Below are 57,671 nucleotides of genomic sequence, written 5' to 3' on the forward strand. Positions count from 1 at the left end.
TACAGCCAGGCCAAACTGAGTGCCGTTGCCCGGCAACTCAACGAACGACCCAGGAAAACGCTCGAGTACCAAACGCCTGCAGAGCGCTTCCAAGCTTGTGTTGCCACCACCCGTTGAACCCACCACCCTTTTTCGTCATTCCCGCGAAGGCGGGAACCCATCTCCTGATCTTGCGTCAAGTACAACGCTAAGGAGATGGATCCCCGCCTTCGCGGGGATGACGGTGGGGAACTGGCACGGCCGCCATCCACCCAAAACAGTCATTGGCCAAGCAGGCCCTTTCCCCCAAATTACCCCGCATCCCCGATCCAGAACAGCGCTTCGACCGGCTTGCCGATCACCTGCGCAATCCTGATCGCCAGCAGGGCGGACGGCGAAAAGACCAGATTTTCGATCGTGTTGATGGTCTTGCGCGACACACCCACGCGCTGCGCCAGTTCCGCCTGCGTCAGGCCAAGCCGGTCGCGCTCTTCCCGCAGTCCGTTCAGCAGCCGCTCGGTCATGAATGGATGGACACCCGTTCCGACACGCCAAAGCTGATCAGTGCGGAGCTGATGCCGACCGTCATGATGATCTGGATCGCGTCGCGCGGGCCATAATCCTTCAGGAAAGACAGCGCATAGCAGACCATCGCCGTCGCCAGCATGTTCCAGAATCCGATCATCAACGATCGCCGCCGGTTCACGTCGCTGCCTTCGTCATTCAGCATGCCGCGCAGGCGCGGATCGCGGAACAAGCCGCTGGCCCACAACAGGAACAGCGCCATCACAAGGCCTGTGATGCCCCAACTGACCGGCCCCGCCCCGCCATCGTCCATCCTTTGCGACTGGGTCACGATCAATATCGTCCCCATCATGATGGCCGCGGTCGATCTTCGCCGGACCAGACGTTCCGCCCGATCCGCAACCATAGTCGTCATTTTCACCTCCACGTAACCCATAGGTTACATGTAACTTCAAGGTTACACGACGTCAACACCGGTGCGCCTGTCCTACTTCCCGCTGTCCCGCTATGATCCCTGCGACGCTTTCCAGGCACCCTACGCCCGGCGCGGCGTCGCTCGCAACAATATGTCCAACATAGGACATTCTATGTCTTGATCGGCGGGAATTGTGCGAAGTTAAGGCAGGCAAATCCTATTTTGGCGCGTCACCCCGGTCGCCCTTGACCCCGCCCGCGCGACCGGCAAAAGCGGCGGCCAGACACGCCCAAACCAGATCAAAGGATCGCCCATATCATGTCCGTCGCCTATCTGAACGGTGCCTTCTTGGCCCTCGAAGATGTCCGCATCTCCCCCCTCGATCGCGGCTTCCTGTTCGCCGACGGCATTTATGAAGTCGCCGCCGTGATCGACGGCGGGCTGGTCGACAGCGCCAGCCATCTGGCCCGGCTGGAACGCTCGACCGCCGCCATCGGCATCCCCCTGCCCTTGTCGCTCGATGCGATCGAAGCCGCGCAGAAGGAACTGGTCGTCCGCAGTGGCCTGACCGAGGGCCTCGTCTATCTTCAGATCACGCGCGGCGTGGACGCCAGCCGCGACTTCATCGCAGCGCCGGGCCTGCAACCGACCCTGTTCATGTTCATGCAGGACAAGGTCGTGGTCGATCTGCCCGGCGTGAAGACCGGCATATCCGCGGCGACCATGCCCGACCTGCGCTGGGCACGGCGCGACATCAAGAGCGTCGGCCTGCTCGCCCAGGCCATGGCCAAGCAGACGGCCAAGGATGCCGGCGCACAGGAAGCCTGGATGATCGAGGATGGCTTCGTCACCGAAGGCGCTTCCTCCACCGCCTTCATCGTCACGGATGAGGGGATCGTCACCCGCCCCTACAGCCAGACGGTGCTGGCGGGTTGTACCGGCGCGGCGCTGACCGCGCTGGCGGAAGAAAGCGGCCTGGCCGTCATTCGCCGCCCCTTCACGCTCGAAGAGGCCCTGGCTGCGAAGGAGGCCTTCATCACCAGCGCCTCCACCCTCTGCCTGCCGGTGGTGCGGATCGACGGCCAGCCGATCGGCAACGGCACGCCCGGCCCGGTCGCCACCCGGCTGCGTAGCCTCTATGTCGATTTCGCCCGCGCGACGTCGGTTCGATAGGCCGGAAACGATAATTGACTCCATAATGGAGGAAGCTTCATCCCTTGTTGAGGGATAGGAAACTTCCTTCATTCTGGCGTCGCTCTGGCGGGAAGCTGGACGGACAGCCCACGCGGATCGGGCCTGTAACCCGCCAGAATGCCGCCTTTTCGGCCAATATCTCCGTTATGGCTGATTTCGTGGCTGAAACGATCCGTTCTTGCTTTATTCTACGGAACGAACATAGAACGGGAGTCGGACCATGATGGAAGATTTTTCCTACGCCCAACCCCAAAGGGGACAGCTCCAACCGGGTGCCATACCCCCCCTTGCCGCGCGCGACGATCGTGCCAGCCTGCTGGTGGTGGCGGACCGGATGGAGGCCGCCGATCTGGAACCTGTGGCCGGTGCAGCGGGCTTCCGCCTACTCGGCGTCACGCCATTGGCCGACGCCCCGATCCGGCTCGATCTTCAGGCGCAATGCGACACGATCCTGTTCTTCTGCCCTACGATGACGCCGCTGCTGGAACGGCTGTTGGTTCAGGTCGAAACCCAGGCGATCCAGAATGGCATGGCCGTGATCATGGTCGCAGGATGGGAGACGGTGGAACTGGCCTTCGCCTGCCAACGCAGTCCGCATAGCCAATTGCTGTGCGATCCCGACCGCACCGAACTGGCCGCCGCTCTGGTCGCGGCCGGCGAACATCGCCCCGCCGCCGGTCAGGTGCATGAGGCTGATCGCGAAGGCGCCCGGCTCCAGCGACTGAGCGAGGAGGTCGGCCGCCTGGCCCGCACGCTCGACGCGCTGACGGAACGGACGGGCATGGCCATGCCCAGCTTCGACCTTGGTCCGCGCATTTCCGACCGGCCGAGCGACTATATCGGCATGCCCGCCCTGGCCACAATCGGCACCGCGATCGGCGCGCCCACCAGCGCCGCGACAGCGATGGGGGACAAGGCAGCACCGGCCATCACCGCCACGCAGGTGCGCGACCTGCTGCGCGCCCGGCGTATACGTTCCGACTTCCTGCCCGGCGACCTGTTCGCCGATCCCGCCTGGGACATGATGCTGGACCTGCTGGCCGCGCGGCTGGAACATGAGCGGGTGTCGGTATCGAGCCTCTGCATCGCGGCGGCCGTTCCACCGACCACGGCGTTGCGCTGGATTCGCACCCTGACCGACAAGGGGCTGGTGGAGCGTCAGGCCGATCCGCATGACGGTCGCCGCGTCTTCATCGCTCTGGCGCAGGAGGCTACGGATGCGCTGACCCACTGGTTCGGCGCCAGCCGCCGCCTGCTCGCCACCTGATTGCATCCTCACGCTTGACGGCCCGACTTTTTCGCTTAGATAGGCGCTCTCCCGAGAGGGGGCGATTAGCTCAGTTGGTAGAGCGTCTCGTTTACACCGAGAATGTCGGCGGTTCGAGCCCGTCATCGCCCACCAGTTTCGCCGATAAAGAAGCCATCCGGGGGATGGCTTCCGGCGAAACTCACGCAGCGAAGCGAAGCGCATCTTCGGCGGACCTTCGACATCCAATCCGCATCCGTAACGTTCATCGCGCAGCAAGCCTGCGTATAGCAATGTTACTGCATGCCATTTGCAGCCTTCTTCAACGGGACGATCCTGCCCCTCATGCTGATGCTGTCGCCGCTTGCGGTGATGGCGGCGGCACCTTTCACGGGTTGGCACACCATCGTCAAGATGACCAAAATGCAGGGCCACAAGCCTTGCACCAGCCATCAACCGCCATTGATGTAATGCCGCATATTGCAGCACACCGGCACCGCTGCTAACCGCTTCGTCATGATCCAGCCGCCCGAAACCATCCGAGTCTCCAAGTCCCGCGTGTCCTGCGACGGTAGCGGAGACATTCCCGCCGCCCTCGGCCATCCGCGCGTCTTTCTGGAAATCGACGAGCATGGCTATGTCGATTGCGGCTATTGCGACCGTCGCTTCGTGTTGATCGGCGGCGTGGCCGATCATGGCGACGTCGTGACCAAGCCCGACATCGCATCGGGCGCCAGCCTTTAAGCTTTTCTATTGGGCTTCCGCCGTGCCGCCCCTATATCGGGCGGCATGACCGACCTCGCTCCCCTCTTCACTGACGCCCGTGGCCTTCTCTATCGTCCGGGCCTGCTCGATCCCGATGGCGCGCGCCATCTGACCGCACAGGCGCTGGGCGCCTGCGACGATGGCGAACTCTATCTGCAATATCGGGCGAGCGAGAGCTTCGGATTTGACGATGGGCGCCTGAAGACCGCCGATTATTCGACCGATGCCGGCTTTGGGCTGCGTGGCGTGTCCGGTGAAATGACCGGTTTCGCCCATGCCAACGACATCAGCGAAGCGGCGATCGCGAAGGCAGCGCAAACGCTGAGCCTGCTCGATCCGGCCAAGGGCCAGCCTGCCCCACCGCCGCCGCACACCAACCGCCATCTCTATACCGACGCCAATCCGCTGGAGATCGTCCCCTTCGCCGAGAAGGTGAAGCTGTGCGCCGAGATCGACGCGGCGGCCCGCGCCCGCGACCCGCGCGTCGCGCAGGTGTCGGTCAGCCTGGCTGGCAGCTGGTCGGTGGTGGAAATCGTTCGCGCCGACGGTTTTACCGCGACCGACATCCGCCCGCTCGTGCGCCTGAACGTCTCCGTCATTCTGGAGGAAAATGGCCGCCGCGAAACCGGCGTGTTCGGCATCGGCGGCCGCTATCTTTATGACGAGGTGATGGCCCCCGCGATCTGGAACCGCGCCATCGACGAGGCGCTGGCCCAGGCGCAGGTCAATCTGCGCTCGATCGCCGCCCCCGCCGGCGAAATGACCGTGCTGCTCGGCCCCGGCTGGCCCGGCGTGCTGGTGCATGAAGCCATCGGCCATGGCCTGGAAGGTGATTTCAACCGCAAGGGCACCAGCGCCTTTTCGGGCCGCATCGGCCAGCGCGTCGCCGCGCCCGGCGTCACCGTCGTGGACGATGGCAGCATCATGAGCCGGCGCGGCTCGCTCTCCATCGATGACGAAGGCACGCCGACGCAGGAAAATATCCTGATCGAGGATGGCATCCTCAAAGGCTATATGCAGGACCGACTGAACGCCCGGCTGATGGGCGTCGCCCCCACCGGCAACGGCCGCCGCGAAAGCTACGCCCACGCCCCCATGCCGCGCATGACCAATACCTTCATCAAGGGCGGCCAGGACGATCCGGAGGAACTGCTGAGCCGCATGAAATCCGGCATCTTCGCCAAGAGCTTTGGCGGCGGGCAGGTCGACATCGTGTCGGGCAAGTTCGTCTTCTCCTGCACCGAGGCCTATAAGGTCGAGAATGGCAAGATCGGCGATCCGATCAAGGGCGCGACCCTGATCGGCGATGGTCCGACCGCGCTGACCAAGGTGATCGGCATCGGCAACGACTGGGCGCTGGACGAAGGCATCGGCATGTGTGGCAAGGGCGGACAGAGCGTACCGGCGGGCGTGGGCCAGCCGACATTGCTGCTGGAAGGCCTGACGATCGGCGGCACGGCGACCTGAGCCTGCGACGGCATGAATGGCGGAACGGCATCGGGCATCCGTTGTTGATGGGGTATGAACATGCTGACCGATAGCCATGATGCGGTGACGGACGACTGGGCCGCCGCCCTGCTCGATTTCTGGTTCAACCAGGTGGGCGAGCAGGGATGGTTCGGCCATGATCCCGACCTCGATCGGCTTTGCACGACGCGCTTTCGGGCTTTGTGGCAGGAAAAGCAGGCACTGCCCGCCGAAAGCTTTCTCGATCGTGCGGACGATGCGCTGGCGGCGATCCTGCTGTTCGACCAGCTGCCCCGCAATATGTTTCGCGACACGGCGCAAGCGTTCGCCACCGATCCCCTTGCGCGCGATGTGGCCCGTGGCGCGATCGCGCTGGGCTATGACATCCAGATCGGCGGCGCCGGGCGCTTGTTCTTCTACATGCCGTTCCAGCATAGCGAAGCGATCGAGGATCAGGATTTGTCCTTGACGCTGTTCGAAGGCGCCGGCGACGAGCGGTCGCTGGATTTCGCGCGCAAACATCATGAAACCATCGCGCGTTTCGGACATTTTCCCCATCGCAACACGGTAATGGGCCGCCCCACCACGCCGGAAGAAGCGGCAGCGGTGGAAGAAGGCGCGCGCTGGTAGGCAAAAGCTGCCCATTTTTTAGGCAGCAAAGTCGCGCTGCACAATTTTTTGGCGCTCTCTCTGGCCGTCCTGCCTCCTAACCCCGCATTAACGCGCCTTTAGCGTTTTGGCACGCCTCTTGCTGAGTATGTCCCCGCACACCAGTAACAGGGGGCGACATGAAACTTGTCATGGCTATCATCAAGCCGTTCAAGCTTGACGATGTCCGCGAGGCACTCTCCTCGCTCGGCATCGCAGGAATGACGGTGAGCGAAGTGAAGGGCTTCGGCCGCCAGAAGGGGCAGACCGAAATCTACCGCGGCGCCGAATATTCGACGAATATGGTCCCGAAGATCAAGATCGAGGTGGTCTGCGACGACGACCTCGCGCCCCGCGTCGTGGAAGCGACCCAGGCGGCCGCCAATTCGGGCGCTATCGGCGATGGCAAGATCTTCGTCCTCGATGTCGGTCAGGCCGTGCGCATCCGCACCGGCGAGACCGGCGAAACCGCGCTGTAAGAAGGGGGGAATGATGACCTTTTCCAAGAAAATCGGCAGCGTGGCGGGGGCGACCGCGCTTTCGCTCTTCGCTGCCCTGCCCGCCTGGGCGCAGGACGCTGCGGCGCCCGCCGCCACGGTCGACAAGGGCGACGTCGCCTGGATGATGACCTCCACCATTTTGGTGCTGGCGATGATCCTGCCGGGCCTGGCCCTGTTCTACGGCGGCCTGGTCCGCAGCAAGAACATGCTGTCGGTCATGACGCAGATCGGTGCGGCTGCGTGTCTCGCGATGCTCATCTGGGTCATGTACGGTTATTCGATGGCCTTTGGCCCCGACTATACCAGCGGCCTTTCCAACTTCGTTTCGACCTTCGACAAGGCGTTCCTGAAGGGCGTCACGCCCGCTTCGCAGGCTGCGACCTTCACCGCAGGCGTCGAAATCCCCGAATATGTGTTCATCAGCTTCCAGATGACCTTTGCCGCGATCACCGTGGCGCTGGTGCTGGGCTCGGTGGTCGAACGCATCAAATTCTCGGCCGTCATGGTGTTCGCCGCCGTGTGGCTGACCATCACCTATTTCCCGATCGCTCACATGGTCTGGGCCGCGTCTGGCTATTTCTTCAAGGCTGGCGCACTCGACTTCGCTGGCGGCACCGTGGTGCACATCAACGCGGGCGTGTCCGCTCTGGTGGCCTGCCTCATCCTGGGCAAGCGTATCGGCTATCCCAAGGAACCGATGGCGCCGCACAGCCTGACGCTGACGGGCGTCGGCACCGGCCTGCTGTGGGTCGGCTGGTTCGGCTTCAACGCCGGTTCGGCGCTGGAAGCCAATGGCTCGGCCGCACTCGCCATGATCAACACCTTCGTCGCCACGGCTTCGGGTGGTCTGTTCTGGATGCTGGCCGAAAAGCTGAACGGTCATAAGGGTTCGGCCCTGGGCTTCTGCTCGGGCATCATCGCCGGCCTCGTCGCCGTGACGCCTGCCGCCGGCAACTCCGGCCCGTTCGGCGCGATCATCCTGGGCGCTGTCGCCTCGATCGTCTGCTTCTACGCCGTTACGGTCCTCAAGCCCAAGCTCGGCTATGACGACTCGCTGGACGCCTTCGGCATCCACGGCATCGGCGGCATGATCGGCGCGATCGGTACCGCCATCGTCTACTCGCCCGCCTTCGGTGGCCCCGGCGCGGAAGACTATGCAATCGGCGCCAAGCTGCTGGTCCAGATCGAAGCGGTCATCGTGACCATCATCTGGGCATCGATCGGCACCGCCATCGCCATCTTCATCGCCAAGGCCGTCACCGGTCTGCGGGTCAGCCAGGAGGTCGAATATGAAGGCCTCGACCTCGGCGAACATGGCGAGCGCGCCTACAACCAGTAAGTTTTCACTGCATTGGCCGGGCGGCATGGTCCGCCGCCCCGCCTTCCGATGTTCCTCCTGCGAACATGCCTTGGGTCGGTACGAAAGTGCCGACCCTTTTTTTTACAACGCGCCGGTGCGAAAGCATCAGCCCTTGTTTCCGTGCAGCAGTGAAGGCGGCCGTGCTTTGGAAGGTCAGCCCGAGCGGGTCCAAAGCGTCGCGGGACGAGGCGTAGTCGCCGGCCAGCGACGCGCCCTGCCGACGGTCTGAACGGCTGCCCGTGCCACCCAGCCCAGTTTCTCACGCTTGAGCGTGACGACGCGATGGTCCCAGGCATGTTCGCCCTGGCGTGCGACCTGGCGTGCGATGTCGCCATAGATGCCGGCCGCTGCCAGCACCGCCCAGGCCGCACGGGGCGGCAAGGCCCCCGTGCCGTGGCGGGCGCTCGCCTCATAATCGGCGGCCATGTCGGCCATGCGCCGGGCGAGTATGGCAAGGCGCGGACGGACCCAGGGCTTCATATGCTCGCCCGGCGGGATGTCCATTTCCGCCAGCCACTCCTGCGGCAGGTAGCAGCGATCCGCCGCCTCATCCTCGCTGATGTCGCGGGCGATATTGGCGAGCTGAAAGGCAAGGCCGAGGTCGCAGGCGCGGTCGAGCGTCGCCTGATCGTCCGGATCGACGCCCATCAACACCGCCATCATGCAGCCGACCGCGCCGGCGACATGATAGCAATAGCGCAGCATGTCGGCCTCGCTGCGCGGCCGCCAGTCGCGGGCGTCGAGCGCAAAGCCCTCGATCAGGTCATGGGCGTAGACGGCGGGGATGGCGCATTCGCGCATCACCACGCCAAAGCCGTCAAAGGCCGGGTCGCCGGTCGGCTCGCCGCGCATCGCCTTGTCGGTCAGTACGCGCATCATGGAAAGGCGGGCCTGCGCATCCGATACGCTGGTCATCGCGCCGCCATGATCCTGTCCATCGGCGATATCGTCGCACTTGCGGCACCAGGCATAAAGCAGCCAGGCCCGCTCGCGCGTCACGCGGTCGAACAGCTTCGAAGCCATCGCGAAGGATTTGGAACCGCGCGCGATGCTGTCGCGGGCGTGGGTAACGAGGGCGGCGCGGTCGGGGATAGTAGAGGACATGGGCCAGACATGCCCTGCTCCGCACGGAAAGTCACCCAAGCTCCGTTCGTTTCGAGCGCGTCGAGAAACGGATAGCGCTGCGCCAGCGTTTCTCGACCTAGTTTATCCTGAGCGCCTGCCTTGGCAGGCAGTCGAAGGGCTCGGAACGAACGGATGATATGTTTACAGCCGTGCCGCCTTCATCGCGAAGATCGTCTCATGCGGCTGATAGGCGGCCATGGCGTCGACCAGCCCTTCGATACTGTCGTCATGGATCAGGATGCCGGCATGCTGGGCGCGGATGAAACCGGCCTCCACCATCTGCCGGTTGAAGCCGATCAGCTGGTCGTAGAAACCCGCGACGTTGAGCAGGCCTACCGGCTTGCTGTGATAACCCAGCTGCGCCCAGCTGATCGCTTCCCACAATTCATCCATCGTGCCCACACCGCCCGGCAGCGTGACGAAACCGTCAGACAGGTCGGTGAAAAGCTGCTTGCGCTGATGCATGGTCTGGACGACGTGCAATTCGGTGCAGCCGCGATGCGCGACTTCCGCGCCGACCAGCGCTTCGGGGATCACGCCGATCACCTCGCCGCCCGCCTCCAGCGCCGCATCCGCCACCGCGCCCATCAGGCCGAGCCGCCCGCCGCCATAGACGACACCGATGCCGCGCTCCGCCAGCGTGCGGCCGACATGGCGCGCCGCGTCGATATAGGTAAGGTCGGCCGGCGTCGCCGATCCGCAATATACTGCCAGTCTCTTCATTTCGTCCGTCCGTGGGGCCATGCCCCTTATCCTAAATCGTCCAACATCAGCGCCGCGGTCGCCTTGGCGCTGCCCACCACGCCGGGGATGCCAGCGCCGGGATGGGTGCCGGCCCCTACCAGATAGAGGTTGGGAATGACATCGTCGCGATTATGCGCACGGAACCAGGCGCTCTGGGTCAGCAGCGGCTCCAGGCTGAAGGCGCTGCCCATATGTGCGTTGAGATCGCGACTGAAATCTGTCGGCGCATAATGGAAACGGGTGACGATCCGCGAACGAATGTCGGGGATCAGCCGATGCTGGATTTCGTCCAGGATTCGTTCGGCATAGGCATGGCCGAACTGGTCCCAGTCGATCGGCAGCTTGCCCATATGCGGTACGGGAGCGAGCGCATAGAAGGTCGAATAGCCCTCCGGCGCCATCGACGGATCGGTGACGGTCGGATGGTGCAGATAGAGCGAGAAGTCCTGCGGCAGCACGCCATGATCATAAATGTCGGTCAGCAAGCCTTCATAGCGCGGCCCGAAAAGGATCATGTGATGCGGGATGCCGGGCCAATTGCCCTTGATACCGAAATGCAGCACGAACAGGCTGGGCGACCAGCGTTTTTGTGCCAGCTTCTCGCCCTGCTTCTGGCCGCGCGGGTGGTGGCCGAGCAGGTCGCGATAGCTGTGCATCAAGTCGGCATTGGTGGCGATCGCATCCGCCTCCCCCCGCCAGCCAGAGGCGGTATGCACCGCCGTTGCCTTGTCCCCATAGGTTTCGATTCGCGTGACGGCGTCGCCCAGGCGCAAGGTGCCGCCAAGCCGCTCGAAATGGGTCGCCATCCCTTGAACGAGGCGGTTTGTGCCGCCTTTGGCGAACCAGACGCCGCCATCCTTTTCCAGCTTGTGGATAAGGGCGTAGATGGCGCTGGTGTTCATCGGATTCCCGCCGACGAGCAATGTGTGGAAAGACAGCGCCTCGCGCAGCTTCTCATTCTTCACATGGCTGGCGACGACAGAATAGACCGACCGCCAGGCCTGATATTTGGCGAGGCTGGGCGCCGCCTTGATCATGGAGGCGAAGTCGAGGAAGGCGACCGCACCGAGCTTGCGATAGCCCTCCTCATACACGCCGGCGGCATAGTCGCAGAAGCGTTCGTAGCCGGCGATGTCGTTCGGATCGAGCTTGGCGATTTCGGCGCGCAGGGCGGCTTCGTCGTTCGAATAATCGAAATTGGTGCCGTCGCGCCAGTTGAGCCGGTAGAAGGGCGACACCGGCATCAAGCTGACGTCCTGCGCCATGTCATGGCCCGACAGGCGCCACAGTTCGGCCAGGCAATCCGGATCGGTGATGACGGTCGGGCCGGCGTCGAAGGTGAAGCCGTCCTTTTCCCACATATAGGCGCGGCCGCCAGGGCGATCGCGCGCCTCGACCAGGGTGGTTTCGATGCCGGCCGATTGCAGCCGGATGGCAAGCGCCAGGCCGCCAAAGCCCGCGCCAATGACGATCGCGCGTCTGGGATTTGGCCTGTTCATCAGGCGGGCGGGTTCCACAATGTTCGCATGGCGTCCCTTATGGGCACGGGCGGCCGTCCGCACAAGATGCGGATGCGATCGGCGATGGTCGAACGACCGGCATAGAAGCGCTGAATCAACGCAGGGCGCAGACGGTAGAAACGCGCGAAGATGCGCCAGCGCTGGTCTGGGCGTGCCGCGCCGAACAGCATCTTGCCGAGCAGACGATAATAGCCGCCGCGCCGCCAATGCGCCCTGGCATAGGCGCGGGTCGCGGCAGGGAGGCTATCCAGTGGCTTATCCGCCAGCCAGCGCGCGAATCGCACGGCGTCGGGCAGGGAATAGCCGGTCATCGGCTGGAACAGGCCGGCGCGCACCCCGGCGCGGGCGACAGGATCATCCTTGGGCCAGTAGCGGTCGAAGTCGCCGCCATGGACGACGGGCAACACGCCCTGTTCGCGATGGATGACCTCGCCCTGCCAGCCTTTCGCCTGCGCATAGGCGGCGATGCGGGCGTCGATCGTGGCGGTGTCGAGCTGGGGCATATCGCTATAATAAGTGTCTTCGATGAAGATCGTCCGGTCATCCCAGGGGAGCAGATAGACGAAGCGGTAGCCGTCATGCTGATCCACCGTCGCATCCATGATGACCGGGCGATCGATGCCATGCGGCGCGTCGAGGCGGAGGGCATGGCCGACGAACTTCTGCCAGCCGCAGCGGAGCGTGGACAGATCGCCCGCACCCCGAGCGTCGATCACGGCCTGCGTCCTGATCTTGCGGCCGTCGGCCAGTCCGACATGGCCGGGAGCGATCGCCGTAACCGTGGCGTGGATAAGCAATCGTTCGCCCAGCACACGTTCAAGTGCGACAGCGAGTTGGACAGTATTCACGCTATTATAGGGCGTGGCCAGATCCCGACTATAGCCCGGAAAATCAACATGATGCCCCTGCGGCCAGCGATGCGCGACCAGCGGATCGATCAGCCAGCGATCGGCGGGGGCGACGTCGCCGTCGAAGAAGGACCAGACATGGTTCCCGCCGGGGCGCTCCCCCTGTTCGACCAGCAACAGCCGAACCTCCGGGCGCAAGGCAGCAAAGGCAAGCGCGACCAGGCCGCCGGAAAGGCCGCCGCCGATGATCGCCAGGTCGCAGTCGAGTGTGTCCGTCATGCCCCCTGTTAAGCGAAGTCGGGGCTAGGCGTCTTCGGAAATATAGTATAGGGGGGTATCCTATGCACATTATCGCGGATCGAGACAAATTGCTGGCGCGGGTACGCCGGATCGCTGGCCAGGTCGCCGCGGTCGAGCGACAGCTGACCGGCGACGCGGGCTGTTCGGAAACATTGCAACTGGTCGCGTCGGTGCGCGGCGCGGTCGGCAGCCTGATGGAAGAGCTGATCGAACAGCATATGCGCGAACATGTTGCCCGGCCGGGCCTGTCGGACGAGGCGCGGACGGCCGCGACCGAGGAAATGCTGGCGTTGATCCGCCGCTACGGGAAATGACGATGCACGATCATGACGACCATTCGCACGGGTACGGACATAGCCACAATCATGGCGACCATAGCCATGATACGCCGACCACCGCCCGCCCCGCATCCGATGAGGGCGAGGACAGCCATTATTTCGACCATATCTACCTGTCCGCCGGGCATGATCAGAATGCCAAGCGGACCGTGTGGGTCGTATGGCTGACCGCAGCGACCATGGTGGTGGAAATCGCCTTCGGCTGGATCACCGGGTCGATGGCGCTGCTGGCGGACGGCTTTCATATGGCGACCCATGCCGGCGCGCTGGCCGTCGCGGCGGCGGCCTATGGCTATGCCAGGCGCCATGCGCGCAATCCGCGCTACACGTTCGGGACAGGCAAGGTCGGCGATCTGGCCGGCTTCGCCTCCGCCCTGCTGCTGCTGGGTACGGCGCTGTTCATCGCCATCGAATCGGGCATGCGCTTTTTTCAGCCGATCCACGTCGCCTTTGGCGAGGCGACCTTGGTGGCGGTGATCGGCCTCATCATCAATATCATCAGCGCCTTTCTGCTGGGGCATGACCATAGCCATGATCATGGGCATGGCGGCCATGATCATGACCACGGGCACGATCATGCGCCTGACCAGAAGCAGGGCCATAGCGACAATAATCTGCGCGCCGCCTATGTGCATGTGCTGACCGATGCGCTGACATCGGTGCTGGCGATCGGCGCACTGCTGGCCGGGCGTTATCTGGGCTGGTGGTGGATGGACCCGGCGGTCGGCCTGCTGGGCGCGGTCGTCATCGCCCGTTGGGCTTGGGGCCTGATGAAGGATACCGCCGCGATCCTGCTCGATACTGCCGAGCCGGCGCTGATGGCGCGAGTGCGCGGACTGGTGGAGGCGGAGGGCGCGACCATCCGCGACCTGCATGTCTGGCGCATCGGGCCGCATGCCCATGCCGCGATCATCAGCCTGGCCCCCGGCGCGGACGGCGCCAGGGTGCGGGCGCGGGTGCGGGCGCTGCCCCGCATGGAGCATGTCACGGTGGAATGCGGTTGAAGATTAGGGGCGTTCGTCCCAACGGACCAGCGTGACCATGCCATCGGGTGCGACGGCCAGTTCGCCAAAGGCGCCGGTGCGCAATTTGAGCGCGCCCAATGGCAGGCCAGCGGCGATCAGGGCGAAACGCGCCGCGCCGTTGCTGGTGACGAGCAGGTCGACCCCCGCCCCGCCCTCCGCAAAGAAGGCCCGCCAGGCGGCGAGGCGTCGGTCGGCATCGACGATCCAGCCATCCGGCGCGATGCCGCGCTCGTCCCAGTCGACCAGCGCTTGCGCGCCGATGCGAGCCAGCACCTCGCTTTCCGGCCTCCCCTCATCCGGGCCATGGTCGATTTCTCCCAGCCAGTCGAGACTGCCGTCGCGCGCATGACCGGTGGCCGCCGCAATGCGATCGGCCGTTTCGCGGGCGCGTTGCAACGGGCTGGAGAACAGACGGTCGATCGGCAGTTTCTGCTGGGCGAACCAGTCCCCCAGCCGGTCGGCCTGAGCGCGGCCGCTTTCCACCAGCGGGATGTCGGTGCGCGCGCCAACGCGGCACGCTTCCGCGCTGCTGGCGAATGTGTTGCCATGACGAATGATGAAGAGGCGGCGCATGACGGAATGCTCAGAGCGGCGTGGGGTCGCCATGGAGCGCGATCAGCGCCTCGACCCGGCTGATATCCGCCTCCGTATCGATGCCGCTGCTGTCGAAGCGCGGCGGATCGACGGCGACGGTCATGACCGGAATGCCGAGTTCGAGCAGGCGCAATTGCTCCAGCCCCTCCAGATTTTCCAGCGCGGTCGGCGGACAGGCCTCGAACCGTTGCAGCGCACCGAGCGCATAGCCATAGAGGCCCACATGCCGCCACACCGGCGAGCGAGGCGTGGTTTCGCGCAGCTTTTCCTCGCCGCGGATGGCGGGGATGATATTTTTGGAAAACCAGAGGGCCTGGCCGTCCGGCGCGCGGGCGCAAGTGGTGCCGCTGAACGGCGAGCGCGTCTTATGGTCGCGCAACGCATCGAGCGCGGGCCAGTCGAGTGCAATCACCGGCGTGGCGACCGACGCGCCCGCCTGCAATGCGGCGATCACGGCCCCCAGCGCGCCTTTCGGCTGGAAGGGCGAATCGCCCTGAAGGTTGATGACGAAGTCCGGCGTCACCGGCTGGACCAGCGCTGCGGCAAGGGCGCGACCCGAGCCGGTGGCGATGGCGCTATCGGTCATCACCGCATCGCAGCCGACGGCGCGGGCATGATCGGCGATGGCATCGTCATCGGTGGCGACGGTCAGGGCCACGTCGGCGCGATCGCCGATCGCCGATCGTGCCATGGCGATGGTACGGTGAAGCAGCGTCCGCCCCGCGATCAGGCGGAGCGGCTTGCGCGGCAGGCGGGACGATCCGGCCCGCGCGGGAATGACGACAAGAAGGCTCAGGCAACCCCGGCGTGCAGCAAGTCGTGCATGTGCACGGCGCCGACCAGGCGGCCATTGTCGCAGACGAAGAGCAGCATGATGTTGCGCTCATGCATCAGATGCAGTGCCTCCGAAACCAGTTCGTCCGGCCCCACGGCGAGCGGCGTCATGGTCATGAAGCGTCCGACCGCATCGGTCAGATTTTGTTTGCCGGTGACGGTGCGGCGCAGATCGCCGTCGGTAAAGGCACCGATCAGGCGGCCATTGCGATCGACGACGGCGGTGCCGCCCAAGCGCGCGCGGGTCATTTCGATGGTGGCGTCCAGCAGCGAGGCATCCTCAGCCACGACCGGCACATCGTCGCCCTTTGCCATCAGTTCGCGCACCTTGAGCAGTTGCGCGCCAAGCTTGCCATTGGGATGGAATTTATAGAAATCGTCCGCCGAAAAACCGCGCATTTCCATCAGCGAAATGGCGAGCGCATCGCCCAGCGCCATCTGCACCGTGGTCGAGGTGGTGGGCGCCAGCGCGTTGGGGCAGGCTTCCTCCACTTCCGGCATCAGCAGCAACATGTCGGCAGCGGTAGCAACCGTGCTTTGCGCCTGCGCCGTGATGGCGACGAGCGGGATGGCGAAGCGCTTGCAATAATGGATGATCGGACCGAGTTCGGTCGATTCGCCGGAATGGGACAACATCAGCACGACGTCGTCCGGCGTGATCATGCCAAGGTCGCCATGCCCCGCATCGGCGGGATGCAGGAAGATGGCAGGCGTACCGGTAGAGGTGAGCGTTGCCGTCATCTTGCGCGAGACGATCCCGCTCTTGCCGATGCCGGTGACGATCACGCGGCCGCGCACCTTCATGATAACGCCGATGACTCGCAGAAATGTGGCAGCGAAATCGCGCTCGGCGAATTTGGCCTCCATCGCGTTCAGCCCGGAGGCTGCGATCGCCAGACTGCGACAGGCAGTCTCCACGATGCGGTTGCCCGAACCGAACGGGACTATTTTCGAAGCTGGTGTCGACACGCGTTTGCCCTTTTTTCCGTTTCAACCGACCGGAAGACCCCGTCGGATCCACGGCGACGGACCATCGTATTCGATGTGCCGTCTTTCCTCGTTCCGCGACCCCTACGCCAGTTCCCCAACTGGCACAGGATGTTGGCTTACGCCGTTTCAGGCACTTATGGCAATATATTTTGCAGGTGCGAAAGAAAATTCGCCAACACTTCACCGAGCAACGACAGACGGGCGCAAGATGAAGTGCGCGATCGAAGCGACAAACCGCGGAACCTTTATGCACGCTGCGGGTGTGGCCTTCATGGCGTCATCATGTCGCATGATAATCGCGATACCATTGCACGAATCGCGGAACACCCGAGTCGATCCCCGTGGTCGGCGCAAAACCGATATCCTGCGACAGGGCGCTGATGTCCGCATAGGTGGCATGAACATCGCCCGGCTGCATCGGCTGGAAGTCTATTTCCGCCTTCCGGCCCAGAGCATCTTCCAGAACGGCAATGAGATGCATCAGCTCTTCGGACTGATTATTGCCGATATTGTAGAGCCGATGCGGCGCGCGGCTGCCGCCGGCCTTGATGGCGCCATCATCGGCAGGAGGATGATCGAGGCAGGCGATGACGCCGCTGACGATATCGTCGATATAGGTGAAGTCGCGCTGCATCCGGCCATGGTTGAACACCGGGATCGGCTCGCCCGCCAATATCTTCTGGGTGAAGATCCACATCGCCATGTCCGGGCGCCCCCAGGGACCATAGACGGTGAAGAAGCGCAGCCCCGTCATGGGGATGCGGAAAAGATGGGCGTAAGTTTCGCTCATCAGTTCGTCGGCGCGCTTGGTCGCGGCATAGAGGGAGACGGGATGATCGGCGCGATCCTCCACCCGGAAGGGCAGCGTATCATTGCCGCCATAGACGGATGACGAGGACGCATAGACCAGATGGCGCACCCGCCGCTCGCGCGCCAGTTCCAGCATGTTCACATGACCGGCCAGGTTGGAACGAACATAGGCATGGGGGTTGATGAGCGAGTAGCGCACCCCCGCCTGCGCACCCAGATGCACGATCGCTTCTATCACCTGATCGGCGAGCGCGGCCTGCAGGGCGTGGAGATCGGCGAAGTCCAGTTCGTGGAAGGTGAAGAGCCGACCATGCGCCGCCTGCAACTGGGCGATGCGATCGCGTTTGAGCGATACGGCGTAATAGTCGTTCATATTGTCGATGCCGACCACGGCGTGGCCCTGCGCCATGAGGCGGTCGGCGACATGCATGCCGATGAATCCGGCGGCTCCGGTAACTAGGATCGTCATGCATCTTCCTCTCGGCATGGGCCAAGTCATGGGTGGGGCGCATGGCCCCGGCCCCGTCTCGACCCATCCCTCTCGACCAATCTGCGTCGGCTTGTAAACCCCCTTCCACCGGCCGCATGATATGACCGATATGCGAGCGACAGGCTTTCCGGCATCTTTACCGCGCCCTAATCTTTGTCGCCTATGGCAGGGCCATGGACATGGCTTCCCATCCCACGCTGCCGACGACCGGTTCCGGCGCCGATCAGGGCCAGCGCGCGCATTGGCTCTCCCTCGCGCTGGAGGCGGCAGAGGCCAACGGTTTTTACGCGCCCGACATGCTGGGCGCGGCGATCGACCATCTGGCCGCCGGGCAGGATGTGCGCCTGATCGAAGCGTATGACGGCGACCGCCTCATCGGGCTGCTGCCGGTAGTGCGCAAAACCCGCCATGGGCGGCTGCCGATCGGCTGCGTCGGCAACTGGATGCACGACCATTGCTTTTTCGGTGCGCCCATCATCCGGCAGGGTGACGAGATCGCGGCGTGGCGCGGATTCCTGGCGCAGTTGGACGCTGCGCCCTGGGCCGGTGGCTTCCTGCATCTGGAAGGACTGGACGCGGCCGGCGCCAATGCCGCCGCGCTGGAGGCGCTGTGCGTCGAGCAGCGGCGCGGGCGCGTGGAAATCCATCGGTACGACCGGGCGATGCTGCGGTCCGAATTGAGCGCGGACGCCTATTGGGAGGCCCATGTCCGGTCCAAGAAGCGCAAGGAATTGCGGCGCCTGCAAAAAAGGCTGGCGGAACTGGGCGCGGTCGAGACGCGGCTGCTGAGCGCGCGGGACGATCTGGCATTGTGGTGCGACGACTTCCTGGCGCTGGAAGCATCGGGATGGAAGGGACAGGAAGGCACGGCATTGGGGTGCAAGCCAGCCGATGCCGCCTTCTTCCGGGCGGCCTGCGTTGCCGCTTTCGACGCCGGGCGGCTGCATATGCTGCGTATCGACCTGGACGGGCGAGCGATCGCGATGCTGGTCAATTTCCGCCATGGCGAGGGCGCCTTCTCCTTCAAGATCGCCTTTGACGAGGCGCTGGGGCGTTTTTCGCCCGGTGTGCTGATCGAGATCGCCAATCTTCATGCGGTGCAGGACGATCCGACGATCGGCTGGATGGACAGTTGTGCCGCCGCCGACCATCCGATGATCGACAGCCTGTGGGCCGAACGGCGGACCATCGTACAATATCGTATCGCGCTGCATGGCAGCGGCATGGCACGGATGCAGCGCAGCGCCGCCTTCGCCATCGCCAATGGCGTCGAGGCGCTCGCCCGAAGACTGAAAGGACAGGCATGACCGCCCACAGCCCGATCGCGCCGGCCGCCGGCGCCACCTTCCCCGACGCGGCGCGCACGGCCTTTGCCGCTGCCTATCCCGACCAGTCGACGAAGCTGAACCATGGGCTGGTCGGCCATGGCCTGCTGACGCTGGACGCGCTGGCGACGCTGGCCGAACGTATGCCCGCGACGTCGGTGGAATATAATCTGGGCAAGCTGCCGCTGGGCGTGACCGCCGAAGATACGCCGTCCAACGGGCTGACGCTGGGCGAAACGATCCGCACGATCGAGACGAACGGCAGTTGGGCGGTGCTCAAAAATGTCGAGCGCGACCCGGCCTATGCCGCGTTGCTGGACGATGCGCTGGCGGAACTGGAACCGATCGTGGCGGGCAAGACCGGGCCGATGCTGCACCGGGAGGCCTTCATCTTCCTGTCTTCTCCCGGCAGCGTGACGCCGTTCCACATGGACCCGGAGCATAATATCCTGCTCCAGATCATGGGCGTGAAGACGATGACCGTCTTCCCCGCGCGCGACGAGCATCTGGTCCCGGCGCAGAAGAGCGAGGATTTCCACGGGGGCGGGCATCGCAACCTGATCTGGCAGGATGGGTTCAAGGCGCGTGGCAAGGCGGTGCGGCTGGAGCCGGGCGACGCCATCCATGTGCCGGTGAAGGCGCCCCATTTCGTGGAAAATGGCCCTACCGTGTCGGTCAGCCTGTCGGTGACATGGCGGTCGGAACGCAGCGTGGCCGAGGGCGAACTGCACAGCTTCAACGCGCTGCTGCGCAAGCGTCGCCTGCCGGTGGGCAAGGTCAGCGCCCAGCCCGAGACGCAGGGCATTCGCCGGCTGGTCTATCGCATCATGCGGAAGCTGGGCGCCTGAGCAGACGGCGCAGCAGCGCTTCGGCTTCGAGGCGCGGACTGAACCGCTCCAGCACCCACCATTCCAGCACTTCCTCGCATGTGGCGAGGCTCTGCTTGTAGCGATCCTTGCCGGCGAGCAGCGAATAGCGGCTCAGGTCACGGGCAGCATAATGGCCCACTGCCGCGGCATGGCAAAGCAGGCCCGGCTTGTCCTTGGCCGTGCGGGGCGGGGCGAAGGCGGACTGATAGTTCATCGCCGCGCCGCGATGGATGAAATTGACGAGCAGGCCGACCACGCCGCCGGCGTCGGTAAAGCGCAACAATTCCACCGCACCCAAAGGCAGGCCGCGCGCGGCGATGGTGGCGACGAAGCTGCGGAAACCGGCATCGTCCCAGGCATTATCGGCATGACGCCCACCATTGAGCGCCGCCATCTCCTCCAGCCAGGGACCGACATCGTCCAGCCCGCCGACGCTGACATCGGGAAGCGGGCCGCCATGATCCTTCATCGCGCGCCTGATCTGGCTGCGGGTATTGCTGCTGAGCAGCGAGAGATAGTCGCCGTCGGCGGCGCGCACGGCGTCGAGATCCACCTGATAGACGGGCGACTGATCGACGCGAGTGCGGCGGCGGGCCGGCAGGGCGAGGAGCGGCGAATCCGGCGCGATGCCGCTGAATTGCAAGGCGCGCCAATCGCGGCGGCGGGCGAAGGCGGCGAGGGCAGCGGCGGTCGCTTCCCCCTCCCGCCCCTTTTCCATCAACAAGCCATTATATTCGACATAGGGACGGTCGGCCTGTGGATCGCCGGACTGGTTGAGGCTGAGCGTAGCGACCCGTCCAAGCGGGCGCGGCTGCATGGCATGGCCCACCAGCGCCAGCGCCACGTCCGCACCCTCTGCGTCGGTGATGGCGAGCAGGTCGGGCCGGACGCCATAGCTGTCGAGCCAGGCCGAAACCCATGTCCATCCCAGGAAAAAGCTGCCGTCCGACCGCGCCTCCAGCGCCCGCCAGCGTTGCGCCAGGGTCACCCGATCGGGCTGCGAGAAGGTGGCGGACAAGGTCATCGCGCCTCTTGTGGCAGAGCGCGGTGGCGGGTCAAGCCATCAGGCAGACAAGCGCCTTGCAGGATCGACCGTGCCGTCCGGGCGCACCCCGGCGCGCGCCAGATCGCGGCCCATGCGGCCGGTGAGGAAGCGATACCACATGACGAAATCGGCGCGCAGCGACCAGAGCGGATAGCGGAAGGTCGCGGGTCGATTGCGCTCGATCAGGCCATGGCCGGCCCAGGCGAAGCCATAGCCCGCCAGCGGCACCGCCGCCGCCATCCACCAACCGCCGGCAAAGGGCAGGCTGGCGAGCAGTCCCACGACCAGGCTGGTGCCCGCATAATGGAGCGCGCGGGTGCCCGGCCGGGCATGTTCCTGCAAATAATAGGGCCAAAAATCGCGAAAACGGGTGATGCGGGTCATGCTTGCCTCTCTGGCATCCTCTCCGACGCCAGCCTAACGACCGCCTTGATCCTTGTTAAGAGTTATGCGCCAGGCCGTGCGCCCGGTCGGGAGCGTAGAGGAAATAATCATAGGCGGCGCGCGACGCCTCCGCGATGATCCGGTCGCGCGACACATGGCCCTTGCTGTCCTTCATAACGAAGGCGACGACGGCAAAGCGGCGGCCATCGGGCAGGCGGACGATGCCGACATCATTGCCGGTGCCGTTGAGCGAGCCGGTCTTGTGCGCGACCGCCGTGCCGGGTGGCAGCATGCCGACGATCCGCGCCTTGCCGGTTTCGCAATGGGCCATGATGGTGAAGAGCCGCTGAGTGCTGGCCGCCGACAAGGCCCGGCCCGATTCATAGGCGGTGATGAGGTCCAGCATCGCCGTAGGCGTAGCCGTGTCCTGCGGCTCCATGGCGAAGGCCAGGTTGGGCAGGTCACGGATGTCGCGCGTGACCAGCAGCGGATTGGCCCGGCGCGCGGCGTCGGCATTCTGGCGGAAGCTGCCCGACTGCGGATGGATGCCCATGGCGCGATAGAGAAGATGCGCGGTGTCGCTGTCGACGCGCAGGCCGGTGACGCCCAGCTTCGTCACGAAGGCTGTGATCGCCTGCGGCCCGCCGGCGCGCGCCACCAGCACATCGGTCGCATTATTGTCGCTCTTTTGCAGCATCAATTCCAGCAGCCGATCGACCGAAAGGGTCGCGCCGGGGCGGTTGAACATCCAGGCGATGCCGCCTTCGCTCGCCAGCGCGGGATCGAGCGCCAGCTGATCGTCCAGCTGCACTTCGCCGGCGTCCACCAGCGCGAAGATGCGGCCGGCCACCGCGACCTTGTAGGCGCTGGCCATCGGGAAGAGCGTGTCGCCGTTCAGCGCCTGCGTCTCGCCCGTCTGAAGATCGCGCACCGCAACGCCGACAGTGCCGTCGGACAGAGTGGAGAAGCGGGTGAATTCGGCGAGCAGCTTGGCCTCCGCCGTCTGCTGGACCAGCGACTTGGGCGGCGGACCGAAAGCGTCGGCACTGGGCAGAGGCGCGAAGAACAGGCCAAGGGCGGCCAGCAGGCTGATCGAACGGTGAAGCGGCATGATTATCCTGTTACGGATCGCCGCGCGCGAGGCAAGAGCCTTTACCGCGATCAGGGCCAGCGAATGCGCCCGGTTGACAGGGCTTTGCGCCGCGCGCCATCTGGCGGGCATGAGCGATACCATCAAGCTGGACGAAAGCTGGCGCGCGCCGCTGGCCGAACAATTTGCCGCCCCGCATATGCAGGGCCTCAAAAGCTTTCTTCAAGCCGAAAAGGCGGCGGGGAAACGCATCTTCCCCAAGGGCAACGAATATTTTCGTGCGCTGGACCTGACACCGCTGGACCAGGTCAAGGTGGTGATATTGGGGCAAGACCCCTATCATGGTGAAGGACAGGCGCATGGCCTTTGCTTTTCGGTGCAGCCGGGCGTCCGCACGCCGCCGTCCTTGGTCAACATCTACAAGGAGATGGAGACAGACCTGGGCATCCCGCGCGCACGCCACGGCTTTCTGGAACATTGGGCGAAGCAGGGCGTGCTGCTGCTGAACAGCGTGCTGACGGTCGAGATGAGCCGCGCCGCATCGCATCAGGGCAAGGGCTGGGAATTGTTCACCGACGCGATCGTCCGCCTCGTCGCACAGAAAGAGGAACCGGTCGTCTTCCTTTTGTGGGGCGCCTACGCCCAGCGCAAGGCCAGCTTCGTCGACCAGAGCCGCCATCTGGTGATCAAGTCCGCCCACCCCTCTCCTCTGTCCGCACATAATGGCTTTCTGGGATCGCGGCCTTTTTCCAAGGCTAATGCCTTCTTGGAAGCCAATGGGCGCGGCGCGATCGACTGGGCGCTGCCGGAACTGGACGGCGTGCAGCCGGGCCTGTCCTTATAGGCCCTGAGCGCCCCTAGCTGAACGGCGGATAACAGGCCGGTTCAGGATCGTAACATGGTGCGCATGACATACCCCGAATCACAGTTAGAGATTACAGGTTCGAGGAGAAACACCATGTTCATTCGTAAAGCCATCATGGCCACCGCCCTGGCCGCTGCCACCATGACCGCCGTCGTGCCGTCGGCATCCTTTGCGCGCGATCATGACCGTCGCGGTTATCATCGCGATTATCGCGGCGATCATTATCGTGGCGATCGCTATGCCGACCGCCGCGACGACCGCCGCTATCGCTGCCGCAAGTCGGGCGGGACGACCGGCCTGCTGGTCGGTGGTGTAGCCGGCGCCCTGCTGGGCCGGGCCGTCGATACGCGGGGCGACCGCGCGCCGGGTACGATCATCGGCGCTGGCGCTGGCGCGCTGGCCGGCCGCGCAATCGACCGCAACGGCAGCTGCTAAGCGCCTTTGACGTCGGCCGGTACAGCTGAGGGCGCGAACAATGGAGCATGGCCCGATTCAAATCGGATCATGCTCCAGGAGCGAAACGAATAAAGGCGCGGAGGATATCCTCCGCGCCTTTTTCTTATCCTTGAGAAGGTCGAGGCCCGGTCCCGCTTGCGCGGGCCGAGCCTCTTTCCCTCTCCAAACTTGTCGCGCGATCAGCCGTCGTAATCGCCGCCGATATTCTGGTTGCGCGGCGGCGCAGCGGCGGTGAGGCGCAGAGCCTCCGCCGACTGGGCGATCGAGCCGATCTCATCGGGCGTATCGTCATCGTCGATCTGCACCTTCTGCAGCGACGCGACGACCGAATCATGCAGATCGTCGGGCAATACGGTTTCTTCGGCGATTTCGCGCAGGGCGACGACCGGATTCTTGTCACGGTCGCGGTCGAGCGTCAGCTCTGCACCACCGGAAATTTCGCGCGCACGCTGGGCGGCGAGAAGGACGAGGTCAAAACGGTTGGTAACCTTGTCGACGCAATCTTCGACTGTAACGCGGGCCAAACAGGGCCTCCTGCAAACAAGGAATGGAAAAATCCTGAACCGGTCGCCTAGCAGCCCCCCTCCCCAGAGTCAATGAAAAGGCCATAAAGCCATGGCGGCGCAGGGTTAAAATGGGCATGAAGGCAAATATGGCAACGATCGAGCCCGCCCCCGCCTGCGTCGATGCGGACGATATCCGCCTCTCCTTGCAGGACAATCATCTGCGCCTGATCGCGGACGGAGCCGTGTTGCGCGACACGCTGATCGCCCTGATCGACGGGGCGCACCGCAGCCTGAAACTCTATTATTATATCTTTGCCGGCGACGGCAGCGGGACGTTGGTGCGCGATGCGCTGATCGCGGCGCGCGGACGCGGCGTGGCGGTGACGCTGATGGTCGACGGTTTCGGATCATCGCATACGCCCGACAGCTTCTTTGCGCCGCTGATCGAGGCGGGCGCGCATTTTGCGCGATTCGGGACCGGCCGCACCACCCGCTACCTGATCCGCAACCATCAGAAGATGGCGATCGCCGACGACCGGCGGTTGATGATCGGCGGCTTCAATGTCGAGGATGGCTATTTCGGCATCCCGGCGGAGGATTGCTGGCGCGATGTCGGCCTGCTGATCGAAGGCGATCAGGTGGAGGCGATGACGCGATGGTATGGCCAGCTCTGGCGCTGGACGGCGACGCGCAAACATCGTTTTCGCACGCTGCGGCACATGGTGCGGCAATGGCACCCCTCGCTGCATCATCATCCGGCAGACCCGTTCCGCTGGCTGATCGGCGGGCCGACCCGGCGCCTCAGCCCCTGGGCGCAGGTGGTGAAACATGATCTGGAACAGGCGGGCCGGGTCGACATGATCGCCGCCTATTTCTCGCCGGGGCGGGGCATGCTGAAACGCATCGCGCGCGCGGCGCAGCGTAAGGGCGCAAGCCTGATCCTGCCGGCCAAATCGGACAATGGCGCCACCGTGGCCGCCGCCCGATTGCTCTACGGGCCGCTGCTGAAGCGCGGCGTGGAGATTTACGAATATCAGCCCTGCAAGCTGCACATGAAGCTGATCGTCATCGATGATGCCGTCCATGTAGGGTCGGCGAATTTCGACATGCGCAGCCTGTTCATCAATCTGGAGGTGATGCTGCGGATCGAGGATGCCGGCTTTGCCGCGCAGGTGCGCGACTTCATCGGGCAGGAGGCCGGGGCGAGCCGGCGCATCGATTTGGAAGCCTATCGATCGGGGCGCAGTGGCCTTACGCTGCTGAAACAGTGGATCAGCTATCTGCTGGTGGGGGTATTGGATTATACGGTGACGCGGCGGCTGAATTTCCGCGATCCGGACGCGGATTGAAGGAGCAGGCCGCGCCCGCCCCTTCCATCGCCAAATTTAGCGGCCATTGTCGGTCAGGACACGCACTTCGCCGACCGGATAGCCTTTTTCGGCCATTTCCTTGGCATAATCGCCGCGCGCATCGGCCAGTTCGGCGCGATATTCCTCCCAGGCGTCGCGATTATCCTCCGCATCGGAAGAACCGCGCAGATCCTTGGTCAATTCCTTGCGCGCTTCGGCCAGGTCGGTCTGATAATTGAACCAATAGTCATTTTCGACCCCGGCGATCGGGGCCTGATAGACAAGCTGGGTTTCCACCTGCGCCAGTTGCTCTTCATAGCTGACCGGCCCTTCCTGCGCGACGGCAGCGGCAGGGACCATGGCCAGCAGGGCGGCGGCGGCGAGAATTTTCGAACGAGTCATGGGTTCTTCTCCTCTTTCGATCTGAACCATGACCAGCACAACGCACCACCAGCGGTACTTTACGCCTGAACGGATGTGCAGAATGGATGAAGCGAGAGGCGAAGACGATGGAGCGTAACGCAAAGATCGCCCCTTTATCGCGATTTTCCGCCTGATATCAGCGCAATATGGTCAGCGGACGACCAGATAGAAGGCGGCCGGCACCGCGCCGCCATTTTCGATGACGATGTCATAACGGTCGGTGAAAAGCGGCAGCCAGATACAGTCGGCCTGCGCGCCCCCGATCGGCTTGGCGCAGAGCGTGTTACCGTCCGCCCCCTGCACCCGCATCGACAGATTGGCGGCCCCACGCGCCGGTGCGACCGAAATCTGCGCCCGCTGCCCCGCAAGGAAAAGCTGGCGCACGGTCATGCTGCTCCCCGCGCCGAGCGAGCCGTGGCGATAGGCCGGTCCCAGCGCACGACCACGAAAGCCCAGCCCCGAATCCGTGACCCCATGATCATGGGCCTCCTGCGTCCATTGGGTGGCCAGATCGGCTTGCCCATCGGCCGGCTTCGCGCCAAGCGCCGCCAATATCTGCGCGGTGTCGAGCAATGCGCCATGGTTGCCCATGCCCTCGGCCGCGTCACCCTCCAACAGCGTGCGCAACACCGGATCGGACGGCAACAGGTCCGCGGCCGGCGCAGCGGGGCCGGCCATCATCAGCAATCCGGGTAGCAGCAGCTTAATCATCGCGAACCTCCGGCTGGAGCACGAAGCGCGCACCGGGCGCGGCGTCCTCCACATGCAGCGACAATTCATGCCGCTCCGCGATCGCCCTGGCGAGCGCGAGGCCCAGGCCATGCCCACCGCCCCGCGCGCCGTCAAGGCGGACATAGCGTTCGAATATCCGTTCCCGGTCGGCCGCAGGGATGCCCGGCCCATTATCCTGCACCACGATGCGCGGCCCCGGCGCCAGTTCCAGGACGACCGACCCGCCGCTCGGCACATATTTGAAGGCATTGTCGAGCAGATTGGACATGAGGCGCGTCATCTGCATCGGGTCGGCGCGACTGCGCACGCATGGCGCGATCCGCGCATGGAAACCGATACCCAGATCCTCCGCACTGGCGCCATAAAGGTCGGCCAGGCTTTCGGCGATGTCGCTCAGATCCACTTCGGCAAGGCCCCGCGGATCGCCGCGCATCGCCTGCGTACCTGCAATGTCGAGCAACGAATCGAGCAGGCGCACGACGCCGCGAATTTCCCCGCGCGACTGGTCGAGCGTCCGCAGCAGGGCAATATCCTGCGTGCTTTCCATCGCCTTGAGGATGCGGGTGTCGAGATGCATCAGCGGCGTTCGGATTTCATGCGCGGTCTGGTCCGACACGGCGCGCTGCGCCTCCACCAGCCGTTCGACCTGATCGAGCATGTCGTTGGTGTTGGCGGCCAGTTCCGCCAGTTCGTCATTGGTCCCGGCGCCCGGCGCGCGAGCGGCGATGCGTCCGGCGCGCACGGCGGCGAAGGTGGCATTGACCACCTCAACCCGAGCGCGCAGGCGGCGGGCGGCAAAATGGCCCGCCACCAGGCTGAGCAACGCGATGCCCGCCCCGGCCACGGCAAAGGCGGTGGCAAGGCGACCAAGCAGCGCCTGCCCCCGATAGCTGCTGCGCCCCACCAGCAGGCGGGCGCCGGTCCCCAATTGGGTGGCACGGGCGAACATGCGGTCGCCGTCCGGCAGGGTGATATAGCGCGCCTCCGACACTTCGGACGCGATGACCGGCCAGCGATCGAGATTGCCGGCCAGGCGGCGGCCAGCCGGATCGGTCAACAGATACCAGCTGCGTTCGCCATCTTCCCGGTTCATGGCTAGGCGATCGGCGATACGTTCCCGCAATTCGGCCACGTCGCTGCTGAGATAGATATCGGCGAGGCCGGCCAGATCGGTATCGACTTCGCGGGCCAGCATCCCTCGTCCGTCGTCATCGACGATCTTCTGCACCACCAGGAACAGTGCCAGCGTGGAGAGCAGGCTGACCAGCAGCGCCGAAAGCGTGACCCGCCCGAAAACCGAGCGGAACAGATCGGGTCTAGGCAAGGCCCGGTCCCGTCGCCGCGATCAACCGATATCCGGTGCCCCAGACGGTTTCCAGCACCGGGCCGTCGAACCCGTCCTCCAGCTTGCGGCGCAGGCGACCGACATTGACGTCGACCACGTTGGTCTGGGGATCGAAGCTGAGTTTCCACACCTGACGCAGCAGCATTTCGCGCGTCACAACTTCGCCGGCATGTTCCATCAGATAACGGAACAGTTCGAATTCCTTGGGCGAGAGCGGCAGATGCTTGCCCTGGCGAAAGGCGGTGCGCGCCTTCACATGGCATTCCAGGTCGCCGAACAGCAGCACCGGTTCATGGCTGCGTCGACTGGCCCGGCGCCACAGCGCGCGGACGCGGGCGACCAGTTCGTCCGGCTCGAACGGCTTGGCGAGATAGTCGTCCACGCCGCTTTCCAGCCCTTCGACCCGATGTTCGCTGCGGCCCAGCGCGGACAGCATCAGCACGGGGGCGCCGACGCCCGCGACGCGCAGGCGGGTGACGATGTCGATACCGGACAAATGGGGCAACATACGGTCGAGGATGATGACGTCGTGGCTGCCACCGCCGGCGCGATTGAGGCCGGTGGCGCCGTCGACCGCCTGTTCCACCACCATGCCGGCGCTGCTCAATATGGTGGCGATGTTGGCGCGTGCCGCCTCGTCATCTTCCACCAGCAATACAGAAATTGCGTCCGCCTGCGCCATCATGGTCCCCCCGCTCGCAGATAACGCGAAAGGCCGCCAGTGACAAAGCCTGTTAAAGCATGTCGCCGGCGGCCTTTCAAAAACCGTCCAATTCCGGGGCTATATCAACCGTGCAGAGCGCCTCGGAACATGATGACCGAGATGATGATCAGATAGACGCCGAAGATCTTCTTCAGCGGGCCGGCCGGCAGGCTGTGCGCGGCGGCAACGCCCAGCGGTGCGGTCAGCATCGACATGGAGGCGATGGCGAGCGTGGCGGGCACGTTGATGTAGCCGAGCGATCCCCAAGGCAGGCCGCCTTCCTTGAAACCGATGATGGCAAAGCCGATCGTGGTCGGAATGGCGATCAGCGTGCCGATGCCCGACGCCGTCGCAATGGCGCGGTGGATGGTGCGACCGCACAGCGTCATCACCATGATCGCGATCACGCCGCCGCCGATACCGAGCAGCGAGGAGAAGGTGCCAAGGCCGCCGGCGATGCCCATGCGTACGATGCCCGATGGCATGGTGTCGCTGACCACCTTGCCGCTGACGCTGGGCAGGAGGAAGTTGAGGGACATGAGGCCGACGCCGGTGGCGAAGATCATCTTGAGCGTATTGCCGTCGACATGGCCGGCGAGCATCACGCCCACACCGCAACCCAGCACGATCCAGGGCGCCCAGGTCTTGAGCACTTCGAACTCCACCGCGCCGCGCTTGGCATGGGCCAGCAGCGATCGGATGGAGGTGACGATGATGGTCGCGGCGGACGTGCCGATGGCGACATGGGCGATGGCATCATGCGTGCCGCCCAGCAGCGGCAGCACAACCAGCAGCGCAGGCACCACGACGAAGCCGCCGCCGATGCCGAAAATGCCGGCGGCAAAACCCGCCACCAGCCCGGCGGCCAGCATCGAAACGAGCGGAATGAGCCAGATCATGACGTCGCCCTGCATCACCGCGTCCCCTTCTGCCCAGTGCGGCCAGCGCGCATGTTGCTGCGTTCGCCTTTGCGGATCAAGGCGGCGAAAGTAGGGAAATCGACCATGATGTTAGACCATGCCTCTCTTCGGCGAAATCAAGCTGCATGGGGGGCATGTCGTCATGTCCCCCTGCCCCGCTCAACGAACGACGGGCGGTAACCCGCAAGCCCCTCTTCCAAAGTATGACGCATGGGAGAAACAAAATCGCGACGGCGACCTATGAGAAAAACGGCGTCGCACCGAACATGAGCATGATGCCGATCATGATATGGCGGATGACATGGGTCAGTTCAGCGCCTCTTCCGCCGGGGTATAGGGCAGGTTCAGATCGTCGGCCACGGCCCGGTAGGTGACCTTGCCGTCCCAGATATTGAGGCCCGCGCGCAGATGGGGATCATGGCGCAGCGCCGCCTTCCAGCCCTGCTCTGCGATCCGCAGCGCATGGGGCAAGGTCACATTGTTGAGTGCATAGGTGCTGGTCCGCGCGACGGCGCCCGGCATGTTGGCGACGCAATAATGGACGATGCCATCGACGATATAGGTCGGGTCCGCATGGGTGGTGGCATGGCTGGTTTCGAAACAGCCTCCCTGGTCGATCGCGACGTCGACCAGCACGGCGCCCTTCTTCATCGTCTGAAGCATGGCCGCACTGACCAGTTTGGGCGCGGCCGCACCGGGGATCAGCACCGCGCCGACGACCAGATCCGCGTCGGCCACACATTCGGCCAGATTGGCGCGATTGGAGAAACGGGTCTTGGCCCGTGCCTCGAAATACATGCCGAGCTTTTCGAGCACTTCGGGACTGCGGTCGAGAATGGTGACGTCGGCGCCCAGGCCCACTGCCATCTGCGCCGCATTGAAGCCGACCACGCCGCCGCCGATCACCACCACCTTGGCCGGCAGTACGCCCGGCACGCCGCCCAGCAGCACGCCACGCCCGCCATGCGCCTTTTCCAGCGCGGTCGCGCCCGCCTGGATCGCCATGCGGCCAGCGACCTGGCTCATCGGTTTCAGCAGCGGTAGACCGCCATGGCCGTCGGTCACCGTTTCATAAGCGATGCAGGTGGCGCCCGATGCGATCAGGTCGCGCGTCTGTTCCGGGTCCGGCGCCAGATGAAGATAGGTGTAGAGGATCTGACCGGGGCGGAGCATCGCGCGCTCCTGCGACTGCGGCTCCTTCACCTTCACGATCATTTCGGCCGTCGCAAAGATGGCGGCGGCGGTCGCGATAATTTCCGCACCGGCGCGTTCATAGAGCGCGTCGCTGGCGCCGATCCCTTCACCCGCGCCGCTTTCCACCAGCACATGATGGCCATGTGCGGTCAGTTCATGCACGCTTTCGGGTGTCAGGCCGACCCGATATTCGTGATTCTTGATCTCCTTGACGGTGCCTACGATCATTCAGCCTCTCCAATTCGCGGCGCGTGGTCGACCCGCGCCATCATCGCCCGATGATAGCGCAGGCCGGACCGCGAATGTTCCCGATGTTGCCGGTCAGGCTATATTATGCGCGTCGCAGGACAGGTTCCGCCCAAAGGCCGAAGGCGATGCCGATCGTGCCCCACAGAACCGCCTGACTGGCGATCGATGCGACCCGGAAATTCCAGAGCAGGGTCGCCGGGAAATCGGCCGGCACTTCATTGATGACCGGCAGCAGATATTGGCCGACGCCCACCACCAGTGCGAAAGCGCCAACGGCCAGCAAGGTCGCGTCGATCGGCCGCAGCGAGCGCAGCAGCGCGGTGCGGACATGGGCGGCGATCACCGCCGCGGCGATCGACAGGCCGATCATCATGAAATAGGCGGCGGTGCGGATGCCCACCGTTTCATGCTGGCCCACGGCCGGCGGTGTCTGAGGATATTTGATCCCCGGCACGATGACGATCAGCAGGAAGGCAAGCCCGGCCAGCAGCAACGCGAAGCTGCGTGGCCCGATCCGACCGAACCGGCCATAGCCATAGGCGAAGACCAGCGAGAAGATGCCGCCGACCGCCGCGCCATAGAGGGCCAGCGCCGTGAACAGCCCGGCGCCCTTCTGCGTGTCGCGGCTGACCAGTTCCGGCTCTTCGACTGCGGCCGGCGCATGGTGCGCGGCATGCGACGCCTCATAGCCGATGGCGAGGTCGATCTGCGGTTCGGCAATCACGCGCGCGACCAGCGTGGCGAGCAGCGCCGCCAGGATGCCGGCCAGCATCCCGCGCCACAATAATGTCCGGGTCACGGCCGGGCGTCAGTGACAGGGAAAGCCAAGGAGATGGCGGCCGTCATGCACATATTCATGCACATACATGCCGTCGAACAGCGCAAAGGCACCCTGTTCGGTGCTGACGAAATAGAGGAAGATGAGCGCGATCAGCGTACCCAGCACGGCCCAGGGCGCGATATCCGCAACCGGGATGGTGGCATCGCCGCGAACGGGGATGAACGGATCGTCGAACAGAGCGGCGGTGTTCGCCATGGCCTGATACTCCTGCACGGGATTGCGCGTCCCCGGAAAATAATGTCGCGGTTCGGAAGGAAGGTCTGGCTCTCGACGTCGGCTATGGACGGCGATAACAGTGGCGCGACCGCGCCGGAATTGCACCGGCTTCTTCTTTCTGAACGACCCGTGCTTTAGGCTGAGCGTGGGGACGCCGTCAATCACCTGCTGGAGGCCATGCTGACGACATCGTTGCTGCTGCTTTGCGCCGGGCCGACGCGCGCCAGCCGACAGGGCGGCTTTCCTGCCATTGATGAGGCGCTGGACGATGGCGGCCGGCGCGATGCCGCTGCGCTGGTCCTGCCGGTTCGCTTCCGGTACGCGGTACAATCGAGCCCCACCCCGTCCGCGATCGAAACGGCGCAGGCCATGGGCGTCACGCCCCTGCCCCAGCCGGCATTGCGCGACATCGATCACGGCCGATGGGCCGGGCACGACTTTGCGACGATCGCGACAGAGGAACCCGAAGCGCTGGCACAATGGCTGGCCGATCCGGCGCAGGGCGGCCCGGATGGCGAAAGCCTGCACGCCTGTCAGTTGCGGATCGGTGCCTGGCTCGATGCCCTCACCGCGACTGGTGCGCCCATCTGCGCCCTGACCCATCCGATGCCGATCCGTGCCGCAATCGCCCATGCGCTCGCCATGCCGCTGCGCGCCAGCCTGTCCATCGACATCGCGCCGCTGTCGCGCACCACCCTGTCCTTCAACGGTCGCTGGCGGCTCCAGTCGCTGGAGCCGGGCTGAAAAGAGTTGCGGACCTTCATTGCCGCCTCTATCCGCATGTCCGCCCATGCGTCTTGCGACATATGGGTGAATAGATCGCGCCGGTGCCTCGCAAGAGGCTTAAAATGGGAACGCGGTGCGGGCGGCGATACGCGGCCCTAATCCGAGGCTGTCCCTGCAACTGTAAGTGGCGAGCGCGATACACAGATGCGACGGGGCAAGGCGCCCCGTGCCGCAGCCACTGGGCCGGACGCTGCAACATGCGAGGCCTGGGAAGGTCGTGTATCAAGCGATGACCCATGAGCCAGGAGACCTGCCGGCGTCTGGTCGCTCTTGCTTTGGTCCAGGGGATGGCCGGGGCACGGTCCAACCCGTCTGAGCGACGAACGAAGCGGCAGGGGCCGCACGATGCGCAAAGCCGGCTGCCCCGATATGGGTGCCCGGCCGATCCTGTGCATCGACCGTTCGCGAACGGTTAAGTCCCTGCGTTTTTTAGACGCGCGATAAGGGATAAGATCATGAGCAAAGTGCCGACCACCGTCATCACCGGATTTCTGGGCGCGGGCAAGACCACGCTGATCCGCCATCTGCTGCAAAATGCCAAGGGGCGCCGGCTGGCGCTGATCATCAACGAATTTGGCGATGTCGGCGTCGATGGCGAACTGGTGAAGGGCTGCAATGACGAGGCCTGCCCGGAAGACGATATCGTTGAACTGGCCAATGGCTGCATCTGCTGCACCGTGGCCGACGATTTCCTGCCGACCATGCAAAAGCTGCTCGATCGGCCCAATCCGCCCGAGCATATCATCATCGAAACCAGCGGCCTGGCCCTGCCCAAGCCGCTGGTGAAGGCATTCCAATGGCCCGACATCCGCACCCGCGCCACGGTGGACGGGGTGATCGCGTTGATCGATGCCGACGCGGTGGCGGCCGGCCGCTTCGCTGCGGACGAAGTGGCGCTGGCGGCGGCGCGCGCGTCCGACCCCAATCTGGACCATGACAGCCCGCTGGAGGAATTGTTCGAGGAACAGCTGATCTGCGCCGACATGGTGGTGCTGAACAAGACCGACCTGGTCGATGCCGCCACGCTGGCGACGGTCGAGGCGCAGGTGAAGGCGGAAACCCGCCCCGGCGTGGCGATCATCCACAGCGCGCAGGGCGCGGTCGATCCAGCCGCATTGTTGGGCCTGAGCGCGGCGGCCGAAGATGATCTGGACGCCCGCCCGTCGCATATCGACGGGATGGAGGAGCATGATCATGATGATTTCGACAGCTTCATCCTGTCGGGCGGCGATGTCGCCGATGTCGATGCGTTGGTCGCGGGGCTGAACGCCACGATCGCCGCCCATGACATTTTGCGCGTCAAGGGCATGGTGTCGGTGGCCGGCAAGCCGTCGCGGCTGGTGGTGCAGGCAGTCGGCCCGCGCATCCAGCATTATTTCGACCGCGCCTGGAAGGCGGACGAAGCCCGTCGCACCCAGCTGGTCGTGATCGGCCAGAAGGGGCTGGATCGCGCCGCAATCGAGGATGCGCTCAAGCCGGTCATCGGCTGATGCACCTTCTGTCCGCCACGCCCGGCACGATATCCAATGGCGAGGAGGCGATCGACCTCGACCAGTCGCCGGGCGATATCGTGATCCTGACGGTGGCGGACAGCGAACTGGCCTGTTTCGCCAAGGCGGCGGCGCGCCTGACAGATGAAGATCCGATGTGCGGGGCGCCCAGCGTGCGCCTCGCCAATCTGCTCCAGCTGCGCCATCCCTATTCGGTCGACCTCTATGTCGAAAAGGTGATCGCTCAGGCGAAATTCGTGTGCGTCATCCTGCTCGGCGGCAAAAGCTACTGGCCCTATGGCATAGACGAGATCGCGCAGGTGGCACGGGAGCGAGGCATCGCCTTCGCCGCGATCGCCGACGGGCGGGAGGATGACCCCGCGCTCGACCGGGCTTCGACCGTGCCGGCAGCATTGATCGACCGGCTGCGCGACTATCTACGGCAGGGCGGGATGGCCAATGCGCTAAGCTTCCTGCGCACGGCGGCGCGCACGATACGACACGATGCCGGCACGCCCGACGATCCGGTGCCGGTCGCCGACGCAGGCCTCTATCTCTCCGGCGTCGATCGCCCTGCCCTGTCCGACATGCGCGCGCGCTGGAGGCAAGGCGCGCCCGTCGCCTGTCTGATCTTCTACCGCGCGCTGATGGTGGCCGGCACGCTGGACGCGGTGGATGCGATGATCGCGGCGCTGGAGGCGCGCGGTTTCAACGTCGCGCCGGTCCATGTCCGGGCCTTGCGCGAGCCTTTCGCGATGGACTGGCTGAAAGGCGTACTGGCCGACATCCGGCCAGACGTGATCCTCAACGCCACGAGCTTTGCCGCCTCCACCTCATCCGAACCGCGCACCGCCAGCATATTGGAACGGGCCGACTGCCCCATCCTCCAGCTGGCATTCGCCGGCGTCGAACAGGGCGAATGGCAGGATGCCGCCCGTGGCCTTGGCCCGCGCGACCTGGCCATGAATGTCGTGCTGCCCGAAGTGGACGGTCGCATCTTCACCCGCGCCGTTGCGTTCAAGGCGGCCGAGCGGTTCGACGCGCTGACCCAATGCGGCATCATCGTCCCGCGCGTGGCGCCCGATCGCGTCGCCTTCGTCGCCGATCTTGCCGCCCATTGGGCACGGCTGCGCCGTACGCCAGCAAGCGAACGACGCGTGGCGCTGGTGCTGGCCAATTATCCCAATCGCGACGGGCGGATCGGCAATGGCGTGGGCCTCGACACGCCGGCCAGCGCCGCCGCGATCCTCGCCGGGCTGGCGGCAGCGGGCTATGATATCGGCAATGCGCCGAGGACCGGCGCCGGACTGATGACCCTGCTGACCGGCGGCGTCACCAACGACCTGTCTTCATTGGATCGTCCCGGCGAGGTTGCCCTGCCGCTCGCCGATTATCGCATCGCCTTCGCCGCCATTCCGGCGCAAGCGCGCGCCGCCATGGTAGAGCGCTGGGGGGAGCCGGAGGCCGATCCCTTCGTGCGCGACGGCGCCTTTCGTCTGGCCGTGCATCGCTTTGGGGGTGTCGCACTCGCTGTTCAGCCCGCGCGCGGCTATAATATCGACCCCAAGGCCAGCTATCACGACCCCGCGCTGCCGCCGCCGCACGCCTATCTGGCTTTCCATATCTGGCTGGAGGCGCATTTCGGCGCACAGGCGGTCGTCCATGTCGGCAAGCATGGCAATCTGGAATGGCTGCCGGGCAAGGCGGTGTCCCTGTCCGAAAATTGCTTCCCGGAAATCTGCGCCGGGCCGCTGCCGCAACTTTACCCCTTCATCGTCAACGATCCGGGCGAAGGGACGCAGGCGAAGCGGCGCATCGGCGCGGTGATCGTGGATCATCTGACCCCGCCGCTGACCCGCGCCGAAACCTATGGGCCGCTCAAACAACTCGAAGCGCTGGTCGACGAATATTATCTGGCAGCCGGCATGGACCCGCGCCGGCTGGACCGGCTGCGACGCGACATCATCGACCTCGCGCAGAGCCAGGGGCTGGACAAAGATGCCGGCGCGCAGGGCGATGACGATGATGCGCTGTCGGCGATCGACAATTATCTGTGCGAACTGAAGGAATTGCAGATCCGTGATGGGCTGCATGTCTTCGGCGTTTCACCCGAAGGCCGGTTGCGCCGCGACCTGCTGATCGCGCTGGCGCGGACGCCGCGTGGGTACGACCATGAAGGGCAGGCCTCGCTGCTAAGAGCGATGGCGCAGGATCTGGACCTCGATTTCGACCCGCTGGATTGCCGGATGGGCGACCGCTGGAGCGGCGCGCGGCCGGAGGCGCTGGCAAGCATGTCCGACGAACCCTGGCGCACCCATGGCGATACGGTGGAACGGCTGGAATGGCTGGCGGCGCTATTGGTGGACAGCATCCATCGCCCTGCGTGGGGCAAAGCGACGGCAAAGGTGCTGGACGCCATTGCCAGCGATCTCGCCCCCCGTGTCGATGCCTGTGGACAGCGTGAAATGCAGGCGCTGCTCTGCGGCCTCGACGGGCGTTTCGTCATGCCTGGGCCGTCCGGCGCGCCGACGCGGGGGCGGCCCGATGTGCTGCCGACCGGCCGCAACTTCTTTTCGGTCGATACCCGCGCCGTGCCCACGGCCGTCGCCTGGGAATTGGGGAAGAAGTCGGCGCAGCTATTGGTCGAGGATTATTTCCAGCGGGAGGGCGATTATCCGCGCGCCATGGCCCTGTCCGCCTGGGGCACCGCCAATATGCGCACCGGCGGCGACGATATCGCGCAGGCGCTGGCGCTGATGGGGGTGCGTCCGCGCTGGGACTGGACATCCGGCCGGGTCGTCGGGTTCGAGATGATCACTTTGGCGGAACTCGGCCGACCGCGCGTGGACGTGACCTTGCGCGTGTCGGGCTTCTTCCGCGATGCCTTTCCCGAACAGATGGACCTGATCGACAGCGCCGCCCGCGCGGTCATGGCACTGGACGAGCCGGAGGAGGATAATCCCGCCGCCGCCCGCCACCGGCGCGAGACTGAAGCCCTGATCGGCGAAGGGCAGGACGACGCAACCGCCGCCCGGCGCGCAGGCGCGCGCGTCTTCGGGTCGAAGCCGGGGGCCTATGGCGCGGGGCTTCAGGCGATGATCGACGAGAAATTGTGGCACAGCCGCGCCGACCTGGCCGACGTCTATCTCGACTGGGGCAGCTATGCCTATGGCGCGGGGGTGGAGGGCGACGCCGAACGGAGCCTGTTCGCCACGCGCCTGAGCGAAGCCGATGCCGTCGTCCAGAATCAGGATAATCGCGAGCATGACCTGCTGGACAGCGACGATTATTATCAGTTCGAAGGCGGCATCGCCGCCGCCGTCGAGCATCTGAAGGGCGCAAAGCCCATCAGCTACCATAACGACCATAGCCGCCCCGAACGCCCGGTCATCCGCACGCTGGAGGATGAGATCGGCCGGATCGTGCGCGGGCGCGTGACCAATCCCAAATGGATCGCGGGCGTCATGCGCCATGGCTATAAGGGCGCGTTCGAAATTGCCGCGTCGGTCGATTATCTCTTCGCCTTTGCCGCCACGACCCATGCCGTGCGCGACCATCATTTCGACGCCGTCCATGCCGCCTTCATCGAGGATGAGGCGGTGCGCGCCTTCATGGCCGATGCCAACCCCGCCGCCCTGCGCGAAACCGCCGCGCGCCTGAGCGAGGCGCTGGAGCGCGGCCTGTGGAAACCCAAATCCAACAGTGCGGGCCTGTTGCTCGCCAGCCTTTTGATTTAACGCGTTTTCTTAACCAGCAGATGAAGCCATCTGCTTGGAAAACGCTCTAGCAGGAGCATGACGATGGTGGAACGCACCGAGGAACAGCATAAGGCCAAGATGCAGAAGAAGCAGGCCGCGCATGACAAGATCATCGCCGGCAAGACGGTGGAGAAAGGGCTGCTGGTCGTCCACACCGGCAAGGGCAAGGGCAAGACCACGGCTGCGCTCGGCATGGTGGTGCGCGCGATCGGCCATGGCAAGAAAGTGGGCATCGTCCAGTTCGTGAAGGGCGCGATGACCACGGGTGAGAAGGTCGTGTTCGACGCCTTTCCCGATCAGGTGGAATTCAAGGCAATGGGCGAAGGCTTTACATGGAACACGCAGGATCGCACCCGCGACATCGCCTTGGCGCGCGAGGCGTGGGAAGAGGTCAAGCGCATGATCGCCGACCCGGCCTATGCCATGGTGCTGGCCGACGAGCTCAATATCGTGCTGCGTTACGACTATCTGCCGCTGGACGAGGTGATCGCGGTGCTGGCCGCGCGGCCGGACATGAAGCATGTCATCGTCACCGGCCGCAACGCGCCCGAAGCGCTGATCGAACAGGCCGATCTGGCCACCGAAATGACGCTGCTCAAGCACCCGTTCCGCGAGCAGGGCGTCAAGGCGCAGCCCGGCATCGAATTTTAGGGCCGACCGACATTCAGTTCTGACGGCCTGCAAATGGCGCTTTTCCGTGCTTCCGGTGCTCACGGACATTTAGTCCGCTGCGCTCCGGGTCACGTAAAAACACCATTTTCGACTCGTCATCTCCTGAATGTCGATCGCCCCTAGGAGGCGACTGCCGCCGCCAATGCGCGGGCGGCCTTCACATAGGCCGGGCCGCCGCACACGGTCCAGGCCTGCGGAATGCCGATCCGCTTGATGTTCTGGAGCGCGGGATGGTGCATCATCTCCGTGCCCTGATCGGTGACCCGGTCGGTCGCGCTATCGACGATCAGATAGTCCGGCCGCGCCGCGACAACTTCTTCCAGCCGCATCTGCGACAGGGATGGCCTGCCCAATGTGCCGGCCAGATTGATAAGGCCGACCCGCTGCATCAGATCGTCGATCAACGTGCCCGTGCCCGTCAGATAGCCGCGACGCTGATAATAGGCCGCGATCCGGCCGGGTGGCACCTTGCCGATATGGCGCAGGTCTGCGTCCATCTGTGCGATGAGCGCCTCGCCCCGCGCGGGATGGCCTACCGCCTTCGCCACATCACGGATGGAGGCAAGGATCGCGTCGTAACTATCAGCGCCTTTGAGATCCAGCGCCGGATAATGGCGCGCCTTCAGCACCGCGATCGCCGAATTGCGCCGCACCGGCATGCCGATCATCAGGTCGGGATCGGCGGCCAGCACGGCTTCGGCCGATCCATTCAGGACCGGCAGGCCGCGTACCTGCGCGGCGACGGCGGACATATGCGGATCGGCCGCATTATGCGTCAGCCCGGCAATCTGGTCGCGATCGGCCAGCGCCACCACCAGCTGATCCGCGCACAGGTTGAGCGACACGATCCGGCGAGGCACCGATGGCGCCTTGCGCATGGGCGCGGCGGACAGCGCCCATCCCGTCACGCCTGCCGCCACGGCCAGGATCAGGCCGCCCAGCAACCGGGAAGACGGGACATGCTTCATGGCAACAGCCCATAGCGCCCCGTTTCGGCGACGCAACCATGATGGCATGGGTCGCGCTATCGCCCCACTGGTCCCAGCGCGATCTGGGCGGCCTCACGCCTCGCGCCGCCCTCCACCATCTCCACCGGGGGGCCGCGCCGCACACCTACTGGCAAGGGCACGGCCGGCGCCGGGGTCCAGCTCTTGTTGGCGGGCGGCATGACCTGTCCCACGATCGGCACGGCGCCGCTCGGATCGGCGGGCGCTTGCGCCGCCGCCATGGCCGGCACTGCCGGCATTGCCCCGTCGCGATGGGCCAGAGAAAAGCGCGCGATCCGGCCGATCATCGGCTCGGCGCCGCCAGCTGCGGTCTGAAAGGCCGGCGGCGTGCCCCACCAGCCGGTCCAGCGGAAGAAGAGGTGCGTGCCCACCTTCGCCGTCTTGTCCAGGCTGGCACTCCAATAGGGTACGACCCAATCGGTATGATAATGGGTGGCAAGGCCCACCGGCCGGAACACCGCCCCGGCCAGCGCCGCCTTGGCGATGCTTTGCGCGCGCATCCAGGCTGCGGGCGATGGCGTCCGCGCCAGTGCGCCGTCGCAGGTAAAGGTGAACTGGCAGCCGGTCCGCCGTTCCTGCCCCTGAAATACGACGCCGCACACCGATTTGGGAAAAGCGGGATGACGCACGCGGTTGAGCACGACCTGTGCCACCGCCTGTTCGCCGACGGCATCGTCGCCCGCCTCATAGATTTGCGCGGAGGCAAGGCAATCGGTGGCGCGCGCCAAGTCCGCCGTACCGCCGGCAAAACGGAAAGGACTGGCCGCCGGATTGGAGCGCTGCGAAAAGGGAATGGCTGCATTGAGCGCCCGCGCCTTGTCCGTGCCGAGGGCGTAGATTGTCGATGGTTCGACCTTAGGCACGGGTGGCGCCTTGTCGATCCGCGCGGGCGTGGCGCGGGCGCTCACCGGCGCCTGTTCCGGAACGGCGGTGGGCGCCTGCCGCCACAGCGTCGGCATCGCCAAAACCGCGATCAGGATCAGCGCCGACAGGCTGCCAAGGGCGATCCGGTGCGCGGCGGAGGTCATGCGTCAGCTACAGTTGCGCAGACCGCTTGGGGGTCGGCGCGGGGCAAGGGGCACGAAGGAGATGGGCTGGATCGGGGCATCGCCATGCGACGCGGACTCACCCACTTCGAACAGATGCTGGAGGAAGGAGATCATCGCCTCCCGCCCCTTCTCGCTCAGCACCACACGCATCCGGCGATGATCGCGCGGGTCGAAGCGGCGGACGACGAGTTCCGCCTCCTCCAGGCTTTCGATCCGGCGCATCGTGCCTGTCGCGCTCTCACCGGATATGGCCATGATGTCCTTCACGCACAGGAAGCGTCCTTCTTCCGCGACGGCGAACAGTTCCAGCATGATGTCCCAGGCGGAATCGCGGAACACATGTTTGGGGAAATGTTCGGAACAGTTGATCCGCGCCTGCTGCGTCTGGCGCGCGAGGGCGAGCAGCGAGGTGCCGGACAGGTCCGGGTTCGATGATCCCTCTCTTCGTTCGCGCGAGGCCATGCCATCTTCCTTGCATCGGTTTCTCGTGGAGCAGGCCCAAGGCTGCGCCTTCCACCTTAACGAATTATAAACAGCGTAATTTTCTTGCGGTCATGCGACCGAAACCATCTCTATTGCGGACATATTTTCCTGCTCCGCATCCGCCTTTAACTGGGCGACCAGTGCGTGCAGGCCGCTGCCATGCGATCCCTTGATGAGGATGATGTCGCCATCCCGCGCCGTTTCCCGGAGGCAGGCGCGCAGTTGGCCGATATCGCTGGCATGGAGGCCACGGCAATGGGATGGCAGGTCGGCCCAGATCGGCGCATAGAGCGCTCCTACGGCATGAACCTGATCTATGCCCTGTTGCCGGATCAGCGGTGCCAGCGCACCATGATAGGCGACTGCGTCCGGCCCCAGTTCCAGCATCTCGCCCAATATCGCGATCCGCCGGCCGCCGGTCCGTGTGCCGAGCAGTTCCAGCGCCGCCGCCATGGAGGCGGGATTGGCATTAAAGGCCTCATCGATCAGCGTGATCGCGCGGCCGTCTATGGTCAGGGCCACCTCCTCGCCGCGACCGGCGAGCGGGCGGAAATCGGCCAGCGCCGCCAGCCCCTGCCCGGCATCAAGGGATAGCGCGGACAGGGTCGCCAGCACCGCCAGGCTGTTGAGCGCCATATGGTGTCCCGGTGCCTGCAAGCGATAATCCAGCATGCCTGTGGGCGTCATGACCGTCACCCTTCCATCCTGATGGTCCATCAGGCGGAAGTCGGCCTCTGGCGCTTCGCCATAGCTGATGACGCGCAGTTCGTGCGCCAGCGCCAGCGCGCGCACCTGCGGCAGTTCCGCCATGTCCGCGTTGAGGATCGCGACGCCACCGGGCGGCATACCTGCGAAGATGGCGCTCTTGCGCTGCGCGACGGTGGCTAGGTCGTGGTGAAATTCCAGATGCGCCGGCGCGATATTGGTGAAGACCGCGATGTCGGGCCGGGTCAGTTGCGCATTCTGGCGCATCCGTCCGATCGCCAGCTCCATCACGATATGCGGCGTATCCCACGGAATGGAGGCGAGATTCCAGGCGATGCCATGCGGCAGATTGGCGTTCAGCCGCGTTTCGCCAACATCGCCCCAAGGCCGCAGCGCCTGCGCCAGCATCGCGACCATGGTGGTCTTGCCGGCGCTGCCGGTCACGCCGATCAGCTTGCCGGTCATCGCCGCGCGGGCATGGCGGCCCAGCGCCAATATCGCCTCGTCATTATTGGGTACCGCCAGCACCGGCACGTCCGTAGTGGCCAGCCGGTCGGGCGCGCTGGTGATGATCGCCGATGCCTGTGGCCGGAGCCGGTCGATCAGGCGTGGGGGGATGCCCCGCTCCCCCGCCGTACCGCGCATCACAACCACCTCGCCGTCGCGCAGACTGGGGGGGAAGATGCACAGGCCTTCCGCGCGCCAGTCGGCCGGCGGCGGCACGACCCAGCGCCCGCCGGTAGCCTGCATCACGTTGCGCGCGGTCCAGCCGCTTTCGACCGGCAGCGCCGCCGCCTCCGCCTGTGTCTCCAGCAGGTTCCGGCGATAGGCGATAAGGCCCGACAGATAATGTTCGACATCGTCGATCCGCACGCGAAAGGCGTGGTGGCGGATGAAGAAGCTGCCGACGATCCGCTGCGGATTGGCGAAGAACATCGCCAGTTCAGGCCAGAAATGGCCGTTGAGGAGATAATGGGCGCGGGCATGGAGCGCGCGATGGAATTTGCCGAGGTCGATCGTGTCGAGCAGGTGGCGATGATCGGGGTCGGCGGAGAGGCGCGCGATCATATGCTGCGCCGCCATCATCAGTTCCAGCAGCGTCGGGAAAGTGGTGATGCGATTTTCCACGAAATCCAGATGATCGCGAACATTGTCCAGGCCGAAGCGGAACCAGGCCTCATCCGCGCGATATCGGGTCAGTTCATTGACGCAGTAGCTGAGCCAATGGTCGTGCGCCGCCGCATGGCCCGCCGCGATGAAATGGGTGAAGGCGCGCGTCACCGCTTCGATCCAGCGCGGATCGCCGGTCAGGCCATAGAGCCGCATCAGCCCGAACGCAGCCTCCCCATCATAATAGATGATGCGGAAGTCCTGCTTCACCGTCAGCGTCGGATAGTCCAGCACATGGACGAAGCGCCCGCTGTCCGCATCCTGCATATGGAGCATGCCGGCCGCCAGCCGGTCAAGCAGCGGGCGATAGCGGTCGGTCGCCATCAACTCGCTATATTTGACCAGCGCCAACAGGCAGACGGCATTGCCGCCCAGCTTGATCTCATTGCCGGGGTCGATCAGGAAAGCTGCCGGCGTGCCATCCGGCAAGGTCGCCGGGCGGATCAGCTCCTGCTCCAGATAGGCCAGCGCCCGCTTGATCGCGGCGAGCAGATCCGGGGACCGCGTCACCTCCCAGCTTTCCAGCATGGCATAGGTGCTGCTGGCATGGCGCAGGCTGTTATAGGCGGCGATCGGCCGGTCGAAACAGGGATGCCAGCCATAATGGAACCGGCCATCCGCCTGCACTTGCGAAGCGAGATAAGCGCTGCCGTCATCGATCAGGCGCAGCAGCAGGTCGGGATCCAGCCGCTCCACCGTCCGCCGCCCGGCGTTGCGGCCCTGCTCCCGCATCATGTGGATGACACCATCCGTGCCCACGAACAGACCGGCAGTCGAAAACAGCCAGATGGGCACGTCATCGCGGAAGTCGATCGCTCTAATGCCATGACGCAGCCGGGCGTAGCGCAGGAAATTGCCTTCATTGACGGTGGCTGTAGGATGCCCGTTGCCGCCATAGAGCATGGCATTGGCGTTGATTTCCGTTTCCAGAAATGCCTGTTCCAACCCCGCATCCAGCGCGATGCCGAGGCGGAAATAATTGCGTTTGGTCGCATCCAGCCGCTGGCGCAGGCTTTGCCAGTCGGCCTGTTCGACCGCACGGACCCAATCGACGCGCAGCCAGTCCAGCCGATCCGCCGCCGCCCGCAGCAGCGGCAGCGCCTTGTTCCAGCAACCTGCCGCATCCGGTGCGATGACGGTGATGGTCTGCGCCCGCGCCGCGCCATCGGTGAAGGACAGGAACAGCACCACCGTCCCCGCGCCGTCGATCGGTGACGGCGCCACCTGCCGCAATCGCTCGCCGATCGCAGCCAGTCTCTCCTCCAGCGACCCGGTCATCGTTCGCGCAACCCTTCGCGCGCGCGATTCAGGGGCTTGAGCAGATATTGCATCACCGTCTTGCTGCCGGTGTGGATATCCACCGTGGCGATCATGCCCGGCACGATCGGAAAGCGTTTGCCCGCCTTGTTGACCACGGCAACCGACTTGGTCCGCACGAAGACGCGATAATAATAGATTTCCGGGTTCACCTCATCCTTGATCGTGTCCGGCGATATGCTCGACACCGTCCCTTCCAGCCCCCCATAAATGGCATAATCATAGGCGGTGATCTTGACCGTCGCCCGCTGGTTGGGGTGGATGAAGGCGATGTCGCGCGGCGAAATGCGCGCTTCGATCAGCAACTGGTCGTCCAGCGGCACGATCTGCATGATCTCGCCATTGGGTGACACCACGCCGCCGATGGTGGACACGTCGATGCTCTTCACCACGCCGCGTACCGGCGACCGCAGCGTCAGACGCTTCAGCGTATCGGACCGGCCGCGCACCACCGGCGCCAGTGCCTCCACCTCCTCGCTGACCTTGGCCAGATCCTGCTGCGCCTCGACCAGATATTGCGAGCGCAGGTCCGATTTCTTGAGCGCCAGTTCGGCCTGTTGCCGCTTCAGTCGCAGCACCTCGACATTGCTGGCCGCACCGACGGCGATCAGGGATTCGCCGATCTTCACTTCCTTGCTGATCAGCGCGAGCGATTCGTCGATCAGCCGGTCGGAACTCATTAGGCTTTCCCGCCGGTCGCGATAGAGGCGCGTTTCTGCCGCCTTCAGCTCCGGATAGGGATCGAGTTCCCGTGAAAAGGCGATGGGCGTGCCACCCACCTCCGCCCGCAGGCGCGCGGCGCTCGCAAGGGCGGCGCGATATTTGGCGGCGCTTTCGTCCACCGTCGATCCCGCCTGGGTGGGGTCGAGCTGCGCCAATATCTGGCCAGGCTTCACGATATCGTCCTGCTTGACCATCAGCTTGGCTAATATGCCGCCCTCCAGCGACTGGATGATCTGTTCCCGGCTGGTCGGTACTACCCGCCCACTCCCGCTGGCGACCTCGTCCAGCTTGGCGAACCAGGCCCAGGTGAAGGCGACGACGAACAGGGCCGTGACCAGCCATAGCAGGCGCTTGGCGCCGGTGATGCGGCCGCGCCCTTCATCGTCGAACTGCCATTCGTCATCGATGACCGCGACGCCGCTCATGCCACCCTCGCCCGGTTGGCCTGCATGGTGCGGATCGCCGCATCCTTGGGCTGGTCCAGCAATATGCCGCCATTGTCGATCACGATCACCCGATCGACCAGATCCAGCACCCGCATCCGGTGCGTCGCGATCACCAGCGTCCGCCCCTGCGCCCATGTCTTGAGGCCGTCGATGAAGTGGCGTTCGGACACCTCGTCCATCGCCGCGGTCGGCTCGTCCAGCAGCGCGACGGTCGGATGGCGCAGCAGCAGGCGCGCCAGCAAAAGCGACTGGATCTGCCCACCCGACAGGCCGTTGCCGCCTTCCAATATGATATGTTCCAATCCGCTGCGCAGGCGTCGGACGAACTGGATCGCACCGGTCATCGCCAGCATGGACAGGATTTCCTCATTGGAGACATCCGGCGCGCCCAGCGTCAGATTTTCACGGATCGTGCCATGGAACAGCCGACTGTTCTGCGACAGGAAGCTGACGTCGCGGCGCAAGTCGTTAGGGTCAATATGGTGCAGCGCCAGATTGTCGATCAGCACTTCGCCCGACACCGGCTGCATCATGCCCGACAGCGCCTGCAACAGGGTGGATTTGCCCGCGCCGTTGCGACCCAGCAGCGCGATCTTCTCGCCCGCCTTGATCTCCAGCTCGGGGATGGTGAGCGCGGGCGGGCTATTGGGATCGGCATAGCTGAACACGCCGCCATGGATGGTGATCGCGCCTGCGATCGCATTCACCGAAATGCGATGTTCGGCATCGGGGCGATCGACCGGCAGGCCCATGATCTGGTTCAGGCTGCCGATCGCTACGCGCGACTGCTGGAAACGGCTGAGCAGCGATGTGACCTGCGACATCGGCGCCATCATCCGCGACCCCAATATGGAGGAGGCGACCAGGGCGCCGGTCGTGATGTCGCCTGCAATCACCATCGGCGCGCCGACGCACACGATCCCGGCATAGACGCCATTCTGCACATTCTGCGTCCAGACGGTCAGGCTGTTGGTCAGGCCGCGCAGCTTCAGCTGCTGCTCCCCGGCCTCCGCATTGTAGCGGTTCCATAGTTGCTGGAAGCGCTCCTCCGCCTGTAAAGCCTTGATATCCTCGATCCCCTGAACCGCCTCCACCAGCATGGCATTGCGCAGCGAGGCTTCGCGCATCGACGCGGTCGCATAGGCGCGCAGTTTGCGCTGGGCGAGCAGGCCCGGCACCAGCAGCAGCACGAGCGCGGCAAGTGGCACCAGCACCAGCGGCCCGCCGATGAACCAGAGAATGACCAGGAAGATCAGGAAGAAGGGCAGATCCGCCATCGCCGCCACGGTGGTGGATGTCAGCAGCTCGCGCACCTGATCCAGGTCGCGCAGCTGGGCGATAAAGGTGCCGGTGGAGGTCGGCCGCGCCCGGTTGCGCACGCGCAGCGCATGGCCGAACACCTTGTCCGACATGCGCAGGTCCGCGCGCTTGCCCAGCACATCGACGATGTTCATCCGCAACCGCCGCAGCAGGAAATCGAAGCCGATCGCCAGCGCCACGCCCAGCACCAATATGTAGAGCGTCGGGTAGGATTCCGCCGGGACCACCCGGTCATAGACCTGCATCGAGAAGATCACGCCGGACAGGCCCAGCACGTTGGCGATGCAGGACGCCACCATCACATGGACATAGGAGCGGCTGTCCTGATGGATGATCCGCCGCAGCCAGTTTTCGTCCTGCTGGTGGATATAGGGATCGACGCGGGCATCGGGTGCCGACCGTACCGGTCGGGCGATGACCAGCAGGGTCGCGCCGCGCGCCACGTCCGCGATCGCCATATGGGCGCGCAGCCCGCCTTCGCCCGCCAGCGACAGGGTCGCCTCCCCATCCTCGGCTATGGCCGTGACCAGCGCCAGCGCGCCGTCGCTCATCCGCACGATCATCGGCAAGCGCCAGCCGGACAGCTTGTCGCGCGCGTCGGGCGTGCGGAAACGGATCGACAGGCCCAATGCACGCGCCATGCCGCGCACCTTGGCCTGTTCTCCATCCATCCCGGCCCACAGGCCCGCCAGCTTGGCCCCCTGTTCGCTGTTGGGCAGGCCATAATGGCGCGCCACCTGTTGCAACAGGTCCAGCCAGGCGTCGATGGAGGGGGCAGCGGGGGCCGGACCGCTGGTCGCGCCTGCGCTGACGACCGGCTTGATCGGCGGCATCATGTTCATAGCGTCACCCCGCGCACCACTGTTCCCGTGAGGTGGAAGGCCGCGCGGGTCCGGCCCGAATTATACAGGCAATCCATCTGCAACCGCCGCAGGTCGTGGGCGGTATTGGCCGCCTCGAACCGGACCTGCTGAAATTCCTGCTCGGCATTGAGCAGGTCGACCAGCGTGCGCGTACCCATTTCCAGATATTGCATGCGATACAGCTTTCCGGTTTCGTCCATATTGCCTTCCCGCGATGCCAGGGTTGTGAGCAGCGCGCCCAGACTGTCGATCTGCTGCTGCGCCTCGGACAGGCGCTGGGCGGTTTCGTTGCGCGCCCGGTCCGTGGCGGCGTCGGCCGCCTCCAGCGCGAAGGACGCCCCGCGCACCCGCGCCTTGGTAATGCCGCCGCCGAACACATTGCTGCTGACGTTGAGGCCCAGCGAATAGGCGCTGCGCCGGCTGGACAGCGGATCGGACACGTCGATCGTGCCGGTGCCGCCGATGGAGATGGTGGGCAGTTGCTCCGCCTTGCGACGCTTGAGGTCCGCGACCGCCTGATCCTTCTGGGCTTCGGCGACCATGACAGCGGGCACATCGTCCCAGTCGGGCGGCGACTGGCGGCAGGCCGCCATCAGCCAGCCGGGTACTTCTTCATCGACCTTGGTCGGCGGCGCGGTTCGCCCCAGCAGATAGGCCAGGTTGCTGGACCAGCGGCGGCGTGATGCCTCGATCTGCGACAGGGTGGCGATCGCGGCCTCCACGCGGGCCTGCGCCTGCAAGCCGTCGGATCGGGTCGCCGCGCCTTTGGTCACGCGGCTGTCGACCAGATCGCTGATCGCGCGAACGCGCTCCAGCTGTTCCAGGCCGATCCGATGCAGCGCTTCGCCGCGTTGCATCTCGATCATCGCATAGCCGGTGTCGCGGATCAGCCCGTCGACCGCCAGCAGCATTTCCGCTTCGCCGACCCGCGTGCCGGCGCGCGCCGAAGCCACGGCGCTCGACACCTTGCCGAAATCGAAGAGCATCTGGGACGCGTTGATTTGTGGCCGGGGGCGCCAGTCGGCGGTCAGGCGGCTGTCATAGCCGGTGGCGACGCCGGCGCTGATCTGCGGCGAATAGCCGGCGCGGGCGACATCCACCTCCGTCGCGCGGGCGTTGAGTTCGCCCGCCGCCTGGGTCAGCACCGGGTGCCAGGCGATCGCCTCCCGGGCGGCTTCTTCCAACGTCACCGGATCGGCGGGGTTCACCGCCGGTCCGGTCTGTGCGTATGCGGCCGAAATCATCAGGCCGCCGGCGAGCAATAGATAGGCTCTGCCGTTATGGAACCATGTTCCCATGCCGGTCATATCCTCATCCAGTTATGACCAGCATGGATGCCATTGGTTACGGACATACTAACATGGCAGCATTAATATTATATCGCTATCGTAACATGTTGTGATTTTACCTATGCTTGAGACATACATCAGAATGTATGACCATTATTTATGCTGTGCTTTTCGATATCATCCGATGTGGAAAGATAAGCTAGTGGATCCTGCAGCACATCCACAGGGGTCAGATCGACGCTTTCTGTGGTCGGCGTCGTTGTCATGTCGATCGGGTCCACCCTCTCCGGCGATGCTGCGCGGTCGAGATAGGCCGACAACACATCCTCCAGCACGCCCTGGCCTTCGAACATCTGATAGGCCAGCTCGCCCAGCACTTCGTCGGAAACCGGCGTATCGGTCGGGTCCGCATCCGGTGTGACAGGCTGATCCGCGCTTGGCGCATCGACCGGGTCTGCGGCGGATGCCGCAACGACCAGATCGGTGCCCGAAACGGTCGGATCGTCCGTGCCGGAAACCGTTGCCTCCTCGGAGAAGGAGGATATCCGGGCTTCGGGCGCCGAGGCGATCGCCTGATCCGTCGTGGTATCCGACGTCAGGCTTGCCGTCTGGTAACTGTCGTCGCTGACCGCCGCCGCTTCATCCATGCGCAGGCTCGCCTGCTCGAACGACATGAAGGCCGACGTCGCACCGGACCCGACATTGATCGTCACGTCCAGCGTAGCCGTGGCCGTGACGCCATTGGGCTGGACGATCTGGTAGGTGAAGCTGTCCACCAGATTGACCGTCGAATGCGGGATCGTCGTGCCGGGCGTGTAGTTGTAATGGCCCGTCTCGTTGACGGTCAGCGTCCCATAAGTTCCCTGGATGGTCACAGCCGTCTCGCCAACCTCGACGAAACCGCTACCCGTGCCGACCTTTACTACCGGGAATGCCGTGCCGGTCACGTCGTTGGCCAGCAATTCGCCCTGCGTGCCGGTCACGCCCGATACCGTATATTGGTCCAAATGGGTGATGGACTGACCGATATAGACGGTCGATCCGTAGCCCGTGCCCAATATGTTCGTGCTGGACACCGTGTAGGTATAGGTGCCCGACGGCAGATCGTCGAACGTATGGGTGATGCCCGATCCTAGCGGCAGCCCTGCCACGGCGGTCGCCGTGTAGGTGCCCACGGTCGCGCCTGCCGCATTCTTCACCGTAATGGTGTAGCTGGGCAGGACTGTCAGCGAACCACCGCGGATGACCGTGATCGTCACGTCGGACTGGCTGTTCGCACCCACGGTAAAGCTCTTCGAGCTCGATCCCGTGACGGGTACCAGCACTGCGCCAGCCGTGTTGAAGCTGAAATCCGACGCGGTTGCGACCGTCTGCACGACATTTTGATACTGGACCGCTGCGGTCGCCGTATCGTGATTGGCGACGGGGGCGGCCGTGATGTCGTCGCTGCCGATCCGGATCGACAGGTTCGCCGTTTCCGTTTCACCATCGCTCCGATCGATCAGCGTATATTGGAACACGTCCGTCTTGCCGATCGACGCGGCGGTCGGCGACGGGGTGTAGCTGTAGCTGCCGTCCAGATTGATGACCAACCGGCCGAAGGCACCGTTCACCACCGTGCCGTTCGCGTTCACGGCCGTCGTCACCCCGTTGACGGTGACGCTCTGGATCACCGTCTGCGGACTGATGATGTCGATATGACCGTCCGGACTTGGATCGGTAATGACATTGCCCTGAATCTGCTGGGGCACGATCCCGCCAATGTCGGTGAAGTCCGAATCGGTCCCTGCGACATTGAGCGATCCCAGCAAACCGACACCCAACGTCCCGTCAAAGGTGACGAAGGCGCGATATTGGCCCGGCCCCAGCGTTTCGGTGCTGACCAGATTGCCGTTCAGCAGGCCCAGTTGCAGTAGCGACGCGCCGTTGCCGCCGCCCACCGCGACCCAGGCCGATCCGTTCCAGCGCTGCACCGCGACGGAATAGCCGCTGAGCACGCCGATGCTGAGCGTCGCGTCATAAGTGAAGACGGCGTTGAGACTATGGCCGTCCGCCACGGTGAAGCCGACGCTGGGCGTCGCCAATACCTGCGCATTGACATTGAGCAGGCCGAGCGACACCAGCGCCAGATAATTGGCCGTACCATGGTTGACCGCCGTCGATACCGGCAGCAGGTCGATCAGGGCCACCGTGCTATTGTCGAACGCGGCGATGTCGAACGGCGCGCCGACGGCGCCCGGAAGCGACTGATTGCCGGCGACATCGGTCTGCGTAACGGTCAGATTCTGGCCGCCCACCTGCGGGCTGGACAGAGTGACCGAGAAGCGGCCATCCGATCCCACCTGCCCGGTGCCGATCACGGTTCCCGTTCCGTCGCGAACCCTGACCGTCGCCCCGGCTTCACCGATGCCGGTCAGCGTCGTACCGGCCGTGTTGACCGCCAGATTGGCGGGCGCATTGGGCGCGGTGATGTCCGGCGCGATCGCGCTGGTCGATATGGACGGATTCCCGGCGCCATCGGTCTGAACGACGCCGATGGTTTCGCCATTGGCCTGCGCCTGGGTCAGCGTCACCGAATAGCTGCCATTGGCGGCGACCAGAGCCGTGCCGATCACGACACCTGCCGCATTGGTCACGGTGACGGTCGCACCCGCTTCACCCGTACCCGTCACCACCGTACCCGTCGCCGAAACGGCGGCGGTGGGGGCGGCAGGCGGGGTATGGTCGGGCGCGGTGACGGCAGCGTTGGGCGATCCGTTGCCCGCCCCGTCCGTCTGGCTCACGCTCAACCGCTCGCCATTCAACTGCGCCGGGCTGAGCGCCGCGGTGTAGCTGCCATTGGCCGCCACCGTCGCGGTGCCCAGGATCGTGCCATCGGCCGCCCGGACGGTGATCGTCGCGCCGGCTTCACCCGTGCCGGTCACAGACCCGCCATTGGCGGAAACCGCCGCAGTGGGTGCCACCGGCGCCGTCGTATCGGGCGCGGTGATCGGCACGACGGGCGACACATTGCCTGCCGGATCGCTCTGCACCAAGGTCAGTTTTTCGCCGTTGGTCTGGGGCGTATTGAGCGTGGCGCTATAGGTTCCATTGGCGGCCACCACCGCCGTACCCAGCAATGTGCCACTCGCATTGGTGATGCGGATGGTTGCGCCAGCCTCACCGGTGCCGTTCACCACCGCGCCATTGCCGGTGATGGTGCCCGTCGGGGCCGCCGGCGGGGTGCTGTCCGGCGCCAGCGTCGTCGCGCGGGGCGACACATTGCCAGCGGCATCCGACTGGGTGATGCCCAGCGTCTGGCCGTTCGTCTGCGGCGTCGTCAACGTGACGCTGTAGCTGCCGTTGCCGGCCACCGTCGCGGTGCCGATGACGGCCCCGGCCGGATTGGTGATGCTGATCGTCGCGCCAGCCTCACCCGTGCCGTTGACCACCGCACCATCGGCCGTGACCGTCCCGGTCGGCGCCGCCGGCGGCGTGCTGTCCGGTGCGATCGTCGGCACGCGCGGGGACACATTGCCGGCCGCATCCGCCTGGGTGATGCCCAGCGTCTGGCCGTTCGTCTGCGGCGTCGTCAAAGTGACGCTATAGCTGCCATTGCCGGCCACCGTCGCGGTGCCGATGATGGCGCCAGCCGGGCTGGTGATCGTGATGGTCGCACCAGCCTCCCCGCTACCGTTCACCGTGGTGCCATCGGCCGTGACGGCACCGGTCGGCGCTGCGGGCGCCGTGATGTCGGGCGCGATCGTCGGCACCCGGACCGACACGTTGCCGGCACCGTCCGCCTGGGTCACGCCCAGCGTCTCGCCATTCAATTGCGGCGTGGTCAGCGTCGCGCTGTAACTGCCGTTGGCAGCGACGGTCGCGGTACCGATGACCGTCCCGGCCGGGTTGGTGATGCGGATCGTCGCGCCAGCCTCCCCGGTACCGGTGACGGTCGTGCCATCGGATGTCACCGTACCGGTCGGCGCGGTCGGCGCGGTCGTGTCGGGCGCGGTGATCGGCACGGTCGGGGACGCATTGCCCGCCCCGTCCCTTTGTATCAGCGTCAACGCTTCGCCGTTGGTCTGCGGCGTCGTCAGGGTCACGCTGTAGCTGCCATTGCCGGCCACCGTCGCGGTGCCCAGCACCGTGCCGGCCGCATTGGTCACGCTGATCGTCGCGCCAGCCTCACCGCTGCCGCTCACCACTGCGCCGTCGCCATTAATCGTGCCGGTCGGCGCGACCGGGGCGGTGATATCGGGCGCGATCGTCGGCACCCGGACCGACACATTGCCGGCGCCATCCGTCTGAGTCACGCCCAGCGTCTCGCCATTCACCTGCGCCGTGGTCAGCGTGGCGCTATAGCTGCCGTTGGCACCGACCGTTGCGGTCCCGATGACGGTCCCACCCGGGTTGGTGATGCGTATGGTCGCCCCCGCTTCACCCGTCCCCGTCACGGTCGTGCCGTCGGATGTCACCGTACCGGTCGGCGCGGTGGGCGCTGTGGTATCGGGCGCGGTGATCGGCACGGTCGGGGACGCATTGCCCGCCCCGTCCCTTTGTATCAGCGTCAGCGCTTCTCCATTGGTCTGCGGCGTCGTCAGGGTCACGCTGTAGCTGCCATTGCCGGCCACCGTCGCGGTGCCCAGCACCGTGCCGGCCGCATTGGTCACGCTGATCGTCGCGCCAGCCTCGCCGCTGCCGCTCACCACCGCGCCGTCGCCGCTGATCGTGCCGGTCGGCGCGACCGGCGCCGTGACGTCGGGCGCGATCGTCGGCACCCGGACCGACACATTGCCGGCGGCATCCGCCTGCGTAATGCCCAGCGTCTCGCCATTCAGCTGCGGCGTCGCAAGCGTGGCGGCATAGCTGCCATTGGCGGCCACCGTCGCCGTGCCGATGACGGTCCCGGCCGCATTGGTGATGCTGATCGTGGCGCCGGCTTCACCGGTACCGGTCACGAGCGTGCCATCGGTCGAAACCGTGCCGGTCGGCGCATTGGGTGCCGTAATGTCCGGCGCGGTGATCGGCACCTGCGGCGACACATTGCCTGCGCCGTCCGTCTGCACCAATGTCAGCGCCTGACCATTGGCCTGCGGTTCGGTCAACGTGACGCTATAATTGCCGTCGGTCGCCACGGTCGCCGTGCCCAGCACGGTCCCGGCCGCATTGGTGATGCTGATGATCGCACCCGCCTCACCCGTACCCGTAACTTCCGTACCATCGGGCGCGATCGTGCCCGTCGGCGCGGCCGGCGCGGTAACGTCCGGCGCAATGGCATCGGCTTGCGCCGAGGCATTGCCCGCCGCATCGGTCTGAACGATACCCAGCGTCTCGCCATTCAACTGCGGCGTGGGAAGGATGACGATATAGGCGCCATTGGCCCCCACCGTCGTCGTGCCCAGCAGCGTGCCATCGGCATCGGTGATGCGGATCGTCGCCCCGGCCTCGCCAGTACCGGTCACGGCCGAACCATCGGATGTGACGGTGCCGGTCGGTGCATCGGGCGCCGTAATGTCGGGCGCGGCGATGTCGACGGTGATCGACGCATTGCCGGCCGCATCGGTCTGAACCAACGTCAACGGCTCGCCATTGGTGAGCGCCGGGTTCAACGGCACACTGAAATTGCCGTCATTATCGACCGTGACGCTACCCAGCGACACGCCATTGGCATCCGTGACGGTGATCGTCGCCCCCGCCTCGCCGGTGCCGGTCACCGCACTCCCGTCAAGCTCGACCGTGCCAGTCGGCGCAGCGGGCGCTTCCAGATCGGGCGTCGCGATCGCGGTCGGGCCGGACTCATTGCCTGCCGCGTCGGTCTGCGTGACGTTCAGGGGCGATCCGTCGGTCTGCGGCGTGGTCAATGCTGCCGCATAATGACCCTGGCCATCGACGGTCGCGGTGCCGATCACTGTGCCGTCGGCATCACGCACCGTTATGGTCGCGCCCTTCTCGCCCGATCCGGTCACGACGGCACCGGTCGCATCGATCTGCGCGGTCGGCGCAAGAGGTGGGGTGATATCGGGCGCGGTCAGGATCACAGGGACGGAGCTGTTTCCATCCGTATCGGTCTGTACCACGACCAGCTTCTCGCCATTGGCCTGCGGCGTGCCCAGGGTGATGCTGTAATTGCCATCCCCATCGACGATCGTCGATCCCAATGCCAGCCCGCCAGGCCCGGTCACGGTCACCGTCGCGCCGATCTCGCCAGTGCCGGACACCGTATCGCCGGTGGGGGAGATGGTCGCCGTCACAGGATCGGGCGCGTCGGGTCCATTCAGATTGGGGGCGGTCACCGGCAGTTCGTCCGACACATTGCCTGCCGCGTCGCTCTGCACCACGGTCAGCGGCTCGCCATGTACTTGTGGCGACGTAAGCAGCGCGCTCCAGAAGCCGGAGCCATCCACTATCGCCGTGCCGATCTCCCGACCGGTTGGATCGGTGACGATGATCGTGGCACCGATTTCACCCGTACCGCTCATCGACGCGCCATCGCCGGCAATATTGGCAGTTGGCGGTTCTGGTGCGGTAAGGTCGGGCGCCGTCACATTGGCCGGGTCGGATATGTTGCCGGAGCCATCCGCCTGGGTGACGCGCAGCGGCTCGCTATCCAGTTGCGGCGGGGTCAGCACGACACTGTAATTGCCCTGTGCATTGACGATGCCGGTGCCCAGCAGGGTGCCACCTGCCGTCCGCACCTCGACTGCCGATCCGGCGACACCCGTGCCGGTCACGATCCGGCCGGTATCGTCGATAGCCGCGGTCGGCGCAGGCGGCGGCGTCGTATCGTCCGCCGTAACCGTCACACCGGTCGATACATTGCCGGCCACATCGCTTTGCGTGATGCTAAAAACCTCGCCATCGACCCGTGCCGGGCTGAGCGGTAAGAGATAATTGCCGTCATCGTCCACGACCGTCGTGCCGACGATCGCACCCGATGCGTCGCGAACGGTGATGGTCGCGCCAACCTCGCCCGTGCCGCTGATCGACGATCCGTCCGCCGCTATGGTCGCGACTGGCGCGGCCGGCGGGGTGAGGTCGGGCGCCGTGATGCCGGTCGGGTTGGATATGTTGCCCGAAGGATCGACCTGCGTGACGGCAAGGGATTCGCCATCCACCTGCGGCGCGTTGAGCGTCACGGTGTAATTGCCCTGTGCATCGACCACGCCGCTGCCCAGCAGCGTACCATCGGCCGCGCGCACTTCGATCGTCGATCCAGCCACACCCGAACCGGTCACTACCGATCCCGTTACCACCGTGCCGGTGCCGTCGATCGTGGCACTGGGCGCAGGCGGCGGCGTCGTATCGTCCGCCGTAACCGTCACACCGGTCGACACGTTGCCGGCCACATCGCTTTGGGTAATGCTCAACACCTCGCCATCGACCCGTGCCGGGCTGAGCGGGAAGAGATAATTGCCGTCATCGTCCACGACCGTCGTGCCGACGATCGCGCCCGATGCGTCGCGAACGGTGATGGTCGCGCCAACCTCGCCCGTGCCGCTGATCGACGATCCGTCCGCCGCTATGGTCGCGACTGGCGCGGCCGGCGGCGTGAGGTCGGGCGCCGTGATGCCGGTCGGGTTGGATATGTTGCCCGAAGGATCGACCTGCGTGACGGCAAGGGATTCGCCATCCACCTGCGGCGCGTTGAGCGTCACGGTATAATTGCCCTGCGCATCGACCACGCCGCTGCCCAGCAACGTACCATCGGCCGCGCGCACTTCGATCGTCGATCCAGCCACGCCCGAACCGGTCACTACCGATCCCGTCACCACCGTGCCGGTGCCGTCGATCGTGGCGCTGGGCGCAGGCGGCGGCGTCGTATCGTCCGCCGTAACCGTCACACCGGTCGACACATTGCCGGCCACGTCGCTCTGGGTGATGCTCAGCACCTCGCCATCGACCCGTGCCGGGCTGAGCGGGAAGAGATAATTGCCGTCATCGTCGACAACCGTCGTGCCGATGATCGCACCCGATGCGTCCCGAACGGTGATGGTCGCGCCAACTTCGCCCGTGCCGCTGATCGACGATCCGTCTGCCGCTATGGTCGCGACTGGCGCAGCCGGCGGCGTGAGATCGGGCGCCGTGATGCCGGTCGGGTTGGATATGTTGCCCGAAGGATCGACCTGCGTGACGGCAAGGGCTTCGCCATCCACCTGCGGCGCGTTGAGCGTCACGGTATAATTGCCCTGCGCATCGACCACGCCGCTGCCCAGCAGCGTACCATCGGCCGCGCGCACTTCGATCGTCGATCCAGCCACGCCCGAACCGGTCACTACCGATCCCGTCACCACCGTGCCGGTGCCGTCGATCGTGGCGCTGGGCGCAGGCGGCGGCGTCGTATCGTCCGCCGTGACCGTCACACCGGTCGATACGTTGCCGGCC

The 57,671-nt window shown here is 65.2% G+C and carries 48 protein-coding genes, 1 tRNA gene, 1 pseudogene and 1 riboswitch (1 of these 51 running past the window's edge); of the genes and pseudogenes, 20 read left to right on the forward strand and 30 right to left on the reverse strand.

The genetic code is table 11. The features are described 5' to 3' along the window. Positions 1-290: 290 nt before the first annotated feature. The gene (locus F4U94_RS18545) at positions 291-503 is read right to left on the reverse strand and encodes a helix-turn-helix transcriptional regulator (protein ID WP_120250939.1); all 213 of its coding nucleotides are present in this window, start codon (positions 501-503) and stop codon (positions 291-293) included. Beyond that, complete coding sequence (locus F4U94_RS18550; RefSeq protein ID WP_145986233.1) at positions 500-919, reverse strand: hypothetical protein; 420 nt, start codon at positions 917-919, stop codon at positions 500-502. The genes F4U94_RS18545 and F4U94_RS18550 overlap by 4 nt, the downstream gene beginning before the upstream one ends. Positions 920-1,237: 318 nt before the next feature. Between F4U94_RS18550 and F4U94_RS18555 the strand changes: the two genes are divergently transcribed. The 9 genes from F4U94_RS18555 to F4U94_RS18590 all read left to right on the forward strand — a co-directional run bounded on the left by F4U94_RS18555 (position 1,238) and on the right by F4U94_RS18590 (position 8,078). Further along, a complete protein-coding gene (locus F4U94_RS18555) occupies positions 1,238-2,092 on the forward strand; it encodes a D-amino-acid transaminase (RefSeq protein WP_120250941.1) in 855 nt (284 codons plus the stop codon). Between the two features lie 244 nt (positions 2,093-2,336). Then, positions 2,337-3,380: a MarR family transcriptional regulator gene (locus F4U94_RS18560; protein WP_246171645.1), complete on the forward strand. Its 1,044-nt coding sequence runs from the start codon at positions 2,337-2,339 to the stop codon at positions 3,378-3,380. Positions 3,381-3,439: 59 nt separating this feature from the next. Next, positions 3,440-3,515, forward strand: a tRNA-Val gene (locus F4U94_RS18565). Positions 3,516-3,662: 147 nt separating this feature from the next. Next, positions 3,663-3,830, forward strand: a complete 168-nt coding sequence (locus F4U94_RS24450; protein WP_170271964.1) for a hypothetical protein — start codon at positions 3,663-3,665, stop codon at positions 3,828-3,830. Between the two features lie 45 nt (positions 3,831-3,875). Beyond that, positions 3,876-4,103 carry a zinc-finger domain-containing protein gene (locus tag F4U94_RS18570; protein ID WP_120250943.1) on the forward strand — a complete coding sequence of 76 codons (228 nt, stop codon included), beginning with the start codon at positions 3,876-3,878 and terminating at the stop codon, positions 4,101-4,103. 45 nt (positions 4,104-4,148) lie between these two features. Beyond that, a complete protein-coding gene (gene tldD / locus F4U94_RS18575) occupies positions 4,149-5,591 on the forward strand; it encodes a metalloprotease TldD (protein WP_120252182.1) in 1,443 nt (480 codons plus the stop codon). A 54-nt stretch (positions 5,592-5,645) separates the two neighbouring features. Beyond that, complete coding sequence (locus F4U94_RS18580) at positions 5,646-6,221, forward strand: DUF924 family protein (RefSeq protein ID WP_120250944.1); 576 nt, start codon at positions 5,646-5,648, stop codon at positions 6,219-6,221. Positions 6,222-6,379: 158 nt separating this feature from the next. Beyond that, positions 6,380-6,718 (forward strand): P-II family nitrogen regulator, encoded by a 339-nt coding sequence (locus F4U94_RS18585; protein WP_004209785.1) that lies wholly within the window; start codon positions 6,380-6,382, stop codon positions 6,716-6,718. 13 nt (positions 6,719-6,731) lie between these two features. Continuing rightward, positions 6,732-8,078 (forward strand): ammonium transporter, encoded by a 1,347-nt coding sequence (locus tag F4U94_RS18590; protein WP_120250945.1) that lies wholly within the window; start codon positions 6,732-6,734, stop codon positions 8,076-8,078. A 174-nt stretch (positions 8,079-8,252) separates the two neighbouring features. Here the strand turns inward: F4U94_RS18590 and F4U94_RS18595 are convergent, their stop codons facing one another. The 4 genes from F4U94_RS18595 to crtY all read right to left on the reverse strand — a co-directional run bounded on the left by F4U94_RS18595 (position 8,253) and on the right by crtY (position 12,615). Beyond that, the gene (locus F4U94_RS18595) at positions 8,253-9,203 is read right to left on the reverse strand and encodes a phytoene/squalene synthase family protein (protein ID WP_120250946.1); all 951 of its coding nucleotides are present in this window, start codon (positions 9,201-9,203) and stop codon (positions 8,253-8,255) included. A 162-nt stretch (positions 9,204-9,365) separates the two neighbouring features. Next, a complete protein-coding gene (locus tag F4U94_RS18600) occupies positions 9,366-9,947 on the reverse strand; it encodes an LOG family protein (RefSeq protein ID WP_120250947.1) in 582 nt (193 codons plus the stop codon). Between the two features lie 26 nt (positions 9,948-9,973). Beyond that, positions 9,974-11,467, reverse strand: coding sequence for a phytoene desaturase (locus F4U94_RS18605; protein WP_120252183.1), 1,494 nt, complete (start codon positions 11,465-11,467; stop codon positions 9,974-9,976). Next, positions 11,467-12,615, reverse strand: a complete 1,149-nt coding sequence (gene crtY, locus F4U94_RS18610; RefSeq protein WP_120250948.1) for a lycopene beta-cyclase CrtY — start codon at positions 12,613-12,615, stop codon at positions 11,467-11,469. Before crtY ends, F4U94_RS18605 begins: the two co-directional genes overlap by 1 nt. A gap of 62 nt (positions 12,616-12,677) precedes the next feature. On the opposite strand from crtY, the gene F4U94_RS18615 reads away from it, so the two are divergent. Beyond that, entirely contained in the window at positions 12,678-12,950 is a 273-nt protein-coding gene (locus F4U94_RS18615) for a metal/formaldehyde-sensitive transcriptional repressor (RefSeq protein WP_120250949.1), read from the forward strand. Further along, the gene (gene dmeF, locus F4U94_RS18620) at positions 12,947-13,978 is read left to right on the forward strand and encodes a CDF family Co(II)/Ni(II) efflux transporter DmeF (protein WP_120250950.1); all 1,032 of its coding nucleotides are present in this window, start codon (positions 12,947-12,949) and stop codon (positions 13,976-13,978) included. Before F4U94_RS18615 ends, dmeF begins: the two co-directional genes overlap by 4 nt. A 3-nt stretch (positions 13,979-13,981) precedes the next feature. Here the strand turns inward: dmeF and F4U94_RS18625 are convergent, their stop codons facing one another. From F4U94_RS18625 to F4U94_RS18640, 4 genes are all read right to left on the reverse strand, one after another. Beyond that, a complete protein-coding gene (locus F4U94_RS18625; protein ID WP_120252184.1) occupies positions 13,982-14,572 on the reverse strand; it encodes a histidine phosphatase family protein in 591 nt (196 codons plus the stop codon). Positions 14,573-14,582: 10 nt separating this feature from the next. Next, positions 14,583-15,389, reverse strand: a complete 807-nt coding sequence (locus F4U94_RS18630; RefSeq protein WP_120250951.1) for a 3-deoxy-manno-octulosonate cytidylyltransferase — start codon at positions 15,387-15,389, stop codon at positions 14,583-14,585. Beyond that, positions 15,386-16,345, reverse strand: coding sequence for a KpsF/GutQ family sugar-phosphate isomerase (locus F4U94_RS18635; protein ID WP_120250952.1), 960 nt, complete (start codon positions 16,343-16,345; stop codon positions 15,386-15,388). The genes F4U94_RS18630 and F4U94_RS18635 overlap by 4 nt, the downstream gene beginning before the upstream one ends. Before the next feature lie 352 nt (positions 16,346-16,697). Continuing rightward, a complete protein-coding gene (locus F4U94_RS18640) occupies positions 16,698-17,696 on the reverse strand; it encodes an NAD-dependent epimerase/dehydratase family protein (RefSeq protein ID WP_120250953.1) in 999 nt (332 codons plus the stop codon). A 194-nt stretch (positions 17,697-17,890) separates the two neighbouring features. Between F4U94_RS18640 and F4U94_RS18645 the strand changes: the two genes are divergently transcribed. Together F4U94_RS18645 and F4U94_RS18650 are read left to right on the forward strand one after the other, a co-directional pair. After that, positions 17,891-19,024: a GNAT family N-acetyltransferase gene (locus F4U94_RS18645; RefSeq protein WP_120250954.1), complete on the forward strand. Its 1,134-nt coding sequence runs from the start codon at positions 17,891-17,893 to the stop codon at positions 19,022-19,024. Further along, positions 19,021-19,890: a cupin-like domain-containing protein gene (locus tag F4U94_RS18650; protein WP_120250955.1), complete on the forward strand. Its 870-nt coding sequence runs from the start codon at positions 19,021-19,023 to the stop codon at positions 19,888-19,890. The genes F4U94_RS18645 and F4U94_RS18650 overlap by 4 nt, the downstream gene beginning before the upstream one ends. Here the strand turns inward: F4U94_RS18650 and F4U94_RS18655 are convergent. Genes F4U94_RS18655 through bla form a run of 3 tightly spaced genes read right to left on the reverse strand, consistent with a single transcriptional unit; the run spans position 19,868 to position 22,451 of the window. After that, positions 19,868-20,935, reverse strand: a complete 1,068-nt coding sequence (locus F4U94_RS18655) for a GNAT family N-acetyltransferase (RefSeq protein ID WP_120250956.1) — start codon at positions 20,933-20,935, stop codon at positions 19,868-19,870. The genes F4U94_RS18650 and F4U94_RS18655 overlap by 23 nt on opposite strands. Before the next feature lie 39 nt (positions 20,936-20,974). Further along, on the reverse strand, positions 20,975-21,340 hold the full coding sequence (locus F4U94_RS18660) for an Mpo1-like protein (protein ID WP_120250957.1): 366 nt from the start codon (positions 21,338-21,340) through the stop codon (positions 20,975-20,977). Positions 21,341-21,395: 55 nt separating this feature from the next. After that, complete coding sequence (bla, locus tag F4U94_RS18665; protein WP_120252185.1) at positions 21,396-22,451, reverse strand: class A beta-lactamase; 1,056 nt, start codon at positions 22,449-22,451, stop codon at positions 21,396-21,398. A gap of 109 nt (positions 22,452-22,560) precedes the next feature. Between bla and ung the strand changes: the two genes are divergently transcribed. Together ung and F4U94_RS18675 are read left to right on the forward strand one after the other, a co-directional pair. Continuing rightward, the gene (ung, locus tag F4U94_RS18670; RefSeq protein ID WP_120250958.1) at positions 22,561-23,274 is read left to right on the forward strand and encodes a uracil-DNA glycosylase; all 714 of its coding nucleotides are present in this window, start codon (positions 22,561-22,563) and stop codon (positions 23,272-23,274) included. Positions 23,275-23,388: 114 nt separating this feature from the next. Further along, positions 23,389-23,730, forward strand: coding sequence for a glycine zipper 2TM domain-containing protein (locus F4U94_RS18675; protein ID WP_120250959.1), 342 nt, complete (start codon positions 23,389-23,391; stop codon positions 23,728-23,730). Positions 23,731-23,930: 200 nt separating this feature from the next. Here the strand turns inward: F4U94_RS18675 and rpoZ are convergent, their stop codons facing one another. Continuing rightward, entirely contained in the window at positions 23,931-24,275 is a 345-nt protein-coding gene (gene rpoZ / locus F4U94_RS18680; RefSeq protein WP_120250960.1) for a DNA-directed RNA polymerase subunit omega, read from the reverse strand. A gap of 128 nt (positions 24,276-24,403) precedes the next feature. Between rpoZ and F4U94_RS18685 the strand changes: the two genes are divergently transcribed. Beyond that, the gene (locus F4U94_RS18685) at positions 24,404-25,606 is read left to right on the forward strand and encodes a phospholipase D-like domain-containing protein (RefSeq protein ID WP_172598782.1); all 1,203 of its coding nucleotides are present in this window, start codon (positions 24,404-24,406) and stop codon (positions 25,604-25,606) included. 36 nt (positions 25,607-25,642) lie between these two features. On the opposite strand, the gene F4U94_RS18690 is transcribed toward F4U94_RS18685, so the two are convergent. The 8 genes from F4U94_RS18690 to F4U94_RS18725 form a co-directional block, all read right to left on the reverse strand. Next, positions 25,643-26,008 (reverse strand): hypothetical protein, encoded by a 366-nt coding sequence (locus tag F4U94_RS18690; protein WP_120252187.1) that lies wholly within the window; start codon positions 26,006-26,008, stop codon positions 25,643-25,645. Positions 26,009-26,179: 171 nt separating this feature from the next. Beyond that, the gene (locus F4U94_RS18695; protein WP_120250961.1) at positions 26,180-26,740 is read right to left on the reverse strand and encodes a hypothetical protein; all 561 of its coding nucleotides are present in this window, start codon (positions 26,738-26,740) and stop codon (positions 26,180-26,182) included. Beyond that, positions 26,733-28,085 (reverse strand): sensor histidine kinase, encoded by a 1,353-nt coding sequence (locus F4U94_RS18700; RefSeq protein ID WP_120250962.1) that lies wholly within the window; start codon positions 28,083-28,085, stop codon positions 26,733-26,735. Before F4U94_RS18700 ends, F4U94_RS18695 begins: the two co-directional genes overlap by 8 nt. After that, entirely contained in the window at positions 28,078-28,788 is a 711-nt protein-coding gene (locus F4U94_RS18705) for a response regulator transcription factor (RefSeq protein ID WP_120252188.1), read from the reverse strand. Before F4U94_RS18705 ends, F4U94_RS18700 begins: the two co-directional genes overlap by 8 nt. A 104-nt stretch (positions 28,789-28,892) precedes the next feature. Further along, positions 28,893-29,723 carry a sulfite exporter TauE/SafE family protein gene (locus F4U94_RS18710; RefSeq protein WP_120252189.1) on the reverse strand — a complete coding sequence of 277 codons (831 nt, stop codon included), beginning with the start codon at positions 29,721-29,723 and terminating at the stop codon, positions 28,893-28,895. Between the two features lie 312 nt (positions 29,724-30,035). Next, a complete protein-coding gene (gene ald, locus F4U94_RS18715) occupies positions 30,036-31,151 on the reverse strand; it encodes an alanine dehydrogenase (RefSeq protein WP_120250963.1) in 1,116 nt (371 codons plus the stop codon). 103 nt (positions 31,152-31,254) lie between these two features. Continuing rightward, positions 31,255-31,971, reverse strand: coding sequence for a CbtA family protein (locus tag F4U94_RS18720; RefSeq protein WP_120250964.1), 717 nt, complete (start codon positions 31,969-31,971; stop codon positions 31,255-31,257). Positions 31,972-31,980: 9 nt separating this feature from the next. After that, positions 31,981-32,208: a CbtB domain-containing protein gene (locus F4U94_RS18725; protein WP_120252190.1), complete on the reverse strand. Its 228-nt coding sequence runs from the start codon at positions 32,206-32,208 to the stop codon at positions 31,981-31,983. 198 nt (positions 32,209-32,406) lie between these two features. Between F4U94_RS18725 and F4U94_RS18730 the strand changes: the two genes are divergently transcribed. The 4 genes from F4U94_RS18730 to cobO all read left to right on the forward strand — a co-directional run bounded on the left by F4U94_RS18730 (position 32,407) and on the right by cobO (position 38,914). After that, a complete protein-coding gene (locus tag F4U94_RS18730) occupies positions 32,407-32,973 on the forward strand; it encodes a histidine phosphatase family protein (protein ID WP_120252191.1) in 567 nt (188 codons plus the stop codon). Positions 32,974-33,037: 64 nt separating this feature from the next. Beyond that, a riboswitch (cobalamin riboswitch) is annotated at positions 33,038-33,287 on the forward strand. A 183-nt stretch (positions 33,288-33,470) separates the two neighbouring features. Then, positions 33,471-34,505, forward strand: coding sequence for a cobalamin biosynthesis protein CobW (cobW, locus tag F4U94_RS18735; protein ID WP_120250965.1), 1,035 nt, complete (start codon positions 33,471-33,473; stop codon positions 34,503-34,505). Continuing rightward, positions 34,505-38,242 carry a cobaltochelatase subunit CobN gene (gene cobN, locus F4U94_RS18740; RefSeq protein WP_120250966.1) on the forward strand — a complete coding sequence of 1,246 codons (3,738 nt, stop codon included), beginning with the start codon at positions 34,505-34,507 and terminating at the stop codon, positions 38,240-38,242. Before cobW ends, cobN begins: the two co-directional genes overlap by 1 nt. Before the next feature lie 63 nt (positions 38,243-38,305). Continuing rightward, on the forward strand, positions 38,306-38,914 hold the full coding sequence (cobO, locus tag F4U94_RS18745; protein ID WP_120252192.1) for a cob(I)yrinic acid a,c-diamide adenosyltransferase: 609 nt from the start codon (positions 38,306-38,308) through the stop codon (positions 38,912-38,914). Positions 38,915-39,054: 140 nt separating this feature from the next. Here the strand turns inward: cobO and F4U94_RS18750 are convergent, their stop codons facing one another. The 8 genes and pseudogenes from F4U94_RS18750 to F4U94_RS18785 all read right to left on the reverse strand — a co-directional run. After that, positions 39,055-39,903, reverse strand: a complete 849-nt coding sequence (locus F4U94_RS18750; RefSeq protein ID WP_120250967.1) for an ABC transporter substrate-binding protein — start codon at positions 39,901-39,903, stop codon at positions 39,055-39,057. 236 nt (positions 39,904-40,139) lie between these two features. Further along, a pseudogene (locus tag F4U94_RS25075) lies at positions 40,140-40,970 on the reverse strand (cell wall hydrolase); the annotation flags it as partial. A 3-nt stretch (positions 40,971-40,973) separates the two neighbouring features. Further along, the gene (locus F4U94_RS18760; RefSeq protein WP_120250969.1) at positions 40,974-41,453 is read right to left on the reverse strand and encodes a MarR family winged helix-turn-helix transcriptional regulator; all 480 of its coding nucleotides are present in this window, start codon (positions 41,451-41,453) and stop codon (positions 40,974-40,976) included. A 90-nt stretch (positions 41,454-41,543) separates the two neighbouring features. Continuing rightward, positions 41,544-44,627, reverse strand: coding sequence for a UDP-N-acetylmuramoyl-tripeptide--D-alanyl-D-alanine ligase (locus F4U94_RS18765; RefSeq protein WP_120250970.1), 3,084 nt, complete (start codon positions 44,625-44,627; stop codon positions 41,544-41,546). Next, the gene (locus tag F4U94_RS18770; RefSeq protein WP_120250971.1) at positions 44,624-45,814 is read right to left on the reverse strand and encodes a beta-barrel domain-containing protein; all 1,191 of its coding nucleotides are present in this window, start codon (positions 45,812-45,814) and stop codon (positions 44,624-44,626) included. The genes F4U94_RS18765 and F4U94_RS18770 overlap by 4 nt, the downstream gene beginning before the upstream one ends. Further along, a complete protein-coding gene (locus tag F4U94_RS18775; protein ID WP_232015737.1) occupies positions 45,811-47,997 on the reverse strand; it encodes a type I secretion system permease/ATPase in 2,187 nt (728 codons plus the stop codon). The genes F4U94_RS18770 and F4U94_RS18775 overlap by 4 nt, the downstream gene beginning before the upstream one ends. Next, entirely contained in the window at positions 47,994-49,325 is a 1,332-nt protein-coding gene (locus tag F4U94_RS18780) for a TolC family protein (RefSeq protein WP_232015738.1), read from the reverse strand. The genes F4U94_RS18775 and F4U94_RS18780 overlap by 4 nt, the downstream gene beginning before the upstream one ends. 119 nt (positions 49,326-49,444) lie before the next feature. Further along, positions 49,445-57,671, reverse strand: partial view of a BapA/Bap/LapF family large adhesin gene (locus tag F4U94_RS18785; RefSeq protein ID WP_282957478.1) — the 3' portion only. The gene runs 1,688 nt beyond the window's last position; only the last 8,227 of its 9,915 coding nucleotides appear in the window; the start codon falls outside the window, past its right edge; the stop codon is at positions 49,445-49,447.

The organism is Sphingobium limneticum (genome assembly GCF_008710155.1).
GTDB classification, from domain to species: Bacteria; Pseudomonadota; Alphaproteobacteria; order Sphingomonadales; family Sphingomonadaceae; genus Sphingobium; species Sphingobium limneticum.

Coding starts and splice junctions, on each gene's coding strand:
- F4U94_RS18765 (WP_120250970.1), bottom strand. CDS start 44,627: ATGACCGGGTCGCTGGAGGAGAGACTGGCTGCGATCGGCGAGCGATTG.
- cobO (WP_120252192.1), top strand. CDS start 38,306: ATGGTGGAACGCACCGAGGAACAGCATAAGGCCAAGATGCAGAAGAAG.
- dmeF (WP_120250950.1), top strand. CDS start 12,947: ATGACGATGCACGATCATGACGACCATTCGCACGGGTACGGACATAGC.
- tldD (WP_120252182.1), top strand. CDS start 4,149: ATGACCGACCTCGCTCCCCTCTTCACTGACGCCCGTGGCCTTCTCTAT.
- F4U94_RS18585 (WP_004209785.1), top strand. CDS start 6,380: ATGAAACTTGTCATGGCTATCATCAAGCCGTTCAAGCTTGACGATGTC.
- F4U94_RS18615 (WP_120250949.1), top strand. CDS start 12,678: ATGCACATTATCGCGGATCGAGACAAATTGCTGGCGCGGGTACGCCGG.
- crtY (WP_120250948.1), bottom strand. CDS start 12,615: ATGACGGACACACTCGACTGCGACCTGGCGATCATCGGCGGCGGCCTT.
- F4U94_RS18725 (WP_120252190.1), bottom strand. CDS start 32,208: ATGGCGAACACCGCCGCTCTGTTCGACGATCCGTTCATCCCCGTTCGC.
- ung (WP_120250958.1), top strand. CDS start 22,561: ATGAGCGATACCATCAAGCTGGACGAAAGCTGGCGCGCGCCGCTGGCC.
- F4U94_RS18655 (WP_120250956.1), bottom strand. CDS start 20,935: ATGACCTTGTCCGCCACCTTCTCGCAGCCCGATCGGGTGACCCTGGCG.
- F4U94_RS18730 (WP_120252191.1), top strand. CDS start 32,407: ATGCTGACGACATCGTTGCTGCTGCTTTGCGCCGGGCCGACGCGCGCC.
- F4U94_RS18710 (WP_120252189.1), bottom strand. CDS start 29,723: ATGCAGGGCGACGTCATGATCTGGCTCATTCCGCTCGTTTCGATGCTG.
- F4U94_RS18590 (WP_120250945.1), top strand. CDS start 6,732: ATGACCTTTTCCAAGAAAATCGGCAGCGTGGCGGGGGCGACCGCGCTT.
- F4U94_RS18780 (WP_232015738.1), bottom strand. CDS start 49,325: ATGACCGGCATGGGAACATGGTTCCATAACGGCAGAGCCTATCTATTG.
- F4U94_RS18685 (WP_172598782.1), top strand. CDS start 24,404: ATGGCAACGATCGAGCCCGCCCCCGCCTGCGTCGATGCGGACGATATC.
- F4U94_RS18775 (WP_232015737.1), bottom strand. CDS start 47,997: ATGAACATGATGCCGCCGATCAAGCCGGTCGTCAGCGCAGGCGCGACC.
- ald (WP_120250963.1), bottom strand. CDS start 31,151: ATGATCGTAGGCACCGTCAAGGAGATCAAGAATCACGAATATCGGGTC.
- F4U94_RS18645 (WP_120250954.1), top strand. CDS start 17,891: ATGGACATGGCTTCCCATCCCACGCTGCCGACGACCGGTTCCGGCGCC.
- F4U94_RS18560 (WP_246171645.1), top strand. CDS start 2,337: ATGGAAGATTTTTCCTACGCCCAACCCCAAAGGGGACAGCTCCAACCG.
- cobN (WP_120250966.1), top strand. CDS start 34,505: ATGCACCTTCTGTCCGCCACGCCCGGCACGATATCCAATGGCGAGGAG.
- F4U94_RS18705 (WP_120252188.1), bottom strand. CDS start 28,788: ATGGCGCAGGCGGACGCAATTTCTGTATTGCTGGTGGAAGATGACGAG.
- F4U94_RS18695 (WP_120250961.1), bottom strand. CDS start 26,740: ATGATTAAGCTGCTGCTACCCGGATTGCTGATGATGGCCGGCCCCGCT.
- F4U94_RS18570 (WP_120250943.1), top strand. CDS start 3,876: ATGATCCAGCCGCCCGAAACCATCCGAGTCTCCAAGTCCCGCGTGTCC.
- cobW (WP_120250965.1), top strand. CDS start 33,471: ATGAGCAAAGTGCCGACCACCGTCATCACCGGATTTCTGGGCGCGGGC.
- F4U94_RS18660 (WP_120250957.1), bottom strand. CDS start 21,340: ATGACCCGCATCACCCGTTTTCGCGATTTTTGGCCCTATTATTTGCAG.
- F4U94_RS18690 (WP_120252187.1), bottom strand. CDS start 26,008: ATGACTCGTTCGAAAATTCTCGCCGCCGCCGCCCTGCTGGCCATGGTC.
- F4U94_RS18770 (WP_120250971.1), bottom strand. CDS start 45,814: ATGAGCGGCGTCGCGGTCATCGATGACGAATGGCAGTTCGACGATGAA.
- F4U94_RS18640 (WP_120250953.1), bottom strand. CDS start 17,696: ATGACGATCCTAGTTACCGGAGCCGCCGGATTCATCGGCATGCATGTC.
- F4U94_RS18605 (WP_120252183.1), bottom strand. CDS start 11,467: ATGAACAGGCCAAATCCCAGACGCGCGATCGTCATTGGCGCGGGCTTT.
- F4U94_RS18760 (WP_120250969.1), bottom strand. CDS start 41,453: ATGGCCTCGCGCGAACGAAGAGAGGGATCATCGAACCCGGACCTGTCC.
- bla (WP_120252185.1), bottom strand. CDS start 22,451: ATGCCGCTTCACCGTTCGATCAGCCTGCTGGCCGCCCTTGGCCTGTTC.
- F4U94_RS18750 (WP_120250967.1), bottom strand. CDS start 39,903: ATGAAGCATGTCCCGTCTTCCCGGTTGCTGGGCGGCCTGATCCTGGCC.
- F4U94_RS18555 (WP_120250941.1), top strand. CDS start 1,238: ATGTCCGTCGCCTATCTGAACGGTGCCTTCTTGGCCCTCGAAGATGTC.
- F4U94_RS18595 (WP_120250946.1), bottom strand. CDS start 9,203: ATGTCCTCTACTATCCCCGACCGCGCCGCCCTCGTTACCCACGCCCGC.
- F4U94_RS18625 (WP_120252184.1), bottom strand. CDS start 14,572: ATGCGCCGCCTCTTCATCATTCGTCATGGCAACACATTCGCCAGCAGC.
- F4U94_RS24450 (WP_170271964.1), top strand. CDS start 3,663: ATGCCATTTGCAGCCTTCTTCAACGGGACGATCCTGCCCCTCATGCTG.
- F4U94_RS18600 (WP_120250947.1), bottom strand. CDS start 9,947: ATGAAGAGACTGGCAGTATATTGCGGATCGGCGACGCCGGCCGACCTT.
- F4U94_RS18650 (WP_120250955.1), top strand. CDS start 19,021: ATGACCGCCCACAGCCCGATCGCGCCGGCCGCCGGCGCCACCTTCCCC.
- F4U94_RS18580 (WP_120250944.1), top strand. CDS start 5,646: ATGAACATGCTGACCGATAGCCATGATGCGGTGACGGACGACTGGGCC.
- F4U94_RS18545 (WP_120250939.1), bottom strand. CDS start 503: ATGACCGAGCGGCTGCTGAACGGACTGCGGGAAGAGCGCGACCGGCTT.
- F4U94_RS18675 (WP_120250959.1), top strand. CDS start 23,389: ATGTTCATTCGTAAAGCCATCATGGCCACCGCCCTGGCCGCTGCCACC.
- F4U94_RS18550 (WP_145986233.1), bottom strand. CDS start 919: ATGACGACTATGGTTGCGGATCGGGCGGAACGTCTGGTCCGGCGAAGA.